This is a genomic window from Bacillus sp. AG4(2022) (genome assembly GCF_031844465.1).
Classification (GTDB): Bacteria; Bacillota; Bacilli; order Bacillales; family Cytobacillaceae; genus Bacillus_AB; species Bacillus_AB infantis.
Genome location: NZ_JAUZVH010000001.1, coordinates 227,056 through 284,726, shown reverse-complemented (window position 1 = coordinate 284,726; position 57,671 = coordinate 227,056). Strand labels below are relative to the sequence as shown.

Annotated in this window: 54 protein-coding genes (2 of these 54 only partly in view); 46 read left to right on the top strand and 8 right to left on the bottom strand. The window is 46.5% G+C overall.

Features of this window, described 5'->3' with window-relative positions; translation table 11 throughout:
* From Q9R36_RS01420 to Q9R36_RS01400, 5 genes are all read left to right on the top strand, one after another.
* A protein-coding gene (locus Q9R36_RS01420) for an MFS transporter (RefSeq protein ID WP_198018088.1) crosses the window boundary here: on the top strand, window positions 1-554 show its end. 688 nt of this gene lie to the left of the window's left edge; 554 of the gene's 1,242 nt are visible here — the last part of the coding sequence; its start codon lies beyond the left edge, outside the window; its stop codon occupies window positions 552-554.
* 61 nt (window positions 555-615) lie between these two features.
* On the top strand, window positions 616-1,095 hold the full coding sequence (locus tag Q9R36_RS01415; protein WP_240684029.1) for an NUDIX hydrolase: 480 nt from the start codon (window positions 616-618) through the stop codon (window positions 1,093-1,095).
* A 1-nt stretch (window position 1,096) separates the two neighbouring features.
* The gene (locus tag Q9R36_RS01410; RefSeq protein ID WP_129612296.1) at window positions 1,097-1,576 is read left to right on the top strand and encodes an NUDIX hydrolase; all 480 of its coding nucleotides are present in this window, start codon (window positions 1,097-1,099) and stop codon (window positions 1,574-1,576) included.
* 62 nt (window positions 1,577-1,638) lie between these two features.
* Window positions 1,639-2,007, top strand: coding sequence for a YhfM domain-containing protein (locus tag Q9R36_RS01405; RefSeq protein ID WP_094767281.1), 369 nt, complete (start codon window positions 1,639-1,641; stop codon window positions 2,005-2,007).
* Between the two features lie 240 nt (window positions 2,008-2,247).
* Window positions 2,248-2,706 carry an SRPBCC family protein gene (locus Q9R36_RS01400; RefSeq protein ID WP_311224423.1) on the top strand — a complete coding sequence of 153 codons (459 nt, stop codon included), beginning with the start codon at window positions 2,248-2,250 and terminating at the stop codon, window positions 2,704-2,706.
* 710 nt (window positions 2,707-3,416) lie between these two features.
* Here Q9R36_RS01400 and Q9R36_RS01395 read toward each other — a convergent pair.
* The 3 genes from Q9R36_RS01395 to Q9R36_RS01385 form a co-directional block, all read right to left on the bottom strand.
* Window positions 3,417-4,334, bottom strand: coding sequence for a nuclease-related domain-containing protein (locus Q9R36_RS01395; RefSeq protein WP_311224422.1), 918 nt, complete (start codon window positions 4,332-4,334; stop codon window positions 3,417-3,419).
* Between the two features lie 71 nt (window positions 4,335-4,405).
* Window positions 4,406-5,980 carry a histidine kinase N-terminal 7TM domain-containing diguanylate cyclase gene (locus Q9R36_RS01390; RefSeq protein WP_311224421.1) on the bottom strand — a complete coding sequence of 525 codons (1,575 nt, stop codon included), beginning with the start codon at window positions 5,978-5,980 and terminating at the stop codon, window positions 4,406-4,408.
* Between the two features lie 148 nt (window positions 5,981-6,128).
* Complete coding sequence (locus Q9R36_RS01385) at window positions 6,129-6,554, bottom strand: VOC family protein (protein ID WP_311224420.1); 426 nt, start codon at window positions 6,552-6,554, stop codon at window positions 6,129-6,131.
* A 142-nt stretch (window positions 6,555-6,696) separates the two neighbouring features.
* On the opposite strand from Q9R36_RS01385, the gene Q9R36_RS01380 reads away from it, so the two are divergent.
* From Q9R36_RS01380 to Q9R36_RS01340, 9 genes are all read left to right on the top strand, one after another.
* Window positions 6,697-7,977 carry an MFS transporter gene (locus Q9R36_RS01380; protein ID WP_094767276.1) on the top strand — a complete coding sequence of 427 codons (1,281 nt, stop codon included), beginning with the start codon at window positions 6,697-6,699 and terminating at the stop codon, window positions 7,975-7,977.
* Between the two features lie 152 nt (window positions 7,978-8,129).
* Window positions 8,130-8,528 (top strand): MarR family winged helix-turn-helix transcriptional regulator, encoded by a 399-nt coding sequence (locus tag Q9R36_RS01375; RefSeq protein ID WP_170939406.1) that lies wholly within the window; start codon window positions 8,130-8,132, stop codon window positions 8,526-8,528.
* A gap of 30 nt (window positions 8,529-8,558) precedes the next feature.
* The gene (locus tag Q9R36_RS01370) at window positions 8,559-10,157 is read left to right on the top strand and encodes an MDR family MFS transporter (protein ID WP_148949568.1); all 1,599 of its coding nucleotides are present in this window, start codon (window positions 8,559-8,561) and stop codon (window positions 10,155-10,157) included.
* A 117-nt stretch (window positions 10,158-10,274) separates the two neighbouring features.
* Entirely contained in the window at window positions 10,275-11,546 is a 1,272-nt protein-coding gene (kynU, locus tag Q9R36_RS01365; protein ID WP_311224419.1) for a kynureninase, read from the top strand.
* Between the two features lie 13 nt (window positions 11,547-11,559).
* The gene (gene kynB, locus Q9R36_RS01360; RefSeq protein ID WP_148949566.1) at window positions 11,560-12,183 is read left to right on the top strand and encodes an arylformamidase; all 624 of its coding nucleotides are present in this window, start codon (window positions 11,560-11,562) and stop codon (window positions 12,181-12,183) included.
* Between the two features lie 15 nt (window positions 12,184-12,198).
* Complete coding sequence (locus Q9R36_RS01355; RefSeq protein ID WP_148949565.1) at window positions 12,199-12,897, top strand: tryptophan 2,3-dioxygenase family protein; 699 nt, start codon at window positions 12,199-12,201, stop codon at window positions 12,895-12,897.
* A 272-nt stretch (window positions 12,898-13,169) separates the two neighbouring features.
* Entirely contained in the window at window positions 13,170-15,491 is a 2,322-nt protein-coding gene (helD, locus tag Q9R36_RS01350) for an RNA polymerase recycling motor HelD (RefSeq protein ID WP_311224418.1), read from the top strand.
* Window positions 15,492-15,617: 126 nt separating this feature from the next.
* The gene (locus tag Q9R36_RS01345; RefSeq protein ID WP_311224417.1) at window positions 15,618-15,965 is read left to right on the top strand and encodes a hypothetical protein; all 348 of its coding nucleotides are present in this window, start codon (window positions 15,618-15,620) and stop codon (window positions 15,963-15,965) included.
* A gap of 69 nt (window positions 15,966-16,034) precedes the next feature.
* Window positions 16,035-16,226, top strand: coding sequence for a hypothetical protein (locus Q9R36_RS01340; protein ID WP_224896804.1), 192 nt, complete (start codon window positions 16,035-16,037; stop codon window positions 16,224-16,226).
* A 35-nt stretch (window positions 16,227-16,261) separates the two neighbouring features.
* Here the strand turns inward: Q9R36_RS01340 and Q9R36_RS01335 are convergent, their stop codons facing one another.
* Window positions 16,262-17,638, bottom strand: a complete 1,377-nt coding sequence (locus Q9R36_RS01335) for a dipeptidase (RefSeq protein WP_311224416.1) — start codon at window positions 17,636-17,638, stop codon at window positions 16,262-16,264.
* 222 nt (window positions 17,639-17,860) lie between these two features.
* Between Q9R36_RS01335 and Q9R36_RS01330 the strand changes: the two genes are divergently transcribed.
* From Q9R36_RS01330 to paaX, 13 genes are all read left to right on the top strand, one after another.
* On the top strand, window positions 17,861-21,274 hold the full coding sequence (locus tag Q9R36_RS01330; RefSeq protein ID WP_311224415.1) for a hypothetical protein: 3,414 nt from the start codon (window positions 17,861-17,863) through the stop codon (window positions 21,272-21,274).
* 145 nt (window positions 21,275-21,419) lie between these two features.
* The gene (locus tag Q9R36_RS01325) at window positions 21,420-22,178 is read left to right on the top strand and encodes a TraR/DksA C4-type zinc finger protein (RefSeq protein ID WP_129612279.1); all 759 of its coding nucleotides are present in this window, start codon (window positions 21,420-21,422) and stop codon (window positions 22,176-22,178) included.
* Window positions 22,179-23,141: 963 nt separating this feature from the next.
* Complete coding sequence (locus Q9R36_RS01320) at window positions 23,142-23,570, top strand: hypothetical protein (RefSeq protein WP_311224414.1); 429 nt, start codon at window positions 23,142-23,144, stop codon at window positions 23,568-23,570.
* Between the two features lie 233 nt (window positions 23,571-23,803).
* On the top strand, window positions 23,804-25,138 hold the full coding sequence (locus Q9R36_RS01315; protein ID WP_311224413.1) for a phenylacetate--CoA ligase family protein: 1,335 nt from the start codon (window positions 23,804-23,806) through the stop codon (window positions 25,136-25,138).
* An 18-nt stretch (window positions 25,139-25,156) separates the two neighbouring features.
* The gene (gene paaA / locus Q9R36_RS01310) at window positions 25,157-26,113 is read left to right on the top strand and encodes a 1,2-phenylacetyl-CoA epoxidase subunit PaaA (RefSeq protein ID WP_129612276.1); all 957 of its coding nucleotides are present in this window, start codon (window positions 25,157-25,159) and stop codon (window positions 26,111-26,113) included.
* Between the two features lie 15 nt (window positions 26,114-26,128).
* Window positions 26,129-26,494, top strand: coding sequence for a 1,2-phenylacetyl-CoA epoxidase subunit PaaB (paaB, locus tag Q9R36_RS01305; RefSeq protein ID WP_101547652.1), 366 nt, complete (start codon window positions 26,129-26,131; stop codon window positions 26,492-26,494).
* On the top strand, window positions 26,472-27,290 hold the full coding sequence (paaC, locus tag Q9R36_RS01300; protein WP_129612275.1) for a 1,2-phenylacetyl-CoA epoxidase subunit PaaC: 819 nt from the start codon (window positions 26,472-26,474) through the stop codon (window positions 27,288-27,290). The genes paaB and paaC overlap by 23 nt, the downstream gene beginning before the upstream one ends.
* Before the next feature lie 16 nt (window positions 27,291-27,306).
* Window positions 27,307-27,807, top strand: a complete 501-nt coding sequence (gene paaD / locus Q9R36_RS01295) for a 1,2-phenylacetyl-CoA epoxidase subunit PaaD (protein WP_101547654.1) — start codon at window positions 27,307-27,309, stop codon at window positions 27,805-27,807.
* Between the two features lie 36 nt (window positions 27,808-27,843).
* Entirely contained in the window at window positions 27,844-28,152 is a 309-nt protein-coding gene (locus tag Q9R36_RS01290; protein WP_101547655.1) for an EthD family reductase, read from the top strand.
* A 13-nt stretch (window positions 28,153-28,165) separates the two neighbouring features.
* Complete coding sequence (locus Q9R36_RS01285; protein ID WP_101547656.1) at window positions 28,166-28,939, top strand: enoyl-CoA hydratase/isomerase family protein; 774 nt, start codon at window positions 28,166-28,168, stop codon at window positions 28,937-28,939.
* Window positions 28,940-29,010: 71 nt separating this feature from the next.
* A complete protein-coding gene (locus tag Q9R36_RS01280) occupies window positions 29,011-29,874 on the top strand; it encodes a 3-hydroxyacyl-CoA dehydrogenase (protein WP_101547657.1) in 864 nt (287 codons plus the stop codon).
* Window positions 29,871-31,070, top strand: coding sequence for an acetyl-CoA C-acyltransferase (locus tag Q9R36_RS01275; protein ID WP_311224412.1), 1,200 nt, complete (start codon window positions 29,871-29,873; stop codon window positions 31,068-31,070). The genes Q9R36_RS01280 and Q9R36_RS01275 overlap by 4 nt, the downstream gene beginning before the upstream one ends.
* Window positions 31,071-31,196: 126 nt before the next feature.
* Window positions 31,197-32,072, top strand: coding sequence for a phenylacetic acid degradation operon negative regulatory protein PaaX (gene paaX / locus Q9R36_RS01270; protein WP_101547659.1), 876 nt, complete (start codon window positions 31,197-31,199; stop codon window positions 32,070-32,072).
* 428 nt (window positions 32,073-32,500) lie between these two features.
* On the opposite strand, the gene Q9R36_RS01265 is transcribed toward paaX, so the two are convergent.
* Window positions 32,501-34,012, bottom strand: a complete 1,512-nt coding sequence (locus Q9R36_RS01265) for a glycine betaine uptake BCCT transporter (RefSeq protein ID WP_311224411.1) — start codon at window positions 34,010-34,012, stop codon at window positions 32,501-32,503.
* Window positions 34,013-34,665: 653 nt separating this feature from the next.
* Here Q9R36_RS01265 and Q9R36_RS01260 point away from each other — a divergent pair.
* From Q9R36_RS01260 to Q9R36_RS01190, 15 genes are all read left to right on the top strand, one after another.
* Window positions 34,666-35,634 carry an NAD(P)H-dependent flavin oxidoreductase gene (locus Q9R36_RS01260; RefSeq protein WP_311224410.1) on the top strand — a complete coding sequence of 323 codons (969 nt, stop codon included), beginning with the start codon at window positions 34,666-34,668 and terminating at the stop codon, window positions 35,632-35,634.
* A 193-nt stretch (window positions 35,635-35,827) separates the two neighbouring features.
* Window positions 35,828-36,835, top strand: a complete 1,008-nt coding sequence (locus tag Q9R36_RS01255; RefSeq protein WP_311224409.1) for an ABC transporter substrate-binding protein — start codon at window positions 35,828-35,830, stop codon at window positions 36,833-36,835.
* 19 nt (window positions 36,836-36,854) lie between these two features.
* Window positions 36,855-37,877, top strand: coding sequence for an ABC transporter permease (locus Q9R36_RS01250; RefSeq protein ID WP_101547663.1), 1,023 nt, complete (start codon window positions 36,855-36,857; stop codon window positions 37,875-37,877).
* Window positions 37,861-38,655, top strand: coding sequence for an ABC transporter ATP-binding protein (locus Q9R36_RS01245; RefSeq protein WP_101547664.1), 795 nt, complete (start codon window positions 37,861-37,863; stop codon window positions 38,653-38,655). Before Q9R36_RS01250 ends, Q9R36_RS01245 begins: the two co-directional genes overlap by 17 nt.
* Window positions 38,656-38,816: 161 nt before the next feature.
* Complete coding sequence (locus Q9R36_RS01240; protein ID WP_180827226.1) at window positions 38,817-39,215, top strand: thioesterase family protein; 399 nt, start codon at window positions 38,817-38,819, stop codon at window positions 39,213-39,215.
* 55 nt (window positions 39,216-39,270) lie between these two features.
* A complete protein-coding gene (locus tag Q9R36_RS01235; protein ID WP_101547665.1) occupies window positions 39,271-40,377 on the top strand; it encodes a Leu/Phe/Val dehydrogenase in 1,107 nt (368 codons plus the stop codon).
* 34 nt (window positions 40,378-40,411) lie between these two features.
* Window positions 40,412-41,476, top strand: coding sequence for a pyruvate dehydrogenase (acetyl-transferring) E1 component subunit alpha (gene pdhA, locus Q9R36_RS01230; RefSeq protein ID WP_101547666.1), 1,065 nt, complete (start codon window positions 40,412-40,414; stop codon window positions 41,474-41,476).
* A gap of 2 nt (window positions 41,477-41,478) precedes the next feature.
* A complete protein-coding gene (locus tag Q9R36_RS01225; protein ID WP_253616867.1) occupies window positions 41,479-42,474 on the top strand; it encodes an alpha-ketoacid dehydrogenase subunit beta in 996 nt (331 codons plus the stop codon).
* Between the two features lie 39 nt (window positions 42,475-42,513).
* Window positions 42,514-43,683 carry a dihydrolipoamide acetyltransferase family protein gene (locus tag Q9R36_RS01220; RefSeq protein ID WP_101547668.1) on the top strand — a complete coding sequence of 390 codons (1,170 nt, stop codon included), beginning with the start codon at window positions 42,514-42,516 and terminating at the stop codon, window positions 43,681-43,683.
* Window positions 43,683-45,113: a dihydrolipoyl dehydrogenase gene (lpdA, locus tag Q9R36_RS01215; RefSeq protein ID WP_101547669.1), complete on the top strand. Its 1,431-nt coding sequence runs from the start codon at window positions 43,683-43,685 to the stop codon at window positions 45,111-45,113. The genes Q9R36_RS01220 and lpdA overlap by 1 nt, the downstream gene beginning before the upstream one ends.
* 101 nt (window positions 45,114-45,214) lie before the next feature.
* On the top strand, window positions 45,215-46,330 hold the full coding sequence (hppD, locus tag Q9R36_RS01210; RefSeq protein ID WP_129612265.1) for a 4-hydroxyphenylpyruvate dioxygenase: 1,116 nt from the start codon (window positions 45,215-45,217) through the stop codon (window positions 46,328-46,330).
* A gap of 28 nt (window positions 46,331-46,358) precedes the next feature.
* Entirely contained in the window at window positions 46,359-47,450 is a 1,092-nt protein-coding gene (gene hisC / locus Q9R36_RS01205; protein ID WP_257964154.1) for a histidinol-phosphate transaminase, read from the top strand.
* A 3-nt stretch (window positions 47,451-47,453) separates the two neighbouring features.
* Complete coding sequence (locus Q9R36_RS01200; RefSeq protein ID WP_101547671.1) at window positions 47,454-48,074, top strand: flavin reductase family protein; 621 nt, start codon at window positions 47,454-47,456, stop codon at window positions 48,072-48,074.
* Window positions 48,075-48,078: 4 nt separating this feature from the next.
* The gene (locus Q9R36_RS01195) at window positions 48,079-48,996 is read left to right on the top strand and encodes a fumarylacetoacetate hydrolase family protein (RefSeq protein WP_101547672.1); all 918 of its coding nucleotides are present in this window, start codon (window positions 48,079-48,081) and stop codon (window positions 48,994-48,996) included.
* 29 nt (window positions 48,997-49,025) lie between these two features.
* Window positions 49,026-50,162, top strand: coding sequence for a homogentisate 1,2-dioxygenase (locus Q9R36_RS01190; RefSeq protein WP_180827256.1), 1,137 nt, complete (start codon window positions 49,026-49,028; stop codon window positions 50,160-50,162).
* A 420-nt stretch (window positions 50,163-50,582) separates the two neighbouring features.
* On the opposite strand, the gene Q9R36_RS01185 is transcribed toward Q9R36_RS01190, so the two are convergent.
* Together Q9R36_RS01185 and Q9R36_RS01180 are read right to left on the bottom strand one after the other, a co-directional pair.
* Complete coding sequence (locus Q9R36_RS01185) at window positions 50,583-51,329, bottom strand: metallophosphoesterase family protein (RefSeq protein ID WP_311224408.1); 747 nt, start codon at window positions 51,327-51,329, stop codon at window positions 50,583-50,585.
* 100 nt (window positions 51,330-51,429) lie between these two features.
* Entirely contained in the window at window positions 51,430-52,281 is an 852-nt protein-coding gene (locus tag Q9R36_RS01180) for a DegV family protein (protein WP_311224407.1), read from the bottom strand.
* Between the two features lie 209 nt (window positions 52,282-52,490).
* On the opposite strand from Q9R36_RS01180, the gene Q9R36_RS01175 reads away from it, so the two are divergent.
* Genes Q9R36_RS01175 through Q9R36_RS01160 form a run of 4 tightly spaced genes read left to right on the top strand, consistent with a single transcriptional unit; the run spans window position 52,491 to window position 57,234 of the window.
* Complete coding sequence (locus Q9R36_RS01175; RefSeq protein ID WP_311224406.1) at window positions 52,491-53,258, top strand: 3-hydroxyacyl-CoA dehydrogenase; 768 nt, start codon at window positions 52,491-52,493, stop codon at window positions 53,256-53,258.
* A 45-nt stretch (window positions 53,259-53,303) separates the two neighbouring features.
* Window positions 53,304-54,455 carry an acyl-CoA dehydrogenase family protein gene (locus tag Q9R36_RS01170; RefSeq protein WP_101547677.1) on the top strand — a complete coding sequence of 384 codons (1,152 nt, stop codon included), beginning with the start codon at window positions 53,304-53,306 and terminating at the stop codon, window positions 54,453-54,455.
* Between the two features lie 28 nt (window positions 54,456-54,483).
* The gene (locus tag Q9R36_RS01165; RefSeq protein WP_101547678.1) at window positions 54,484-55,632 is read left to right on the top strand and encodes a thiolase family protein; all 1,149 of its coding nucleotides are present in this window, start codon (window positions 54,484-54,486) and stop codon (window positions 55,630-55,632) included.
* A gap of 42 nt (window positions 55,633-55,674) precedes the next feature.
* A complete protein-coding gene (locus Q9R36_RS01160) occupies window positions 55,675-57,234 on the top strand; it encodes a fatty acid--CoA ligase (protein ID WP_101547679.1) in 1,560 nt (519 codons plus the stop codon).
* Between the two features lie 39 nt (window positions 57,235-57,273).
* Here Q9R36_RS01160 and Q9R36_RS01155 read toward each other — a convergent pair whose 3' ends face one another.
* On the bottom strand, window positions 57,274-57,671 hold the 3' portion of the coding sequence (locus tag Q9R36_RS01155; RefSeq protein WP_101547680.1) for a DUF421 domain-containing protein. 292 nt of this gene lie beyond the right edge of the window; only the last 398 of its 690 coding nucleotides appear in the window; its start codon lies off the right edge, out of view — the gene reads right to left on this strand; the stop codon is at window positions 57,274-57,276.

Below are 57,671 nucleotides of genomic sequence, written 5' to 3'. Positions count from 1 at the left end.
TGAAAGAACAATTCCCCAATTATTTAAGCATCAGGATCGTGTCAAAATATCCTGTTGGGGATATTGATATTTCAGGATACAAGATGATCGGCTATCTGAATCTCGAAGAAACGATCATCATCACCATAGCAGCAGGCTTCATATTCAAGCTGACCAAAAGGCTTTCGGAAAAAATGTCCCTCATGCTGGGCTTGCTGCTTTTTGTACTGGGCTATATCTGCCTAAGCTATTTCATTCATCCAGCCCTCTTAATGCTGGGTATGCTTTTCATTTCTGCCGGCGGGCTCATCTATCTGCCAACCCTTCAGGCCATCACCGCTAAATCGCTTCCTGCCCATTCAAGAGGAAAGCATCTATCAGTCCTTGGACTGGTGGGGGCGGTTGGAGGGATGATCTCCAGTTTATTTATCTGGGCAATGGCATATATACCGGAAATAGGGATTACTTTTATTTTTGTAGGAATGGGGATTTTTTTGGTGGGGGTTTATTGGAGGGTTTATCATATTTCTGAAGATACCCCTGAAATCCAACTTAAAATGACCAAGGTTGGATAGTATCTTGCGAAATAAACCTATGCGTTATAAAAAAGCTAACAAATTTTTCGGAGGTATATCTATGTCAGAAGTCGCAATAAGATGCACAGGCATTGCAGCAATCTTAATTAAAAAGCTTGAGAAGGAAAGCAAGGTATTACTTTTAAAGAGAGCCGGAACTGTGCTGCCGGATGCCTGGTGCTATATTGGCGGCAGCATAGAGGAAGGGGAAACAGCCTGGAAAGCGGCTTTAAGAGAGATAAAAGAAGAAACAGGCATCTCGCTGCCCTATCTTTATGTATCCAACCAATATGATCAGATATACTCTGCGAAAGACAATTATATTTACATGGCGCCTGTTTTTGTCGGCTATGTTCCGGAGCATCAGGAAGTTATCTTAAATCATGAACATTCAGCTTATAGATGGATGTCATTTGCGGAAGCGATTGAAACCGCCTCATTGCCGGGGAATGATGCGGTTTTGATGAGTGTGGAAAGACACTTTGCTAAAAAGAGTCCTCCTGACTTTTTACGTGCAGGCAAACTGGTGGTAGCCCGCTGATATGAAATCAAAAATGCACCGGGCTTATGGTGTGTATGGCCTCTTTTTCAAGAAAAACAAACTCCTGGTGATAAACAAAAAAGGCGGTCCATACACCAATCGCTATGATCTGCCGGGAGGAAGCCTTGAGGATTCAGAAAGCCTGGCTATGGCTTTAAGGAGAGAGTTTCTTGAAGAAACAGGCTTAGAGATAGAATTCATCCGGAATATCGGCGTTATTGATTTCATGCTTCCTTGGGGTTGGAAGGAATATACCCATGTGCATCATATCTGTGTTTTTTATGAAGTCGAGGGGACTGGCAGACTGACTCAGCCGCTGGAGTTTGATGGTCAGGATTCGTTTGGAGCCTTGTGGCTTGCTGAGTATGAAGCAAGCTGGGATAATGCGTCGCCATTGGTGCTCAAAGCATTTGAATGGCTTAGGACTAAAAAGCTGAGTGTTGATGCAGAGTGCTATGATGATTGGGAAGTGAAGGGCTAGTCGAAAAATCTTGAAGTAACCTCTTGAATGGAAAAACGTCTAACCTGTTAGAGGTGATTTTTTTGAAAAAAAGACTCCTGATTATTTTGGCGGCATTTGTTCTTTTAGCCGGCTGGAACCTGTGGCCGGAGAAGGTTGAGAAAGTGGAAGTGTATAAGATGCATGCATTAGAAGGGGAAAGGTCCATTACAATTTCCGACACTAAATCAGTCCAGATATTTAGGAATGCCTTCAGGAACGCTAAGAAACAACCTGGTATCGCAGATATGGCGGAGCCGGATTACAAAGTAGCTATGGGGAATAAGATTTATTTTCTCTGGATTGGTGAAGGTCATGGGACGATTATGAATATTGATGATACACATAAAATCTATGCGCTTTCCCGTCGGTCCGTTGATAAGATTGGGAGAGTGTTAAGCAGGCAGGAGTAGGTTCTTATTTTCTTTAGCTGAGTACAACAGATATAGCTGTTAGCAGGTAAGGACATCCTGTATTAGTTAGTGCTTTCAGAGACCATGCAAGGAATATCTATACACCTCATTAAGAAGAAGATTTATTTGGAATAATTATTTGAACTCCTAAACTGGAAAGGACAGTCCTCTTTGGAAGACTGTCCTTTTTTTGTTGTTGAGTTAAAATAGTATTAATGAAAAAAATGAGGAGTCTCCATTATGCCAACCATCAGACATTCACAATTCATCAAAGCACCAATTAAAATATGTTTTGACCTTGCCAGAAGTGTTGAAGTACATACACAAACAACATCAAGAACACAGGAAAGGGCAGTTGGGGGAGTGACCAGCGGATTGCTTGAAAAAGGCGATATGGTAACTTGGGAGGCCGTGCATTTCGGTATCAGACAGAGGCTGACGGCCAAAGTGACAGTTATGGAAAAGCCTTTTCGTTTTGTCGATATCATGGTGAAAGGCGCTTTCAAGTCGTTTGTTCATACTCATGAATTTTTCGAGGAAGCTGAAGGAACGGTAATGATTGATACTTTCCAATATGAATCGCCTTTTGGACTGCTGGGAATTGCAGCTGATAAGCTGTTTTTGGAGAGGTATATGCGGGAGTTTATAGTGTTTCGGGCTGAGGGGTTGAGGGAGTTGGCTGAGAAGGGGGGAAGGTAGTGATAGGAACAGGAGGGTTGGTATAGGCAGGAGCAGCGGTCTTTATCTTAGGTGGAATTGGACGACCTTGGAACAAAATAAAAAGAGAGGTCTCGAGATAGTGAATGGGTCACTCTAACCAAAGAAAAGTGAGCCAGGGTGCCTCAAAAGGAGGTCATGAGTCACTCTAACCAGAGAACTTAGTATCAGAGTGCCTCAAAAAGAGGATATGAGTCACTCTAATCAAAGAACATAGAATCAGAGTGCCTCAAAAAGAGAATATGAGTCACTCTAACCAAAGAACATAGAATCAGAGTGCCTCAAAAAGAGGATATGAGTCACTCTAACCAAAGAACATAGAATCAGAGTGCCTCAAAAAGAGGATATGAGTCACTCTAACCAAAGAACATAGAATCAGAGTGCCTCAAAAAGAGAATATGAGTCACTCTAACCAAAGAACATAAAATCAGAGTGCCTCAAAAAGAGGATATGAGTCACTCTAACCAAAGAACATAGAATCAGAGTGCCTCAAAAAGAGAATATGAGTCACTCTCACCGAAGAACATAGAACCAAAGCGCCTTAAGAATAGGGTGTGAGGCTCCCTAACCAGTGTTATAGTAGAATTAGGATTGAAAACTGAAATTAGAAAAATGTTCCAGAAAGAAAGTCAGGAACCTTGTATTATAAATCAACACATTTTTAAAAAAACCTGACTTCCATCTCCGAAAGGCTAACTGCGCTCTATAAAGTGAGAAGAATAGCCATGTCCTTTTAAATCATAATGGCTGGATAGTGCCTTCCGAATGGTTCTATTGCATTTAATAACCCCACACCACTCATAAATTCCATTAGTAGTCAATTTCCTATCCGGAAAAAGTAGCTTATATTCTTCTGCAGCACGCATGATCGCTGAGGTATAACTTTCCTTTCCTCCGCAATGATTGCATTTCAAGCTTTTCCCATCAAAATCCTCATACAGCACCCCACACCCCCTACACCCAATCCCCTTCCTCAACCCCTCCCACCCATACTCAGGCACAGATGAAAAAGGTGATTTATCAAGATGGGCAGCGGCCAGTCTGTCTGCGAGTTTGGTATGTGCTGATGACAGTTTCAGTGAGGTATCCTTCTTTAGAGGAGCGGCAAAGCGGTTGAGCTGCGGGTGGAATACGGCAGGGAGGTTGAGAGGAGCTTGATAGAGCTGGAATTCCGGGTTGATGAAGATGAGGTGGGATTGGATTTTGATTTTGCAGCCTAGTTCCTGGAGGAGCCGGCGGAACAGCTGCTCGTTTCTTTTGAGCTGCAGGAGGGGGTTTTTGATTTCGGTTTTTGAGGCGGTGAACCATTGGTCTCCTTCGGCCACAAAATCGCCTTCGAAGTTTTTGACTTCGAATAGATAAACGATGTATGCGGTGATCAGGACTGAGTCGATTTGAAATAAGGTGTTGTTCATTTCCAGCAGCAAATCGTTTAAAATCAGGCCTCCTTCTGCTGCAGAGAGCAGCCATTCATCAAATTGAAGTTCGCCCTGGTAGCCTTTCTCTAAATTAGAATAGTAAGTCTCATCCTTAGTTGACAAATCCATACGGGAATTCAATGCCCTGAAAAGACGCAACTCACGGGGTTCTGTCCGGGTTTTTACAATCAATCATCATCACTCCTTTTGCCACATTTTAACATAATTTAAAAGAACAGGTGCAAATAAAAGCCTGTTCCCGCCTATACTTCCGTCAACTCTGTTTCCCTCACAAACCGCTGAACATTATTTCTTCCATTCCTTTTGGCAGCATACAAAGCCTGGTCTGCTTCTCTCATCAGAAATTGAATAGGATCGTCCAAAACCTGCGGAAAAAGAAACATATGTGAAACTCCTAAACTAAGCGTTGCATGCACATAAACCTGGCCCAACTTGGTGTACTGTTCTGCAACATTGAGTCGTATCGCTTCAGCTAAATCACAGGCTTCGTCAAAGGAAGTATCCGGCAGCAGTATGATAAATTCTTCCCCTCCGTATCTGCCTATCACATCAGTTGCGCGAATGCTCTCTTTGGCAACCCTCGCAATATGGGAGAGTACAAAATCCCCAGTCTCATGGCCATATTCATCATTAATCTTTTTAAAATGGTCGATGTCAAACATGATTAAGGAGACATCCCCCCCATTGGGACTGATGCCCCCCAGTGATTCCAGCGATTGCTTCATAAAATAAGTCCGGTTGTAAACTTGTGTCAGGCCGTCAATGGAAGCGAGTTCCTTCAGTTGTTCCTGTATCAGGATTTTTTCAGTAATGTTAACAAATGAAATAATCCGCCCAATTTGATGGCCGTTTTTATCCTCGACTTCTGACATTTGAACCTGGTGGTGGATTTTTTTTCCATCCCGAATCCACTCATAATCGCAGTCCATCCCATTCTCTATAATTTCCTCAAGTATGCGGAATCCGGAAAATGCCTCTTTAAATGGCTTGCCGATCACAGAAGGCTTGAGGAAGGGCATGATAGGAACCATCGCTGAGTTGTAATCAAGGATGGCTCCCTTCCGGTTAAGGACAATCACGCCTTCTTTCATTCTGTCAAAAACCGTATCTCTTAATATCGGGGTAACATCGAACATTTTGAAAGACATCAAAGCGACCCAGTGGAAAAGATAAGATAAGCTCATGGAAACGGGTCCAAGATCAATGCCATATGGGCTCAGGTCGTTTAAGTAAAAATAATTTGCAAGAATCGGGAATACCAGACCGGCAGCCATGGCCATTAACTGGATTCTGAACAGGAGGGATGCACCTTTTAGCCGAAGAAGCAATGTCAGGACACTGACCGTCAGACAGATGAACATATAAAAAGCGTGAACATAAAAGAAAGGGCCATATTCCAGATCGGCAATCGGGAAGGGGGCATCATTTCTAAGCTCAACAGCCTTATAGTACAGATGGTGAAGGCCATTTGTGGCATGCATGAAGATGGTTGCACTGGGAAAAAGGAAAAGAATATAAATGACCCAGGGCTTCAGCTTTTGCCCGGCATATTCAGCACACATTAAGAAGATAAAGGCAGGAATAAAGGGCATGACAAGATATTCCATACTTAACCATAGTTTGATGCCCTTCAGTGTGGAACTGGACAGTTCAAATACATAGAAAAAGGAAAAGAGCGACGATAAGATGGTCGCGATGATATATGGCTTAACACCTGGAGCGCCTTTTAGCTTATAGAAGGCAAATAGGCATAAACATAAGCTCAAAACTCCTGAAAGAGCGACTAGCGATTTATATAAAATCAATTCATTGGTCATGTTATATACTCCAGTAGTATAAATCTTTTGATAGATTATTAATCATATAAAGTATACTTGAAGACCTATGAGACAGGAAAGGACTTTTGTCATTTAAAGGATGAAAAAGAAAAAACCGCCTCCTTTTTAACTGAGAAGGCGGTTTTGCTTATTCATTTGCGATCCCTGGATAATCACAGTACTCAATGATGGTTCCTTCTGTATCAGCAGGATTCAGATACACGAGCCTCCTGCCATGCTTGTTTGTCCTGAGGGAATCCTCAAGAATCCGGATTCCGCTGTTTTTCAGGTCAGCGATTGCCTCCATTAAATCAGGCACCCGGTAGGCGATATGGTGGACGCCTTTCCCTTTTTGCTTGATGAACCTGGCGATGGGGGAGGTTGTATTATTGGTAGGTGCCAGGAGTTCGATCCGGTCGCCATTAACCTCTAGTATGCAGACTTCGCTTTCGACTCCTGCTGCTTCACTTACATATCTGTCAATCAGTTCAGCATCCAATATGTGTGTGTAAAATTTGAGGGTGCTGTCTATATCTCGTACGGCTATTCCAATATGATCCATTATTTTTTCCACAAGTATGGCTCCTTTCATTCCCTAACAGTGTAAAGGATGGAAGCCTTGTTTACAATTCATCTGAAAAATTCACAAAAAATGTATAAAAAGCACTTGCAACGGTTTTGCTGAGAGACTATGATAGCTAAGGAAATTATTGTTTATGAAAAATTCTACAATGAAAGAAGATGTATATATGGCCCGATCAGCTTCGGCTGTCGATGCAAATGAGAAGCTCAGCATCCGCAATGGGATTGCTACTACTGTCATTTTGAACATCAGCACCAATTATTTTCCTCTGTTTGCGATCAGTGTACTTGGCGTTTCGAACTACCAGGTTGGATTGATCAGCTCCCTGCCTCAGTTTATAGGAATTTTTGCCATGGTGATCGGCTCCCTGCTTATAGGCAGGATGGAAGAAAAGAAGCGGCTTACCGCATACTCCTTCCTGGCCGCGCGTTTTTTCCTTTTAGCGATGTTTTTGCTTGTGTATCTGCCTGAGGAGATGAGAGGGTGGATATTTGTCCTCCTTGTCGGCCTGATGAATTTTCCAGGTTCGATTGCCAATTTGAGCTGGCAGTCCTTCATCGGCGATCTGATACCTGACAGCCGCCGGAGCGGTTTCTTCTCCGAGCGGAACAAAGTAATGACCATTGTCGGCATGCTTTCAACTTTCGCCATCGGCATTCTTCTGCAGCAGTTTGACCAGTCCAATTCTCTGCCTTTCCAGGTTTTATTTTTAGCCGCGTTTTTGATTGGACTGGCGGAAGTGTACTATTTGTTCAAGCATGAAGAGCCAAAGTCCAGCAGGAAAGCGGAGAAAAAACTAAGCATCGGCCTTCATGTTTTCAGGCACAAGCCTTTCTTGTATTTTATCATCTGCAGTCTTTTCTTTAATTTCGGGTGGCAGATGGCCTGGTCGCTTTTCAGCATCTATCAGATCAAAATTGCCGGCGCCACGGCACTTTGGATCAGCCTTTTCACTGTTGCGAATCAGCTTGCCCAGATTGTGAGCTTTAAATGGTGGGGAAGGATGGCTGATAAACACACTAATGCGAAAATGATGATTCTTGTATCTTTGGGTATGGCATCGGCACCTGTGCTGACAATCCTCTCGCCGAATATGGTGTATCTGGTTATCGTCAATTTCTTTTCCGGTCTGTTTGTTTCAGGCACCGTGCTGCTGCTCTTCAACCAGCTGCTGGAGGTAACTGAAGAGGAAACACGCAGCATCTGTATTTCGAACTATAATATTCTGCTGGCCCTCGTCGCCTTCATTGCGCCGCAGTTTGGTGTATTCCTTCTTGAAGCGGCCGGCATGAATGCTGCTATGACAGTTTCTTCAGTCCTGAGAGGAGCAGGTGCGATATTCTTCTTGTGCCTATTCGTCTATTTAAGGAAATCAAAGGGACATTCATTAAAACTAGCCAGAAATATTTTTTAAAATAACCAAAACCAAAAGCTTGAAAAGCTTTTGGTTTTTTTATGTTGACAAAAAGAAAGCATAGGATTATAGTTGCTTAAGTTAATAGTTAACAAAGTTAATTATTTATCTGGTAAATGGAAGCAGGGGGGATACCAATTAGCAGGGATAGATTGATTTACGACCTGATTGCAACAGTGAGAGGAACTGTGAAGAAATCAAAAGCAGATTTTCATGGCCTGTTTGACGGGTATATTCCTTTTAATGAATTCCTTGTTCTCAGGAAGCTTGCAGAAAAAGGGGAAAGTAAGGTCTCCCAGCTGGCGGGTGAGCTCGGGGTCTCAAGCAGCCATATAACAGCAGTCAGCGAAAAGCTGCTTAGCAAAGGACTGATCGTGCGGGGCGGAAGCGAACACGACAGAAGAATTGTATGCTTGTCCCTGACAGATGAGGGAAGAAAGATGGCAGCAGAGCTGGAGCAGGTTTCCAAGGATTATTTTGAAGAAAAGCTCCGTGATTTATCGGATGAAGAACTTGTTCTGACAAGCAGCCTGCTGGGCAGGGTCCACTAAAAAGAGACATCATAAGAGGTGAAGCAAATAATGGAACATTTGAGCCAAAAAGAAAAAATTACGATTATGATCGCCATCATTGCTGCAATGTTCTTTGCCGCAGTCAATCAGACAATCGTAGGCAACGCCCTTCCAAAAATCATATCCGACCTGGGCGGACTGGATTATTACAGCTGGGTTTTCACGATTTATATGCTGACCAGCGCCATTACAACCATACTTGTCGGGAAACTGTCTGATATTTATGGACGGAAGCCATTTATTTTAATTGGAATTATTATCTTTTCTATCGGCGCCTTTTTATCGGGAACGTCCTCTGATATTTTTGATTTGATCACATACCGCGGAATCCAGGGCTTTGGGGCCGGTATGATCATGTCTACTGCCTTTACTGCCGTAGGGGACCTTTTTGCGCCCCGCGAGAGAGGGAAGTGGCAGGGGGCGATGAGCGCTGTGTTCGGGATCTCCAGTGTCTTCGGCCCGACGCTCGGCGGTTATATTGTTGATAACCTGGAGTGGAAATGGGTATTCTGGGTATTTCTGCCGCTAGGCATTGTCGCACTTGCATTGATTTGGAAGCTGTTCCCGTCACAGGAAAAGAAAAAAGGGGAAAGCGTCGATTATGTTGGGGCAGTATTCCTGACAGCCACCATCGTTCTCACTTTATTAGGATTCTCCTGGGCAGGAACAAAATATGACTGGGGTTCATCACAGATTATCATGCTGTTCGGCGGCGCTGTGATTGCACTCATCTTGTTCATCATAATCGAAAGAAAAGTCAAAACACCGATTCTGCCGCTATATTTATTTAAGAACGGTATCTTTACGATCTCGAATATCATTGGCTTCGTCATCGGGGTATCCATGTTTGGAGGCGTCATGTATGTGCCTTATTTCATCCAGGGTGTTCTTGGATATTCAGCCACACACTCAAGCTTCCTGACGATGGCCATGACTCTGGGGCTGGTTTTCGCCAGTGCTCTTGGCGGCCAGATCATTTCTAAGACAGGCAAATATAAGCTGCAGGCAATCATTGGGTTATGCATCTCTGCAGTAGGATTGTACTTATTATCACGGATGGATGCAGATACTTCCCAATATGCACTTGTTGGATTTCTGATTCTTGTAGGATTTGGTATCGGAATCGGCATGACGGTATTCACGCTGACTGTCCAGAATGCGGTTGAGCAGAAATTCCTGGGGGTTGCCACCGCGACATCCCAGCTTTTCCGCTCAGTCGGCGGAACTGTAGGTGTTGCTATAATGGGAACACTTTTGAATAACCGCATGGAAGACAAAATGACCACCATGTCACAGAATCAGAATACCAATAATATGGCTGCTTCTCCTGAGCTTGCAGGGAAACTGGAGTCATTGAAGAATCCTCAGCTTCTCCTAGATCATGAGAAACTGGCCCAGGTTAAGGCTTCGCTGCCGGCAGAAGCGGCTTCCCTGTTCGAGCAAATTATTTCAATGCTCAGGGAGGCCCTCAGCTATGCTTTGTCAGGCGTGTTCTTATTTGTCACCATCACGATGCTGGTGGCAGTCATTCTTACCTTCTTCCTGAAGGAAATTCCTCTCAGGAGTGCAGCGGATTCAAAGGCACCCGAGCCTGCAAAAGGTGAATAAATAGAAAGATGGGGACCTGGCTGAGCCAGGTTCTTTTTCCATTTAGCGTGTTAATTCAGAATATTGACAATACCCTTTTTGTGGCTTACCTTTTAAGAAGAGCAGGGAGGGAATCATATGGAACAATTAAGAGAGAGAGCAGATTATTTGGATAGCCAGGATCCGCTCCGCAAATTTGCAGAAGAATTTTACATAAAAGAAAATATGATTTATCTGGATGGCAATTCACTCGGGCTTTTATCATCAAGGGCAGAAAAAACACTCTTCGATATGCTTGATTCATGGAAAAACTTAGGCATAGACGGATGGATGAGCGGGGAGAATCCTTGGTACTATGTATCCGAAAGATTGGGGCATAGGTCAGCTGCATTGGTTGGAGGAGAGCCTGGAGAAGTCATTGCAAGCGCTTCCACCACAACGAATTTGCACCAGCTTGCCGCAACCTTTTTCAAGCCGGAAGGCAAGCGGACCAAAATATTGGCTGACGAATTGAACTTTCCATCGGATATCTATGCGCTGCAATCACAGCTCAAGCTGAAGGGACTGCCGCCTGAAGAGCATCTCGTCCAGGTAAAGAGCAGGGATGGCAGAACAATCACCGAGGAAGATATCATAGAGGCGATGACGGATGAAATCTGCCTGATCATCCTTCCTACTGTTTTATATAGAAGCGGACAGCTTCTGGATATAGAATGGCTGACAAAGGAAGCCCATAAGAGGGGCATCCTTATCGGCTTTGATGCGTGTCACTCTGCCGGGGCGGTTCCGCACCATTTTTCAGAATGGGGCACTGATTTTGCTTATTGGTGCAGCTATAAATATATGAACAGCGGGCCTGGGGGAATCGGAGGCCTTTATGTGAATAAAAAGCATTTTGGCAAAATGCCGGGCTTATCCGGCTGGTTCGGGTCGGATAAAAGCCGGCAGTTCGATATGGAGCATACTTTCACACCAGCTCATGATGCAGGCGCTTTTCAAATTGGGACGCCTCATATTTTAAGTGCCGCTCCGCTATTAGGCTCGCTCGATATGTTTGAGGAAGCCGGAATCGATAGAATCAGAGAAAAATCCTTGAAAGCTACCGGCTACCTGATAGAATTGGCAGAAACTTATCTGTCCGGTTATGGGCTTACAATCGGAACGCCGAGAGAAGATATGCGGCGGGGAGGGCATGTTGCTCTTGAGCACCCGGATGCTGCAAGGATCTGCAAAGCCTTAAAAGAAAAAGGTGTGGTGCCGGACTTCCGTTCTCCTAATATCATCAGGCTCGCACCGGTAGCCTTTTATACTTCGTACAATGATATCTGGAGGGCTGTGTCGATTCTAAAGGACATCATGGAGAACAGATTATACGAAAAATATGAAAACAAGCGAGAAATCATCGCATAAGGAGTCATAAAAGATGATCATTGATATTTCAAGGAAGCTTCACAAGGGGATGCCTGTCTGGCCGGGAGACACAGCGTTTGCCTATGAAGTCAGCTGGCCAAAGGAAGAGAGCGGCTCTGTGAATGTCGGGAAGCTGACCATGAGCATACACACAGGTACTCATGTAGATTCCCCTTTCCATTTTGACTCAGAAGGGAATCGGATGACCGATATACCGCTTGAAGTATATATAGGAAAAGCGTTAGTTGCCGATCTTGCAGGCGCAGCCAGCATTGGGAAAAAAGAGCTTGAAGGAATTGATCTTCACGGCGCTGAGAGGCTTCTATTAAGGACGGAGTCATGGAAGGATGCCTCTGTATTTCCGGAAGAAATCACTTTTTTAAATCCTGATATTGCACCATTTTTGGCTGAAAAAGGCGTCAAGCTTATTGGCATGGATGTGCCTTCTGTTGATAGGCTGGACAGTAAGGAGCTTCCCGCCCATCATGAGCTCCAGCGATGCGAAATCCATATACTCGAGGGGCTGGATTTAAGTGAAGCAGAGCCGGGGGTCTACGAATTGATCGCACTTCCCCTTCCGATTGAATATGCCGATGGAAGCCCGGTGCGCGCAGTCCTCAGAAAATATCCTGATTGAAATGGGAGTGATACAGTGAAAGAGGAAAGCAAACAGCTATCTGACTATGAAAAATACATCCGCACACAAGAACTGCTCAGCCTTCAGAAGGAAGAAGAAGAGCTCTGCTGCGAGGATGAGCTTACTTTTCAGACAGTCCACCAGATTGCGGAGCTGCACTTCAAACTGATCCTTCAATATTTGGACCGGTCATGCAAGAGCATGCAAAAAGGAGATGCCGAAGGGGCAAGTCTTATGCTTGACCGGATCAATGAGCATTTGCGCCAGCTTCCGCCTGTTTTCGATCTCGTAAAAGCCATCACACCTGCCGATTATCATACGATCAGGCTGTTCCTAGGAAGGGGCAGCGGCCAGGACTCGCCGGGATTTAATGCTATTTTAAAAGAAGGACCTAAGCTTTGGGAACCGTTCGAAAGGCTGTTAAAGAAGGAAAACAGGACTCTGCTCCAGCTTTTAGAAACACCTGACGGCAATCGGACGCTTTATCGGCTTCTGAAGACTATGCTTACATTTGACGAGTATTTCCAGACTTTCCGCCATTCCCACATCCAGCTGGTCAAAAGGATGATCGGCCTGCGGACGAAAAGCCTGAAGGGCATTCCAGCCCAGGCCCTGGAGCGCGGTGCCAGGCATGAATTTTATCCGCTTGCCTGGGATGCTGTCTGCGAGCTGACTGATCTTACAGGATCCAGCTATGATCCTAAGCCTTTATAGATAGTGAAAATAGGGCTCCTGCTGTTTTGCAGGAGCCCTGGCATTAGTTTTTATTGAAAAAGTGAACTGAATAGAGCAGATTCAAAAATACAAAAAAACAAGACCGGCTAAAAACAGCGGTCTTGTTTAATATATGTATTAGTGTTACAATGAAGAGCGGTCTAAAAAAGCCATTTGAAAATATATATTATTATCTAATTAAATAGTAACACAGAAACACAAGTGGTGTCAACTAAAAACGGCCGTAATTTTTTCCGGGGAGTGTTTTTTTTATGAGCAAACCAGGCGATAGCAAAGAAATGGAACAGCATCGGGTTAAAGAGATCATCGGGATTGCGGACAGCAAGATGCACAAGCTTTTGGGTAAAGGGTCTGCAGCAGGCTCAGATGTGCTTGAACTCAAAAAAACATTCTGGGAAGATGTTACAGTTAATCTGGATGAGCCGGATGATGTGATTGAGACATTTACGAGCATCAAGCAGCAGGCTGAACTTTTATCTGAAAGGGAAAGGACCAAAAGCCAGCTTGACCGGCAGCTGAGTACATTGGCAAAAATCAAGAATTCTCCTTATTTCGGAAGGATTGATTTCCATGAGGAAGGAGAAAAAGAGGAAGATGTGATCTATCTCGGAATATCCTCTCTTATGGATGAAGAGGATGAAAATTTTCTCGTCTATGATTGGCGGGCTCCGATTTCAAGCATGTATTATGATTATGTTCCCGGTCCTGCCCATTATAATACCCCGGAAGGAACTATTGAAGGAGAAATGCTGCTGAAGCGGCAGTTCATCATCAAAGGCGGAAAGATTGAGGGAATGTTTGATACAGGGCTGACGATTGGGGACCAGCTTCTTCAGGAAGTTCTCGGCAATAAGGCGAGCACCCAGATGAAGTCGATTGTAGCGACCATTCAGAAAGAACAGAATGAAATTATCCGCAATGAAAACAGCAAGGTGCTGATTGTCCAGGGAGTCGCCGGAAGCGGGAAAACATCGGCTGCGCTCCAGCGTGTGGCCTATCTGCTTTACAGGCACAGAGGCACCCTTCAGGCGGACAATATTATGCTGTTTTCTCCCAATTCTCTTTTTAACAGCTATGTTTCCACCGTCCTTCCTGAACTTGGCGAGGAAAATATGTCACAGGCAACCTATCAGGAGTATATAACGCGAAGCCTGGGCAGGGAGCTTGGTGTAGAAGATCCTTTTGATCAGCTGGAATCTATCCTTTCAGAAGAAGAGTCTCCTGAAAAAGAGATGAGGAAGAAGGCAATCAGGTTCAAGTCTGATACCGGATTTGTTGAAATGATTAATGCATATGCCGGGAAGCTCTCGGAGGAAGGGCTGCAATTTGAAGACCTGCGCTTCCGCGGCGAGACTCTTTTTTCCCATGAAGAGATCAGCCAGTATTTTTACTTACTGGATAAATCCATCTCCATCCCAAACCGGATGCAGCTGACTAAGGACTGGCTGCTGCAGGAGCTCCGGAAAATCCAAAAAGCAGAGCGAAAAAAAGAATGGGTGGAAGAGGAAATTCAGCTTCTCGATAAAATGGATTATCTGGAAGCCTTTAAAAAAGCACAGCAGAAGCAAAATAAAAACGGTGAGAACTTTGATGAATTTGAACAAGAGCAGAAGTTCCTTGAGAACATGGTGGTCAATAAAAGATTCAAAGGACTGAAAAGCAGGGTGAAGAACCTAAAATTTCTTGATGTATTCGCAACCTATGAGCAGCTTTTCCGCATAGATCACCTAATGGATGAATCTCTTTTACCGGAAAACTGGGATGCTGTCTGCGCGATTACCACAGCAAATTTGAATAGGGAAAGAATTCCATACGAAGATGCCACGCCATACTTATATCTGCAGCATCTCCTGGAAGGGAGGAAGCAGGATACAGGCATCAGGCATGTGTTCATTGATGAAGCACAGGATTATTCTCCTTTCCAGTTTGCTTATATCAAAGAGCTGTTTCCCTACAGCAGGCTCACTCTTTTGGGTGATGTGAACCAGGCGGTGTATACTCATTCCATCGGTGCTACGACGCTGTACCATGGCCATGAGGAAGAAGCGAAGACCATCGTGCTGACAAAAAGCTACCGCTCTTCAAGGCCAATTGTAGAATTTACAAGATCTTTTATCAGCGGCGGGGATCTTGTTGAGCCATTCAATCGGGAAGGAAGGCTTCCTGCTGTAATATTTGAAGAAGACAGGGAAGCTCTTCATGCTAAGATTGCTGAAACAGTGAATAGGCAGCTGAAAGAGGCTCATAAATCAATCAGCATTATCTGCAGAACGGCAAAAGAGAGCAAGGAAGCGTTTGAAGGCTTGAAGGAACTGCTGCCGGATGTGCGGCTGATCGAAAAGGGAACCCTCTCCTATGAAAAAGGCGCCACCATCATTCCGGCTTATTTGGCAAAAGGCATCGAGTTTGACACAGTCATTATTTATGATGCGTCTGCCTATGATCATGAAAGTGACCGGACCATTTTTTATACTGCCTGCACAAGGGCCATGCATGAGCTTGATATTCTATATACAGGCAGGAAAAATGATTTTATCCTTGAAGTGGACCCAAAACTGTATACGACTAAGTAACTTCTTAATGGCATTGAGCGCAAACTCAATGCCTTTTTCCATGTTTTGCTCAGTAAAAAGAGGTTTTGGACGTTTCCATTAGGGAAAAATGCGAAAGAGATGCCGGAAGGAGAGTGAAGATACATAATGGCTGATTCAAAAGTGGCAGGCGTATTTTCTACTGCCGATGAAATCATCCGGAAAGCAGCGGATGCTTCATCCGCAGAAAGCTATATAGTGGTGTGCAGGGATAGTGAAGAGGGTGACAAGCTGAAAGAGAAAACAGGATTGCAGGTTGAAATGGTTAAACATTCACCTTCAAATGATGGTCCGGTCTTCCGGAATCTTGCTACAGCGTTTGAACAGGATGGAGAAGATCCAGCTCTTTCCAGTGTTCTTGGGAGGCTTTCAGACCTTGGCCTGTCAGACCTGGATGCCCGGGAAGTCCTGGGGTATGCAGAAGATGGTCTGCTTGTACTCTTAAGAACAAACTGATCTATCGCGGTTTGAAACCTTCCTTCCGGTGAAGGTAAATAATATAGTATATTCGAGGAGATGTTTGAAATGGAAAATTTTAAAATTGTTTACACATTTGAAAAAGGCCTGGAGGTCACTGAGGAAATTGAGGCTGAAAGCCGTTCAGAGGTTATCGGGAGGATCAAAGATCTCGAAGGCTTCATTGAATTTACCGATAAAGAGGAAAATTATCACCGTTTCAGCTTTGATGATGTAAAATTGGTTTCGATCAAGAAATAAAGAAAAGGCGCTGAGAAGCGCCTTTTCCTATGGTCTCAGAATTGTTCTTCCGCAAGATCCTGCCAGTAATGGCAGAGTGTCTGCAATCCTTTGTCAAAGTTTTCAAGGTGAAAATGCTCATTGGGAGCATGGAAGTTTTCATCCGGCAGTCCAAAGCCCATCAGGACGACCGGCAGCTCCAGGAGCTGGTCGAAAACGGAAACAATCGGAATGGAACCTCCTCCGCGGGTGAACGCCGCCGGCACACCATATACTTTTTCATAAGCTTTTCCGGCAGTCTGGATGGCCGGGTGGTCGAACGGAGTAACATAAGGAGCCCCTTTGTCGAATAAAGTGACGCTCAGTTCAACTCCAGGGGGCGTCTGCTTTTTGATATGCTCCTCAAGCAGTCGGGCAATTTCATCCGGGTCCTGGTTCGGGACAAGCCGGCACGTAATTTTGGCTGATGCCCGGGAAGGAATGACCGTTTTGATTCCTTCACCCTGGAAGCCTCCTCCGATGCCGTTCACTTCTAAAGTCGGTCTGACCCAAAGCCTCTCAACAGTTGAATACCCCGATTCCCCAAACAGCTCCTTTACTCCGGCCTGTGATCTAAAGCTGTCATCCTCTAAGCCAAGTGCTTCATAAGCCTCTTTTTCCTGCTCAGTCAATGTTTCCACCTGATCATAAAAGCCGTCGACCAGTATTTTTCCGTCAAAATCATGGAAGGAAGACACAATCCTGGCTAAAGCATGTATCGGATTTTGCACCGCTCCTCCATATAATCCGGAATGCAGATCGGCATTTGCTCCTTTCAAGTCAATCTGAAGCCCGCAGAGCCCCCTTAGTCCATAGCAAATGGAGGGCCTGCCTTTTTCCATCATGCTGGTATCCGAAATCACTGCTGCATCGGCAGAAAGGAGCTCTCTATGCTCCTCTGCGAATTTGGGCAGATTCGGACTCCCGATTTCCTCTTCACCTTCTATGCAGAACTTAAAATTGACAGGTGCATTTCCAGTCACTTTCAACAGTGCTTCAAAAGCTTTTATATGCATGAACACCTGTCCTTTATCATCGCTCGCTCCCCTGGCAAAGATTTTTTCGTCCCTGATTTCGGGATCGAAAGGCGCACTTTGCCAAAGCTCGAGCGGATCGGCTGGCTGAACATCATAATGGCCATAAATCAGGACGGTCGGCTTGCTTTCATCTCTTATGTAGTCTCCATATACAACCGGATGGCCTGATGTAGCAAAAATTTCAACATTTTCTGCGCCTGCTTTTTCAAGCGCCTTCGCAGTCCATTCAGCTGCTATTCTGACATCTTCCTTATGATCAGGCAGGGCACTGATGCTTGGAATGGATAAAAACTCCTTCAGCTCCTGCAAGTGGGTGTCGCGTTCTTTTTTCAAATAATCGAATACATCGTTTAGCATAGCTGCAGCCTCCTATTTCTCTGCACAGACTGGGTCTGCTTTCGCAGCCGGCAGAGCTTTCGCAAATAAATACTTTATATTCTTCAAAGCTGCTGAGAAAACCTCCCTTTTGCAAAAATTCTGCTGGATTTTTTAAAATTAGTTTCAAAAAAGATTCTTTTGGTGTAATATTACACTAAAAGAATATAGTGGCAATTTAATCCATAGAGGGAGGCTATATCCTTGAGTTCTATTACCAAAGAGCATGAAAAGCAAATTTTCCAAAAAGAACTGTATAAACTGAAAAAGAAGGAATTAATCGGCCCGGACGATTACGATAGGGTACTTGGAGCCCATTTTGCCTACTATCAGTCACACGAATTGGCTGAAGTGGAATCGAATAAGGCGGAGGTTCCGGAAAAAGTAGACAAGGTGATCAAAACACCTTTGCCTGCATCTGTACCCGAAAAGGCTTTTGCTGAACCGAAAACCCGGAGCCCCGAGGAAATGCGGGAACGGAATATATCGATGACGCTGAATCTCGGTGTCGTGCTGCTCCTGGTTGGAGGTCTTTTTGTTGCAACAAGCAATTGGGATGAAATGAGCGACTGGATGAAGAGCGGTTCCATTGCACTTGTTTCATTATTGTTCTTCGGGATATCCCTGGCAGCCGGGAAGCTTCTCGGAATACATAAGACTGCTTTCGCCTTCAATGTGCTGGGGAGCCTCTTCCTGCCCATCTTTCTGCTGTCTGTAAGCTGGTTCGGTCTAATGGGCCCGTATTTATCTTTTTATGGTAAAGGAAATTATTTTTATGCTGCTGCAGGAGCAATGATCCTGGCTCCGTTTTATGGTTTCCTTGCCCGGCAAATGGGTTCAAGGCTTTTCGTCTGGTTTGCTTTCTCAGCATTAACATCGGCTGCAGGCTTTTTGCTGCTTGCACTGGGGGCGAGGCAGGATACCTTTTATTTAGGCATGATGATTTATAATGCGGGACTGATTGCCCTGTTCCTGAAGGGGCGGAAAAAGAGTTCTTCTCTCCTGTTTTTTGGGGAACTGGCTTATATAATCCAGGCGAGCCTGATTTTGTCGACTGTTTTGATGCTTGCTTTTTATCAGAATACTTTTAGTATTGGCGTCAATATGCTTCTTGCAGCTGTCCTTTTTATGGCGAGTGTGTATGTTTCCGGCAAAAAGGAATACCACTTCGCGTTTACACTGCTTGTTGTGATGGGGGTTTACCAGCTGACGGAAAATTCACTGCTGGAGCTTTTCAGCCCGGCAGTTTATGCGGCTGCCGGTGCAGGATTTATGTTCCTGCCAAAACTGCTCAGGGAAGGGGAGAGCTGGGAGAAGATATTCAATTGGACGAGTGCAGCTGTGTCTCTTTTGGTCTTTCTACTAATCAGTGCAGAGGCAGTGCTGGCAGGATTGAATGATCCGTCCCTCGCCATGCTCCTCGCTTACCTGATTCTTTCAGGTCAGTTCTTGTTTTTGGCTGGAGGGAAAAATGGCTTATTCGCTTATTTAAGCCCTGTTTTCTTATTCGCAGCAGCATGGGAGCTTCTGTTATGGGCTGATGCGTTTTTCTCATTCAATAATTTTCTATTGCCTGTATTCCTGTCCGGTGCTGCTATATATGTCATATTCGGCATCCTTAAAACACGGGTATGCTTTCGTGTTATCAGGCAAAGTTCACGTGATATCGGACTGGCTGTAATGGGCATCTGCATGCTGCTGTCAGCAAGCTTTGCCTATTGGGGCAAGCTTGGCGTTATGCTGATGCTGCTCAGCCTTCTTTTATGGATGTCCCGGACTGCTGAAAAAAGGCAGGAATTCAAAGAAGCTTTGTCATGGGCAGTTCCTTTGTCATTTGCACTTGCCTTCTTCTCCTGGGGGGAATGGCTGCGGACCAGCTGGCCATTTTACAGAGAGACACTCGGATTTGCGATGAATGGTATCCTGGCTGCGGCCAGCTTGGCGGCAGGCAGGATGCTAAATAGGAAAATTGAGCCGGCAATGAGAAGATATATGTTTTTTATTTCCCAGACCCTTTATTCCACAGCCGTTTTATCTGCGATCTTCCTCCCGCTGAATGAGTGGACTAGGGCTGCTGTATTGGTTTGCGGTATAGGGATTTACTACAGACTTCATAAAGCTGTGAAAAATAGGCAATCCTCATACCTGATGCCGGCAATCGTATTTGCAGCTTATTTTGCTCTTTTAACTGCCATCAGCAGGGCTGTTTTCTTGCCTGAAATAGTCCGCTGGACAGAGATTGTCATGCCGGGTATTATCCTTGCCGGAATTTCCGGCTTTTTAAAGAATAAAGAACAAATGCTTTGCCGTTCCTTTGCCTGGTCAGCCCATACTTATCTTCCCTTTGCTTTGGCTTTGACCTGGCTGATTCATACTGAGCATGCTTTTATCAGCTTGGCTGCTGCAGGTGCTGTGTATTGGATCAGTTCCCGGCAATCCCATCGTGAGTGGCAAAAGAAAGCCTTTTTGTACAGTGCTTGTTTTTCACTGTTTTTGTTCCTCTATTCGCTTGACCTTTTGATTTTTGAGGGAAGCAGCAGGCAGTATGTTTTTATGCTCTCAAGCTTTGTGATCTATGGACTATCACGCCTTATGAAGGGGGACGAACAAAAGAGGCTGCCTTATTATCTTGTTCCCTTTTCTTTGATCGGACTTGCATCCTCGATGCTGGTGTATCCTTTTGGATTGACTGATTTCTCCTTCACTGTTATGTACGGGGCTGCTGTCTTATATTATCTCCACAGCAGGAATTGGGAGTTCCTGAATGGCGTTCCGCTGGTGCTCATCTGGCTTGCATCATTGATGTATATGACAGCATCTGAAATGGAACCTGTACTCTGGCTGCTTGTTATGGGCGGAATGGGAGCAGCTTTGATCGTTTTCGGCCATTTTCTTTACAAACAGCTTTATGAAACAGCGGAACGGGGATATAGGTTTGACAGCTATACACCGGCCGGCCTGCTTTTTTTCGCAGGAATGTATCCAGCGGAAGGCGGCATTTTGACGGAAGTGCTGCCAGGCCTTCTTATCTCGCTGGCATTATGGTCTCAAGGGAGGCGGATGCCGCAAGGATGGGAGTGGATCCCGCCTGCTGCTGGTGCTGTGTTTTTGCTTCAGCCATACTTTGCCCTTATAAATTATATGCAGATCCCTCAAGTATTCATCAGGGAGGTATATGTTCTTCCTTTCACTGCAGAAATCATTCTAATAAGACTCATCCTGAAGGGGCGTTTTGGAGACTTTATCAGCAAGGTTCAATGGGCAGTACTTGCTGTGTCAGCGATTCTTCTAGTGGAGGACGCTCTTGCAGGCTCAACCATTCAGGATGCATTGATCATTGGGGTGTTATCACTGCTGTCCATCTTTGGCGGACTGATCTGGAAGATAAAATCCTATTTCTTTACAGGTTTTGCCGTTCTTTTGCTTAATGTTTTGATGCAGATCAGGCCATTTTGGGGCAATATGCCTTGGTGGGCTTACCTGCTGATCGCCGGAAGCCTTTTGATTGCAGCTGCAAGCTATTATGAATGGAATAAGCAGAAAACTGCTAAAGGGGAGACTGGCATACTGGCACGTTTCCGAAAAAGGATCATTCAGGGTCTCAAAAATTGGAAATAAAAAAAGGGAGGGTCTATTGCCCTTTCCTTTTTTTATTGGATCGGGTTTTTAGGGAAGCGTTCATTTAACACTATTTAACACTCATGAGATTGCACTGTACATCCCAAAATATAGGTAGAACAAAACAGAAGGGAGAGATGGAATCTTGCTTACTAAAGACGAAATAGCAGCGTTCCGTTCCCAGCTATTGCATGAAAAAAAAGATCTCGAAGAAAGATTTCAGTCTAATGATAATTTCGACCTGACAAGGGACCATCCGCATGAATCAGTCGGGGAGCTGTCCAGCTATGATAACCATCCTGGTGACGAAGGAACTGAGCTCTACGAACGTGAGAAAGACCTCGCGCTGAACGAGCACTATAAGCTTGAACTGAACAATATCCTGAAAGCGCTGCAGGCAATCGACAAGGGAACCTATGGGATTTGTGAAGTATGCCATAAAGAAATTCCAAAGGAACGCCTTGAAGCTCTCCCGAATACAACATACTGCAAGGAGCACAGCCCTGACCAGGTTACTTCACATGAAAGGCCGATTGAAGAAGGGGTGCTGATGCCACCTTTCGGCAAATTCGACATGGATGAACAGGATGAAAATGTATCATTTGATGCCGAGGATGCGTGGCAGGAAGTCGAAAGCTGGGGCAACTCCGAGACGCCATCCGACTTTATTGTTCCGCATGACCATTATAATGATACCAATATCGAAGCAGAAGAAAATATCGGCTATGTCGAGGATTATGAAAACTTCATTGGTACAGATATTGAAGGCAAGAACATTACAGTATACCCAAATGCACAGCATGAAAGGTATGAAGAGGCGCTTGATGAAGAAGGCATCATGACAACCTTCGGCGACCTTCCTGCCTATGAACATGATCCATATGTCGAAGACAACGAAAGCTGACTCTTAGGAGTTGGCTTTTTTACTTTTTGAAAGGGCTGCATTGTATTTTCAGCTTGCGGAGGATTCATTAAAAGCATGCGATTCTAACTCAGCCCAAGTTCTTTTGCGTTTCTTAGTGGCTCAACAGATACACCCCAACTACTGAAAATGATGGTTAATGATTTGGCATGCTATTTTTTCAAGGATATAATAGAACTAATCATAATGGATGAAAAGGGAATTTTTCAGGAAAATGAAGGAAATTTAGAGTGAGGGGACTGGAACCCTCTATACAGTAAAAACCAAAACTAGAGGGTCTTAGAGGAGCGGACTAGAACCCTCTAAACCTGAAAAAACCAAACTAGAGGGTCTTAGAGGAGCGGACTAGAACCCTCTAAACCGGAAAAAGCCAACCAGAGGGTCTTAGACAAGCAAACTAGAACCCTCTAAACCTGAAAAAACCAAACTAGAGGGTCTTAGAGGAGCGGACTAGAACCCTTTAAACCGGAAAAAGCCAACCAGAGGGTCTTAGACAAGCAAACTAGAACCCTCTATACAGAAAAAACCAAACTAGAGGGTCTTAGACAAACGGACTAGAACCCTCTAAATCGGAAAAACCAAACTAGAGGGTCTTAGACAAACGGATTAGAACCTTCTAAACCGGAAAAACCAAACTAGAGGGTCTTAGACAAACGGACTAGAACCTTCTAAACCCGGAAATAGCCAACCAGAGGGTCTTAGAAAAGCGACCTGAAACCCTCTAAACCGGAAAAACCAAATCAGAGGGTCTCAGTTGAGCAATCTGAAACCCTCATATTAAAAAACAGAAAGCTTCCATCCATGCAGGCAGCTTTTTAAGATAGGTATTCAAACAAAATATATATACAAAAACGATTAGTCAATTTTTAAATAAAAGGTAAGGTACTTACAGACCAGTTCTGCGATGTTTAAATGAAGTATACAAAGCCGGGAGAATAAAACTATATGAGCAAATTAAGTGATATCGATTTTTCGCATTTTGAAAAGCAATCTATTGTCAATGTCATTATTGGCTCAAATTCTCTGCTTGAAGTGGAGTTCACAGCAGGAGGGCTTGTCGCTGAATGTCCTTGGAGGCTTCAGTGCGAAAATAAAATTATGGCTGGAAGCAGCGATTCACGCGACGTTCCTGCAAATGTACAGCTCAAAGAGTCACTCATTGGCTGCCAGGTGAGTGAAGTGAAATTTATGGAAGAAATTAAGGTGCTGCGCATTACTTTCTCCGGCTCGATTGTTCTGGATTTATTTCATGACAGCTGCCATTTTGAGGGATGGGAATTATACAGCGAGGATGGGTTTACATTTATTTCACTGCCTGAAGGAGACTTTTCTCTCCAGGAATTATGCACACCACAGGGCCAATGCAGGGAATAGTAGGTTTAATAAACAAGCCGGCAGGAGATAAAATTCTCCTGCCGGTTTTTTATCATTCTTTATAGGAGCATCGAACGAAAGAAGACTCTCCCATTCAGCAATTTATATCGAATTGAATTTTCTGAAAAATAAATTGACAACGTTTTTTATTCGGGTTATCTTAATGGTATAACAGTTGATTAACGAAACGAATTTTTAACGTTATATGGATAAATGGGAATAGGGGGTGTCCTTTGATTCTTCATAGCATTGAAAATGCGAGCAGAGAAAGTATTGATATGGTCCAGTTGGAAGGGCTTAAGAGTACAGCTGCAAAAGTTTTTCGCGAAGTGCCATTTTACAGGCAAAGATTTTCTGAAGCTAACCTATTACCCCAGGACATTCAGACACTTGAAGATCTGCAAAAACTGCCATTTACAGAGAAAGCCGATCTAAGGAGCGAGTATCCGTTTGGCCTTTTTGCTGTTCCCTTGGATAAAGTGGTCCGCCTGCATGCATCTTCTGGCACGAGCGGGAAGCCAACAGTGGTCGGATATACAAAGAAGGATATTGATATTTGGACAGAGCTTGTCGCCCGTGCCATAGCGCTTGGCGGCGGACAGCCCGGCGAACGCCTTCATAATGCTTATGGCTACGGGCTTTTTACCGGGGGCCTCGGCTTGCATTATGGCAGCGAACATCTAGGCATGGCCACTGTACCTGTCTCAGGCGGCAACACAGAACGGCAGATTATGCTCATTCAGGATTTCAAACCTTCAGTTATATGCGGAACTCCTTCTTATATTCTGAATCTTGCAGAGAAGATGGAGGAAATGGGGATAGATCCTGGAGAAACATCGCTGAAATACGGGATATTCGGTGCAGAGCCCTGGTCGGAAGAAATGCGGGAGGTCCTGGAGAGGAAGCTTGCTATCAAAGCCTGCGACATTTACGGCTTAAGCGAGGTCATGGGTCCTGGCATCAGCATGGAATGCCATGAAGCTCAGGATGGGCTGCATATAGCGGAAGACCATTTTATTGCGGAGGTCATTGACCCGGAAACTTTGAAAGCGCTTCCTTTGGGGTATGAGGGTGAACTCGTCTTTACGAGCATTTCGAAGGAGGCTTTTCCTGTCATCCGCTACCGGACTGGCGACATTGCCAGCCTGTCAAAGGAACCGTGCAGATGCGGCAGGACAACTGCGAGGATGTCGAGGGTAAAAGGCAGGATCGACGATATGCTTAATATCAACGGCGTCAATGTTTTTCCTTCCCAGATTGAAAGCTGTCTGGTTGGCCAGGAAGATATCTCTCCTCACTATCAGATTGCACTCCATTCCCGCAAGGCGCTGAAATCACTTGTCCTTCACATTGAATTGGAGGAAGGATGTTTTTCAAAAATTGGCGGTGATTTAGGCTCCGATTATGCGATAGGAGTTCAAAAGAGACTTAAAGACCATTTAAAATCGCAATGCTATATTTCCATTTCCGTTGAACTTCATCCGCCGAAAAGCATTCCCCGGTCTGAGGGAAAAGCCGTGAGAATTATTGATCATTCGAATGCCCCTAAAGCGATAAGCGGGATTTGAAAGAAGGAGGCTGACATTATGGCAGGACAGCTGCATTCTTCTTTATCAGAAGAGGAAAAGCTGGAGTACTTTATGGACAGGATTTCAGATGGGGAAAAAATAGAAGCTGATGATTGGATGCCTGAAGATTACAGGCTTACGCTCATCAAGCTGATCAGCATGCATGGAATCAGCGAAATTATGGGCGCGCTTCCTGAAAAGGAGTGGGTTCCCAAAGCTCCGACACTAAAAAGAAAGCTGGGCATTATGGCCAAGGTCCAGGATGAAATGGGACACGGACAGCTTTTGCTTCGGGTGGCAGAGGATCTGATGCTGCCGCTCGGCAAAAGCAGGGAAGATATAATGGAAGATCTTTTCACAGGAAAGCTTAAATTCCATAATGTTTTTCATATGGAGGCGCCGACATGGGGGGACGCCGGGCTTATAGGCTGGCTGGTGGACGGTGCAGCCATCATCACCCAAACGAATATGCTTGGTTCATCTTATGGTCCTTATGCAAGAGCATTAAAACGAATCTGCGCTGAAGAGGTTTTCCATGCCCAGCATGGTGAGGCGATCATCATGGCATTGGCAGAGGGGACAGAAAAGCAGAGAGAGCTGGTCCAGGATGCGGTCAATCGCTGGTGGGAAGCATTGCTGATGTTTTTCGGCCCGGCAGATGCCCGGGCGACCGGCACGTCCAAGCAGGATATTACGATTAAGTACAAAATCAGGACGAAAACAAATGAAGAGCTGCGCCAGGATTTCTTTTCCAAGTATGTGCCAAGGATTCTCTCACTAGGATTGACCATACCGGATCCGACCCTGGGATACAGTGAAGATACAGGATGGAAATATAAACAGCCTGACTGGAGCCGCTTTAAGGAAATTATCAGCAACAGCGGGCCAAAATCGGCTGAAAGGCTGAGTCTGCGCCGTGATGCCTATCGGTCCTCCCAATGGGTCCGGGATGCACTGAGTGTGCAGGCTAATTAAGAAAGGAGGGAGCATGTGCCTGCTTCTGAATTTTACAGTGAATACGAAGTGTTCAGCAAAAAAACGGATACGTCACCTATGCAGCATCAGTTTTCGCTGCTGGCTCCAAACGAAGAGCTTGCCCTAGTTTTTGCACAGGAAAATTTCATGAGAAGAGAGCAGGTGGCCGACATCTGGGTCGTCAAGCGTTCCAAAATCCGCAAGATGGATCCGGAGGAGAGGCTCACCCTTCAGCGGCTCGATAACAAGGATTACAGGACTGCAAAGGGATACGGATATTTAAAGAAGAAATGGCGCCAGTACGAACAGAATATGCTTGATGAGAAAGAAATTCTTTCTTGGGGAGGGAACGGGAACCTTGACAGTCGAACTGAAGGCTGAGCTGCCCGGAAAAAAAGCTTCCAGGGCTGCCATTGAACTATTATACCAGCTTGCTGATGACGATTTCATCCTTTCATACCGAGGATCAGAGTGGCTCGGCCTAGCCCCGCATATTGAAGAGGATGTTGCTTTTTCCTCTATAAGCCAGGACACCATGGGTCATGCCGCTATGTTTTATCAGATCCTGGAGGAAGCGGGGGAAGGAAACTCAGATGATCTGGCCCATTTAAGAAAGGCTGAAGAAAGAAGGAACAGCATACTCGCCGAAAGAGCGAATGGGCCAGGCCATTATCTGCAGAATCCGCAGTATGATTGGGCTTTTGCTGTCGTCCGTAATTTTCTCTATGTATACGCAAAGAAAGTGAAAATGGAATCGCTGAAAACTTCCTCCTTTCTTCCGCTCCGGACAGCTGCTGTGAAAATAAGCATGGAACTGCACTACCATCTCCTTCATTGGAAAACCTGGTTCCTGCAGCTGATGCTGGCCGGCGGGGAGGCCAGGAGGCGCATGGAGGAAGCGGCATCCAGCATCTATACCATGATGGGGGACCTCCTGAATCTGGGTCCGCTTGCAGAAGAAATGCAGGCCGAGGGTCTGATAGCCGGGGAAAATCAGCTATTAAAAAGTCTGGAAGCAAAACTGTCATCTGTATTTGAAGCAGCCGGCTCTCTTGTTCCGCGCCAATTTGGGCTCGAACTTGGGAATGGGAGAGAAGGCCAGCATACCAAAGACTTAACAGAAGCTTTGGACACACTCTCTGAAGTGTACAGAAGCGACCCGGCAGCTAGCTGGTAAAAAAGGAAGTGCATATATGGACAAAGCCAGAAGCGAGATCGAGCAATCTATTCTCGGAGCGTTAGATCTAGTCAAAGATCCGGAAATTCCGGCTGTCTCCATTATTGAACTTGGAATGGTCGAAAAAGTGCAGGCGGAGAAAGAAAGAATAGTGATTGAGCTTTTGCCCACTTTTCTGGGATGCCCTGCCCTTGAAATGATTCAGAGGAGCGTTGAAGAAAAACTCGGGGACTTGGAACTCGAACAGTCCTTTGAAGTGCGTTTCATCTATGATCCTCCCTGGACTTCTGACCGTATTTCCGAGACAGGCAAAACGCATCTGAAGGAATTCGGCATCGCGCCGGCTCCGGAAAGAATGGAAGAAACCGGAGAATGGAAGGTGGATTGCCCTTACTGCAGCTCTCCTTACACCACTCTTGAAAATATATTCGGGCCGACTGCCTGCAGGAGCCTGCTGTACTGCCGTGCATGCAAGAATCCTTTTGAAGCAATGAAGCCGGTATCCAGCCTTTTATAGGCATAATTAAACTTATAGATTGAAAGGATGATAGAAATGGTAAAATTGATCGCGCTTTACAAGCACCCGGAAAATAAGGAAGCTTTCGATGAGCATTATTTTCAAACGCATGTACCCCTCACAGCCAAGATCCCGGGGCTTCGGGAAATGAAGGTTACCAGAATAACCGGCAGTCCCATGGGTGGAGAAGGCAAGTATTATCTTATGTGCGAAATGTTTTATGACAGTCATGAAGCGCTTAAAGCTGCAATGAAAACTGATGAAGGAAAAGCCTCCGGCAAGGATGCCATGTCTTTTGCTGGAGATCTCATCACCCTGATGATTGGTGAGGAAACAGCAGAATAAGGGGGCGTGGCCCATGTATCAGACAATTATTTATGAAGCTGAAGGAAAAATTGCCTGGATCAGGCTCAACAGGCCCGAAAAGCTGAACGCTTTTACAGCTGAACTCAACAGTGAAATTGGGCAGGCTTTGCGGGAGGCCGGATCTGACCCTAAGATAAGAGCGATTGTCATAACCGGCGAAGGCAGGGCTTTCTGTTCGGGCGAGGATCTAGCTAGTGTCAGCGAAAATACAGATCATGGAGAAATTTTGCGGAAAAGGTACAATCCTATGGTCATGGAGCTGTATCATTGTGAAAAGCCAGTCATGGCAGCAGTAAATGGTGTTGCAGCAGGGGCAGGAATGAGCCTGGCGCTCGCCTGCGATTTCCGGCTTGTCTCCGATAAGGCAAGCTTCATTCAATCTTTTATACATGTTGGCCTGATTCCTGATGCAGGCAATATGTTCTTCCTGCCCAGGCTGATTGGCCAGGCAAAAGCGCTTGAGCTTGCCCTTCTGGGGGAAAAAGTGACAGCTGAAGAAGCTTTGCGTCTTGGACTGGCGACCAGGGTGATTCCCCACGAAAGCTGGGAGGAGGGTGTAAGACTGTTCGCTGATAGAGCAGCAGCTCTCCCGACTGCAGCCGCAGGCTTGATTAAAAAGCAGCTGAAGGATTGCTGGGAACTGAATCTCGCCGATTACCTGGAAGAGGATGCAAAAGGACAGCGCTTGGCCGGGCTTACAAGAGACCATCAGGAAGGTGTTCAGGCTTTTCTCGAGAAGAGGAAGGCAGCTTTTATAGGCATGTAGCTTCACACTTGAAATTTTGGCACTCGCTCCTGGGTGCTTTTTCTATTCAAATCGAGTACGGGGGGATAAGAATGAAAAAGATAGTGGTCATCGGCTCCGGGGTCATGGGCAGGGGCATTGCTTATGTCAGTGCATCCAGCGGTTTTCAGACTGTCCTGGTTGACATCAGCGATTCCCAGCTCAAGGATGCTGAAAAAGAAATTTCATCAATTATGCATAAGGGTGTGCAGAGGGGGAAGCTGACAGCAAATGAGGTTTCTGGTACCTGGGAGAAGCTGCATTTTTCAGTCAGCCTTGCAGCTAATGCTGCCGAGGCCGACCTCATCATTGAGGCTGTCCCTGAAAGGCTTGAAATCAAGAGGAATATATTCGAGGTGATTGATCAGCATGCGCCGCCTCACTGCATCTTTGCAAGCAATACCAGCACAATGAGTCCAACGGAAATCGGTTCATTTACCGGCAGGCCGGACAGGGTGCTGGCCATGCACTTTTTTAATCCGGTTCACAGGATGCCGCTAGTGGAGATTGTAAAAGGGCTTGAGACGAGCGATGAATGTGTTGAATATATACGGCAGACTGCAGCAGAAATGGGCAAAGAAACCGTCATCATCAATGAATTCCCAGGGTTTGTTACCAGCCGTATCAGCGCTCTTGTCGGCAACGAAGCTTTCTATATGCTTCAGGAAGGGGTAGGGACTCCTGAGGAAATCGACAAAGCGGTAAAGTTGGGGCTCAATTATCCGATGGGCCCATTTGAACTGGGGGACTTGGTAGGTCTTGATACAAGGCTGAACAATCTCAAATATCTTCATGAAAAGCTTGGTGAAAAATACAGGCCGGCACCTCTTCTTGAGCAGTACGTTAAAGCAGGCCGGCTTGGAAGGAAGTCAGGCCGCGGCGTTTATGAATACGGTATAAAGGAGCTGAAGCAATGAGGGAAGCCGTCATCATCGATGCTGTACGCACCCCGATCGGCAGGTTTAAAGGGCTCCTGAAATCTGTCCGCCCGGATGATCTTGCAGCTGTTGCCATAAAAGGATTGCTGGCAAGAAATCCACAGGTACAGCCAGGGGACATTGAGGAAGTCGTGTTGGGAAATGCCAACCAGGCCGGTGAAGATAACCGGAATGTGGCCAGGATGGCAGCCCTTCTGGCAGGGCTGCCGGTCGAAACAGCCGGTACAACAGTTAATCGGCTTTGCGGTTCAGGTCTTGATGCGGTCAATTATGCGGCAAGGGCTATATTGGCTGGGGAAGGTGATATTTTTATTGCAGGAGGGACAGAAAGCATGACAAGAGCTCCCTTTGTCATGTGTAAGCCGGAAAATGAGTTCCAGAGGGGGAACATGCAACTATATGACACCACAATCGGCTGGCGATTTACAAATCCTGCATTAATGGAGATGTATGGAGCAGAATCGATGCCGGAAACTGCTGAAAATGTAGCAAATAAATTCGGGATATCCAGGGAAAAGCAGGATCTATTCGCTTTTGAAAGCCAGATGAAAGCGAAGGCAGCGATAGTGGAGGGAAGGCTGACAGATGAAATAATCCCGGTAAGCTTAAACAAAGGTGAGGCAAAAACCGTCTCGGCTGATGAGCATCCCCGGCCAAATACTACCTTTGAGAAGCTGGGCCAACTGAAGCCGCTGTTTTCCGGAGGGACAGTAACTGCAGGAAATTCATCCGGCATCAATGATGGAGCATCTGCCCTCTTGCTGACGAGTGCGGACAAAGCGCTGGCATTAGGGCTCAAGCCGCTGGCAAAATACACAGCTTCTGCTGTTGCAGGCGTTGAGCCTTCTATCATGGGAATCGGCCCTGTGCCGGCTGCCAGAAAGGCCATTGAACGGGCTGGCATTTCAATTAATGAGATAGACCTCATTGAGTTGAACGAAGCTTTTGCAGCCCAGTCGATTGCCTGCATTGAACAGCTTGGCCTTGATCCTGCCCGCGTTAATGTAAATGGAGGCGCCATCGCGTTTGGCCATCCCCTTGGAGCAAGCGGGGCAAGGATTTTGACTTCACTTGTCCATGAAATGAAAAGAAGGAACTGCCGCTATGCCATGGCGGCGATGTGCGTGGGTGTAGGGCAGGGGATCGCGTCGATCCTGGAGCGGTGGGAACAATAAGATCCCTCTGTTTCAAAAATAAGAATTTTCATGTAATATATATATGTTGCACAAAAGAGGCCGGGCCATCCGTCTCTGCAGCTTGGGACAGCATATGGCAGAAGGAAAGAAAAGGATGAAGAAGCTTTGAATACAAGATCAATGATATTTACATTGTATGGAGATTATATCTCCCACTACGGAAGCAAAATCTGGATAGGCAGCCTGATCAGGCTTTTAAGTGAATTCGGGCATAATGACCAGTCGGTGAGAGCAGCTATTTCCAGGATGAATAAGCAAGGCTGGGTGCAAGCCGAAAAGGCAGGCAATAAGAGCTATTATTCTCTGACTGAGCGGGGCCGTAAAAGAATAGAAGAGGCCGGGAAACGGATCTTCAAGCTGAAGCCGGAAGAATGGGACGGCAAATGGCGCATGCTTATGTACACGATACCGGAGGAAATCAGATCTGTCAGGGATGAACTGAGAAAAGAGCTGGTCTGGAGCGGATTCGGCTCTTTTTCCAGCAGCTGCTGGATTTCAGCGAATAACCTGGAGAAGCAGGTTTCCGATCTGATTGATAAATATAAAATTGAAGAATATGTGGACTTTTTCATCGCCGAATATGAAGGTCCGCATGAGAACAGAAGAATTGTCGGAAAAAGCTGGGACCTGGACGAAATCAATGGGAAATACCAGAAGTTCATCAGTGAATACAGCGAGAAATACATTATCGCAAAGAGCAGGATCCAGAAAGGGCTTATGACAGATGGAGACTGTTTCGTGGAAAGGACAAAGCTGGTCCATGAATACAGGAAATTTCTTTTCGTCGATCCAGGCCTGCCTGCGGAGCTTCTTCCCGATCAGTGGCTCGGAGCCCATGCAGCTTCGCTGTTTAGCGACTATTATAAAGAACTCGCAGAACCCGCATCCCGTTTTTTTGAAGCTGTATTCAAAGACGGCAATGAAATCGGCAGCAGGGAAGATGATTATGACGTTTTGGATCATCCCTATATCCTTGAATGAAAAAAAAGAGACCCGCAAAGGTCTCTTTTTTTATGAGAGCAAGCGCCCTCCGCTTTTTATTGTCCAGCTCCAGCGGCTAGAGCCTCGAGTCATAAGCCACACAAGAATTAAAGGCAAAGAACGCCTTTTATTCTTGCGTGTCTTATGCTTGTCGGCTCTGGGCAAGCCGCTTCCGCATTTCTACTTGTCCAGCTCCAGGCGCTAGCCCCTCGAGTCTTAAGCCAATCAGATCAGAAGGTTAAAGGACAACCTTCCGCTCTGCTTGGCTTAAGCTTGTCGGGGCTGAGCAAGCGCCCTCCGCTTTTCTACTGTCCAGCTCCGGCTCCTAGGTGCTCGAGTCATAAGCCAATCAGGCCAGAAGGTTAAAGAACAACCTTCCGTCCTGCTCGTCTTATGCTTGTCGCACCTAAACAGTCGCCTCCGCTTTTCTACTGTTTCCGTCTTTTTATCTGACCGATCCCCAGTTCTTTGGATTCCTTGTACAATGCTTTGATAAGGGATATAGTCATAAGGGCCATGATGACCGAGAACGGCAGGGCGGCGATAATCATGGTATTTTGAAGTGCCTGCAGCCCGCCGCTGTACAGGAGTACAAGAGAAATGACGGCAAGCAGGATGCCCCATGTAAGTTTTATTCTGTTGCCTGGAGTATGGGACCCATTGGTTGTCATCATGCCAAGGACATAGGTGCCGGAGTCAGCTGACGTAATGAAGAATGTACTGACAAGAATGATGGCAATTATGGAAAGAACCATTCCAAGCGGAAAGTTTGAGAAAACAGCGAAAAGGGTTTCCTCAGTTGCCAGTCCTGAGATTGAAATATTCTTCACATGCTCAAGATACATCGCCGAGCCGCCGAACGTGGAAAACCACAGAAAACCGATGACAGTCGGCACGAGAAGGACGCCAAATACAAACTCCCTGATGCTGCGCCCCTTCGAGACGCGGGCAATGAATATGCCGACGAAAGGCGACCAGGCAATCCACCAGGCCCAATAAAAGATTGTCCATCCGTTGATCCACTCACGTGTGCCGGGATCCAATGGCGCAATCCGGAAGCTCATCTGAAGGAGAGACTGCAGATAGGTCCCGATTGTATTGGTGAACAGGTTCAGGATGAACAGGGTGGGGCCAATGAAAAACATGAGAACGAATAAGACAAGGGCCAGACCCATGTTCGCGTTACTGAGAATCTTTATGCCTTTCCCAAGTCCGGACCAGGCGGAAATCATGAAAAGTACTGTCACGATGGATATGATGATCAGCTGCACAACGAAATTGGAAGGGATGTCAAAAAGGAAGGACAAGCCTCCGTTTATCTGGACAGCTCCAAAACCAAGGGTGGTGGCTACACCAATCACGGTAGCAAGGACAGCGATAACATCGATGACCTTGCCCAGCGGGCCTTTAACGGCATCGCCGAAAATGGGCTTCAGAGTTGCGCTGATCAGTCCAGGTTCGTCATGCCTGAAATTAAAATAGGCAAGTACGAGTGCGACAATCCCATAAATAGCCCAGGCGTGGATTCCCCAATGGAAGTAGGTAAACCTCATAGAATCTTTCAGTGCTTCTGCAGTGCCGGTTTCTCCGGTTGGCGAGCTGACTGCGTAATGGGAAAGAGGTTCGGCCGCTCCCCAGAAGACCAATCCTATCCCCATCCCTGCGCTGAACAGCATGGCAAGCCAGGTAACCCTTGAAAACTCAGGCTTGTCCTCAGGTTTTCCAAGCTTCAGCCTTCCAATCGGGCTGATCAGGAAGTAGAGGCAGACAATGACCAGCAGTGTAACCAGAATGAGATAATACCATCCGAAAGCGTTGCTGATGAAGTCCTGAAGTCCGGCAGTCGCATTTTCAAGCTGATTTGGTGCAAAAATTCCAACAAGTACAAGTACAAGTAATAATAGTACGGATATGTAGAATACCGCGAGTTTTTGCTTCAAAATTTATTCTCCCTTCTTTCACAGATGAACAGGCCTTCTTCATCAGTCGAGCATATGTATATTGTTTTCGAACGCTGATGGATTATGTAATAAAGAAAGGCCCTCATCTAAAGTATTTTAGCAAAGCCCCCTGAAAAATAAAAGGAAGGGGGCTTTTCAGCTGCAGGCAAGTTAGGCAGCGTCGTTTCTTGATACCCTCCAATAGAACTGCAAAAACCTCTCGGCGACTGATTATGGCGGGAAGAGATTCTGCGATCCTGAGTCTTACCCTGCCGGAGGATCTGCAGCCGGCCGATAAACCGATTAATCGCGAGTCCTTACTGGATTTGCATCAATCATCATCCTTGCATATGAACAAAAGACGTAAAACAGCTCAGAGCTTAAGCGGCAGCTGTCAGAATATAATGAAGGCAGAAGAGCCATCGTCTCGTTGTCCTATCTAGAGAATACCTGCGTTCATCCCTGAAGAAACTTTTGCGCTGAACTGCACTAGAATAATCTAAAGTGGATAGGGAATTTATTAAAGCCTTTCACATAGCCGGGCAGTTTCTCCTTTTTGCATGCCACGCAGCAACATGGGCGTACTATTGCGGTTTTAAGAGTATTATGATAATTTTCAAAATAGTACATTTATTCAAGGGAGGGGTATCTGGTTGAACAGATTGACTGAGATTTTAAATATCCGCTATCCAATTATTCAAGGAGGCATGGGGAATATCAGCAGCAGCCGGCTTGCTGCCGCCGTTTCCAATGCCGGAGGGCTGGGCACCATAGGGATAGGGACTATGCTCCCTAAAGAAATTGAAGCTAAGCTGCTTGCGCTGAGGAACCTGACAAGCAGGCCATTCGCTGTCAATATTCCCATCACCGTGTCCCCTTTTGCGGAAGAGGCAATGGAGCTTGCTGAAAAATACGGCGCAGCAGCTGTATCGCTTTCAGCTGGAAATCCCGCACCATATATAAGCCGGCTGAAGTCTAAAGGAATCAAAACCATTGCTGTCACTGCATCGGTCAGACAGGCTGAAAAGGCGGAAGCTTCAGGAGCGGACATTATTTCTGCTGAAGGCTATGAAGCAGCAGGCATCAATTCCAGGCTGGAAACGACAACGCTTTCTCTTATCCCCCAGATCTGCAGCAGGGTCAACATTCCGGTGGCGGCAGCAGGCGGGATCAGCGATGGAAGAGGAATGGCTTCTGTATTCATGCTGGGTGCAAGCGGCGTGCAGATCGGCACGCGCCTCATCGCAGTCAAAGAGGCACCTTTCCACGAAAATTACAAAAATGCTCTGCTTGATGCCAGCGATGCAAGCACGGTCATAGTCGGCAGAAGTGCAGGGCAGATCCGAAGAATACTGCATACAGAGTATGCTGATTTTCTGCTTCAGAAAGAAACAGAAAATCCTTCTGAATACAGCTTATTTACTAATGAAGATTATCATAAAAAAGGAGCTCTTGAAGGAGATGGGGTGAGAGGGTTCATGAATGCCGGGCAGACCGCCGGGCTTATTGCAGATATTCCGGCGGTTGCCGATCTGTTCAAGCGGATGATGGAAGAGGCGGAAGAAGCTATCGAAAAAACAGCAGGCCAGTTTAGAGTTTTCAGTAAAGCCCGGCAGCAATAAGCAAGTTGAAGATTAATAGTTTTAATTAACTAAATCTTTAGAATATTATTGACATATTTTAAAACCAGGTGATAATATAACGTTGTAAAAACGCTGATGAGATAATTTATCATATTTTATGTAAGCGATTACATAAATGCAGTAGAAGAGAGAGTCAGTGTGAGATGCCAATAATTTTGCAAGGGGGATTGTCATGAAAAAATCGATCAAAGCTGCTTCTTTACTGCTGGCAGGAAGCCTGCTCCTGTCTGGCTGCGGGAGCGATGAGGCTACAGGCGGTAATAGCAAAAATGGGGACAAGAAGATTTATCAGATCGGATTGACTCAATTTGCCGAGCATCCTTCACTGGATGCAGCAACTGAAGGCTTCAAAAAGGCGCTAGAGGAAGCAGGCTTCAAAGAAGGCGATAATGTTGAATATGACTTCCAGAATGCCCAGGCAGATATGAATAACACACAGACCATTGCCAATAATTTCGCGGGTGACCAGGTGGACCTCATTTTTGCCAATGCCACGCCAAGTGCGGTCAGTGCATTGAATGCGACAAAGGATATTCCCATCGTATTTACCTCAGTAACAGATCCTGTCGGTGCCGGGCTTGTGAAGTCATTTGATGAACCGGGCGATAATATCACCGGCACGACAGATAATCATCCTGATGCTACAGGCAAAACGATTGATTTCATGACAAAGGAAGCAGGTGCCAGGAAGATTGGCGTCATCTTTAACGCCGGAGAGCAGAACTCTGAAGTACAGGTCGAGAAAGTCAAAGAACTGGCAGAAAAAAATGGGGCCGAGGTGGTAGAGGCGTCCGTCTCCACTTCCGCAGAAGTAAAGCAGGCTGCGGAGTCTTTAGTAGGAAGGGCAGATGCCATATATGTCCCGACAGATAATACGGTCGTTTCCGCACTTGAATCAGTTATAGCTGTAGCACAAAGCAAGAAAATTCCTCTCTTTGTAGGGGAACTTGATTCCCTGAAGCGCGGCGGGGTAGCGGCGAGCGGATTTGATTATTTCGAAATCGGCTATCAGACCGGCAAAATGGCAGCCGACATCCTTAAGGGCGATAAGAAGCCAAGTGATATTCCGGTAGGTCTTCCTGAAAATATTAAACTTGTGTTTAATCCAAAAGCTGCAGAAGAACAAGGACTTGAGATCAAGGAAGAATGGAAGGACTTAGCCGAATTTTATGAAGAATAGCGAAGGGCGTGGTCTCTAGATGTTTACAGCAATCTTTGGAGCATTTGAGTCGGGCATCATCTATAGCATCATGGCGCTCGGTGTCTATCTTTCTTTTAGAGTGCTGGATTTTCCGGATCTTACGGTAGACGGCAGCTTTGTGACGGGTGCTGCAGTTGCGGCGACCCTGATCGTGAGCGGCGCCAATCCCTTCCTTGCTACAGGTGCTGCCCTTATCGCAGGCTTTGCCGCCGGCTGCCTTACCGGAATCCTGCATGCTTATGGAAAAATAAACAGCCTGCTTTCCGGTATCCTGATGATGATCGCCTTGTATTCCATCAATTTGAGGATCATGGGGAAGTCCAATGTACCGCTTCTGAATACAGAGACAGCAATGACAAGCATCAGGGATGCCTGGGAAAAAACAGGAATCGACGGGATGCTGAATAGCCTCCTTGCAGCCGTTGGGCTTGGGGACAGCCTTCCAAGGACATGGGGGATCCTTGTATTGATGCTGTTTACTGCATTTGCCATTAAGCTTCTGGCGGATCAGTTCCTGAAAACGGAGATCGGCCTTGCTTTAAGGGCAACCGGCGACAACAAAAGAATGATTAGAAGCCTGTCAGCCGATACGAATCTGATGGTTATACTCGGCCTCGGGCTTTCTAACAGCCTTGTCGCTTTCTCCGGCGCCCTGATAGCCCAGCAGGGCGGATTTGCAGATGTCGGGATGGGGATCGGGATGATCATAATCGGACTGGCATCTGTCATCATCGGGGAAGCTTTATTTGGCACAAAGACTATTGCGAGAACTACTCTTGCCGTGATTGGCGGCGCAATCATCTACCGGATCGTCGTCACCCTTGCCCTGCGTGTCGATTTTCTTCAACCGGGGGACATGAAGGTCATTACAGCGGTGATTGTCATCATTGCCCTGATCATGCCTAAAACACTTGATCGGGTAAGAGAAGGGAGAAGAAAGGCCAAGAGACTCCGCGCTCAGCCTGGTGAAGGCTATCTTTCCGGAGAAAGGGAGGAGGATCAGCGTGCTGCAGCTAAATAACATCAGCAAAATCTTCAATGAAGGGACGCCTGATGAAAAAAATGCTCTTGACAGTGTAAACCTTTCTTTAACTGCCGGCGATTTTGTCACTGTCATTGGTTCAAACGGGGCGGGTAAGTCGACACTTATGAATATTATTTCAGGCGTGATGATTCCAGATGCCGGCAGCGTAAAGATCAATGGGAAAAACGTGGCCATGATGCCGGAGCATAAAAGGTCATTTCTGATTGGGAGGGTCTTTCAGGATCCAATGGCAGGAACAGCACCAAGTATGACGATAGAAGAAAATCTGGCCATGGCCTATTCCAGGAATAAAAGCAGGACTCTTAAACGGGGAGTCACCAAAAAGCGCCGGGAAAATTTCAGGGATGTCCTAGAGACCCTTCATCTGGGGCTGGAAAATAGGCTGAATGCAAAGGTCGGTCTCTTATCAGGGGGAGAAAGACAGGCTTTATCCCTGCTTATGGCAACCTTTACGGAGCCTTCCATCCTTTTGCTTGATGAACACACTGCCGCTCTTGATCCTGCAAGGGCAGAGCTGATCACCCGCCTTACGAAGGAAATTGTCAGCAATTACAAGCTGACCACCATTATGGTCACCCATAATATGCAGCAGGCCCTGGATCTCGGGAACCGGCTTATCATGATGGATAAAGGACAAATCATCCTGGAAATTGAAGAAGACAAAAAGAAAAAATTAGGGATTGAAGATTTGCTCAACGAGTTTCAGCGGATCCGCGGCCGGCAGCTGGCAAGCGACAGGGCTCTTCTCTCGTAGCGATATGATGAAAAAGGATTAAGGGGCGGCAATATGCCTTAAGTTAATCCTTTTTCTTTTGCTGGATAAATTAAGAATATTTTCAATTGATTGACTATTAATTTGTCAAAATGTTATTATAACGTTAAAAATACGTCATACATATTTAAGGGTGTTGTTTAGTGAAGCAGGGTTTAAATAAAGGAGCGGCTGCATCCATACAGCTGACAGTCGGACATGAAATGTTTGCACAATTTGGCGGTGAGGTTGTCCACCCGCTCTTTTCCACAGCCAGCATGGTCTATTATATGGAGTGGGCATCAAGAAAAGTAATCCTCCCCTTCTTAGAAGAAGATGAAGAAGGGATGGGGACAGCCGTTTCAATCAGACATCTTGCACCGGCTGCAGAAGGAAGCCTGCTGAATATTGCTGCGGAGGTCATCAGGCTGGAACGGAATTTAATTTGCACATCCGTCAAGGCTTTACATGGTAATGAAGTGATTGGCGAGGGGGAAGTCACACAGGCAATCCTTCCGCGAAGCAGGATTAAAAGATTTTCAGAGAAGATCCAGCTGGACTAAAGCTTTTATGCATCATTAAATGAAAGCGCTAACATTAAGAGGGGGATGAGAGACGATGGATATGTTTAATACGATCCGCGAGCACGAACAGGTGGTGTTCTGCAATGACGAAGCAACAGGACTTAAGGCAATCATTGCAATCCATAGCACAAGGCTCGGCCCGGCCCTGGGCGGCTGCAGGATGTTTCCCTATCCTTCTGCAGACGCAGCACTCGAAGATGTACTGCGTCTGTCCAAGGGGATGACCTATAAGTGCGCTGCAGCAGACGTCGATTTTGGCGGAGGGAAGGCTGTCATCATCGGCGATCCTTCAAAGGATAAAACGCCAGAGCTTTTCAGGGCATTTGGACAGTTCGTTGAATCTTTGAATGGAAGGTTCTACACAGGCACAGATATGGGAACCACTCCTGAAGACTTTGTCCACGCTATGAAGGAAACCAATTGCATTGTCGGTGCAGACGAAGAATATGGGGGAAGCGGGGACTCTTCTGTTCCAACTGCCCAAGGAGTAATCTATGGGCTTAAAGCTACAAACCAGGTTCTATATGGAACATCGGCCCTTGGCGGACGGTCCTACAGCATTCAGGGACTCGGCAAGGTCGGGTTCAAAGTGGCTGAAAGGCTGCTGGAGGAAGGCGCTGATCTATATGTTGCAGACATCAACGAGAAAGCCATCAATGAGCTGGTGGTAAAAGCGGGAAAAATGGGGGCGGGTCTTAAAGCTGTCAGCAGTAATGACATTTTTCGAGCAGATGCAGATGTCTTTGTACCCTGTGCTTTGGGAGGTATCCTAAACGATGAGACGATTGAGCGGCTGCGGGTCAGGGCGGTTGCCGGATCAGCCAACAATCAGCTGCTTGAATTAAGGCATGGCGGCATGCTCCAGCAAAAAGGGATCCTTTATGCACCGGACTATATTGTTAATGCAGGCGGCCTTATCCAGGTGGCAGATGAGCTGTATTCTCCAAATAAAGAAAGGGTCCTCCGGAAAACGAAGGCGATATATAGTGCGCTGCTTAATGTGTACGACTATTCTGCAGCAGAAGGTATCACGACCATTGAGGCTGCCAACCAGTTCTGTGAGCAGCGGATTGAAGCAAGAACAAGGAGGAACAGCTTTTTTTCCCATATGAAGCGGCCGAAATGGGCAGTCCGGACATAACTGTATTAATGACTTTATTGCAAAGGGTGAGAGGATGGAGAGCCAATTTCCAATCAATAGGATAATTGATGAAAACGGAAACGAAATATCCGGTACTGCAGGGATCACCCCGGACCACAAGCTTGCTCTGGAGTTCTACAGGCAGCTTGTCCGGATCAGGATCTTTGACCGGAAAGCGGTCAGCCTGCAGCGCCAGGGAAGGATAGGGACATATGCCCCGTTTGAAGGCCAGGAAGCTGCCCAGATAGGGAGCGCGATGGCGCTCGAAGAATCGGATTGGATGTTCCCTACCTATCGGGACCATGGTGCAGCTTTGGCTTTCGGGCATTCAATGAGAAACGTGCTGCTATTCTGGAACGGACGAAATGAAGGGTGCATCCCTCCTGAAGGAAAGAATATCTTCCCTCCAGCAATTCCGATCGCCACTCAGATTCCCCATGCAGCCGGGGCGGCATATGCGGAAAAACTTAAAGGAACGAAAAAAGCGGCTATTGTTTATTTTGGTGACGGGGCGACGTCTGAAGGAGATTTTCATGAGGGTCTCAATTTTGCCAGCATCGTTAAGGCGCCTGTCGTCTTTTTCAATCAAAACAATCAATATGCGATTTCCGTTCCGCTCTCAAAGCAGATGAATACCAAGACAATTGCCCAGAAAAGCCTGGCATATGATATCCCAGGCGTCCGGGTTGATGGAAATGATGTATTTGCTGTCTACAATGAGACAAAAAAAGCACTTGAAAGGGCCAGGGAAGGCGGAGGGCCGACTCTGATAGAGGCGGTAACATGGAGATACGGGGCCCATACCACAGCAGATGATCCCGCCAAATACAGGGACCAGCAGGAAAGCAGCTCTTTGAGAGAAAAAATCGATCCTATCCTGAGACTTGAACGGTGGATGAAAAATCAGGGGCTGTATGAGGAAAGCCGGACAAAGGGAATGGAAGAGGAAGCTTCCGCTGAAATTGATGAGGCCATTGCAGAAATGGAGGCGTTCCCGCCTGCAGATCCCGCTGATATTTTTGACCATGTGTTTGCTGAGCTGATATGGCCGCTTAAGGAACAGAAGGACAAATATCTATCTCAGCTTGGGGGTGTTTAATCATGGAAACTGCAGTCAAGACCAGTACCAAGACACTTGTACAGGCGGTCAATGAAGCTCTTGATATCATGCTGGCAGAAAATGATGACGTTCTGGTGCTTGGAGAGGATATCGGGAAAAATGGAGGGGTGTTCCGGGCAACGGAAGGCCTTCAGGAAAAGTATGGGGAAGAGAGGGTTATGGACACCCCGCTGAGTGAAGCAGGATTCATCGGCGCAAGCATCGGATTGGCCGTCAACGGATTCAGGCCGGTGGCAGAAATTCAGTTTCTGGGCTTTATCTATCCTGCCTTTGAGCAAATCATGACACATGCTTCCCGGCTCCGCATGAGAACGATGGGGCATTATACCGTCCCTCTCGTGATAAGGGCCCCATATGGTGCAGGTGTCAGGGCCCCGGAAATCCACTGCGACAGCACAGAGGCGCTTTTCACCCATATGCCTGGCATCAAAGTCGTCTGTCCGTCCAGCCCGGCTGATGCTAAAGGGCTTTTGATTGCCGCAATCGAGGATCCTGACCCAGTCCTGTTTTTAGAGCCGATGAAAAGCTATCGGTCACTGCGTGCTGAGGTGCCGGAGGGAAGGTATACCATCGAAATCGGCAAAGGCAATAAATTGGTGGACGGAGATGATGTGACTGTCATCGCCTGGGGAGCCATGGTGCCGATTGCCTTGAAGGCGGCTGAGGCAATGAAGGAAAAAGGGATTTCATGTGACGTAATTGACCTCCGCACCCTGTATCCGCTGGATAAGGATATTATTGCGGAATCGGTGCAAAAAACAGGACGCACGGTCATCGTCCAGGAGGCTCATGCTTCAACCTCAGTCGGCAAGGATGTTCTGGGGATTATCAATGATACCTCCTTTTTATACCAAAAAGCACCTGCCGAATTGGTTGCAGGATTTGATGCTCCTGTTCCATATTTCGGTTTTGAAGACCATTATCTGCCGACGTCTGACCGGGTCTGCAAAGCGATTGAAAAAGTCTGGACCTTCTAAGCGATCAACTGAACTTTTATGAGGAGGTGTTTTTATAAGATGGAAGTGAAGCTATATGATATCGGGGAAGGGATGTCAGAAGCAGAAATCAATTGTTTCCTTGTAAAACAGGGTGATTTTGTGAGCGAGGATGAGCCCCTGGTCGAGGTTCAGACCGATAAAATGACAGCAGAAATACCTGCGCCCAGAGCCGGCATTGTACGTGAGTTCATCGTAAAACCAGGGGAAACGGTAGCGGTTGGAGCTGTCCTGCTTCTGCTGGAGCCTGAAAACAGCCCGGAAGCAGCAGGAAAGAATAACAGGAAAATGCCGAAAAGAATTCTTGCCTCCCCTTACACAAGGAAGCTGGCAAGAGAGAATGATATAAATATAGAAGATATTGAGGGATCAGGTCCTGGCGGAAGAGTGGTTGACGAGGATATTTTCAGGATGGCAGGGCAGGGAAATAAAAGTATCAGAGAAGAAGCATCTCCTCAAGAGATTAAAAAAGATACAGAGAATTATACAGCTGCCAACAGTACTAGCATCTCTTACTCCGGAAGACGGAAAAAGACCGCCGAGAAAATGGTTCAGTCGCTTTCCCTTATTCCCCACTGCACCCATTTTGAGGACGTGGATGTAACAGAACTTTCCGTTTTCCGGGAAGAGCTCAAAAAAAAGGAAAAACCAGTGACAGCCACAGCTTTTTATATAAAAGCTTTATCAATGGCTCTTAAACGCTTCCCTGTTTTCAACAGCAGGCTTGATGAGAAGGCTGGACTGATCCATTTGCTGCCCGAGCACCATATTGGTGTTGCCGTCAATGCTCAGGAAGGGCTGGTCGTGCCTGTCATAAGGAATGTGGAGGAAAAGACGATTGCCGAAATTGCTTTGGATCTGCAGCATTTGACGAGGAAGGCGCTGGATGGCAGCCTGATGCCAAAGGAAACGGCCGGAGGCACTTTCACAGTAAGCAATGTCGGGCCGCTGAACGGCAGCACCGGCGCAACCCCGATCATCCTCCACCCGCAGACAAGCATTATATCCTTGCATAAGACGAAGAAAATGCCGGTGGTCGATAATGACGATCAGATTGTCATCCGCTCCATCATGAAGCTTTCCATGTCATTTGATCACAGGATAGCAGATGGCGCTGCTGCTGTCGGTTTTACGAACCATTTTTCAGAACTGATCGAAAATCCAAAACTGATGTTATTGGAGCTGGTCTAATGGTTGTAGGGGAACTGGCTTATGAAAAGGACGTTGTTATCATTGGAGGGGGACCTGGCGGCTATCAGGCAGCCATCAGGGCGGCACAGCTTGGCAGAAAGGTGACACTGATTGAAAAAGCGGACCTTGGCGGTGTGTGCCTCCATAAGGGATGCATTCCTTCCAAGCTATATACTGAAGCAGCTGACCGGATCAGGAAGATAAAGGCTGCGGGTGAATACGGGATCGAACTGTCTTTTTCCGCTTTCCAGCTGGAAAAGCTTATTGATGTAAAAGACCGGAAAACAGCACAGCTGAAAAAGGGTGTTGAAGAGCTGTGCAAAAGCAATGAAATAGAAATTGTGAGAGGGAATGCCTTTTTTCTTTCATCTGACCGGGTGGGCATTGAAAATGGAGAATCGTATCAGGTATTCCGTTTCAAACACTGCCTCATAGCAACAGGAAGCACACCAGTATGGCCATCCGGAATCTCACCGCGTTCAGAAAAGCTTTTGGACTGCTGGTCTGTATTTTCAATGGAGAAGCTTCCTGATGAGTTCATCATTTACGGTAGCGGCTATATAGCCTTGGAGCTGGCTATGAGCTTTCAGGCTTTCGGTGCCAAGGCATCGATTATGCTGGATCAGGAAAAAGAGGATTTTGGATTTGATGAGAGCATAAATAGGGAGCTCAGCAGAATTTTAAAGAAAAATAGAATCAAAGTCTACCGCGGGGCAAAGCTGCTGTCTGCGGAAGAGAACCAGTCGGGGGTCAGGATTATCTATGAGGCGGGCGGAGAAATTAACCAGCTGGAAGGAAGCTGTTTCTTAGCATCAGCCGGATTCCGGCCCAATACTGCGAACCTGGGGCTTGAAAGAGCGGGGGTGGAGATAGACTCAGCCGGTTTTATTAGGATAGACCAGCAAGGGAAAACATCTGTCAGCCATATCTTTGCTGCAGGGGACGTCGTGGATGGACCGCCTCTCGCTTCAAAGGCGATCAGACAGGGAAAGGCAGCAGCTGAAATAATTGCAGGCTTGAAAACGGAAGCTGATTTCCGCTTCGCCCCGGCTGTCGTCCATACCCAGCCTCCTATTGCTTATACAGGCCTGACCGAGCAAGAGGCACTGGAAGCGGGTTATAAAATAGAAGCAGGCACCTTTCCTTTTTCTTCTTTGGGCTATGCAAGTGTGAAGGGGAGCAGGGAAGGAATGGCCAAAGTAATTTTTGAAAAGGAAACCGGCTTTCTTTTAGGGGTCCATATGATAGGGGAAGGTGCACAGGAACTGATACATGCCGGTGTCTCGCTGCTTGAAATGGCTGCAAGGGAAGAAGATATGCTGTTCCCCGTGTATGCCCATCCAAGCTCAGCCGAAGCCCTGCTGGAAGCGGTGGAGTCTGTTAAAGCGAGAAGCATCCATCTCCCTGCGAGGGAAAAAGCGAAAACATAAGAGCTGCTTTACAGCAGCAATGCTTCACACAGCGCTCTTGCTAGGAGGAAAAGAAATATTTTAAGATAAGTCTGAAAATTAAAATATTTGGAGGGGTTAATATGGAACAAAGAACTGTTTCGCCATCACAAAAGGCAGAGGAAATTTTTCCAGTCAAGGAAGTCGATTATCTTGAAATCTATACAGGGAATGCCAAACAGGCCAGCCATTATCTCTGCACATGCTTTGGGTTCAAGCCTGTCGCTTATTCCGGACTTGAGACAGGAAACAGGGAAACGGTGTCGTATGTACTTCAGCAGCGTAAAATCAGGCTGGTAGTGACTGGGTCGCTAACAGAGGAAACAAAGGTGGCTGCATTTGTGAAGAAGCACGGCGACGGCGTCAAGGATATCGCCCTTGCGGTTGATGATGTTGTAAGTGCTTACAAAGGTGCAGTAGAGCGAGGGGCAATAGAACTGATTCCGCCATTTGAGCTGGAGGATGAACACGGCAAGCTGAAGAAGGCGGTAATTGGTACATATGGAGATACCATACACACACTGGTGGAACGGAATGATTATAAGGGTGCCTTTATGCCGGGATATGAGCCCTACGAAACAAAGGCCCCATTCGAGGATGCCGGATTCATTGGCATCGATCATGTAGTCGGAAATGTGGAAGAAATGGAAGAATGGGTGAACTATTACGCCAATGTCATGGGATTCAAGGAAATGAAGCATTTCACCGATTCTGATATCAGCACAGAATATTCCGCACTCATGTCTAAAGTGATGCATAACGGCGGAAGAATCAAGTTCCCCATCAATGAACCGGCGGAAGGCAAGAGGAAATCGCAGATCCAGGAGTTCCTGGAATTCTATAATGGGGCAGGCGTGCAGCATCTCGCCATCCTGACAGAGGATATTGTCCAGACGGTTTCTATCCTCAGAAAAAATGGAGTAGAGTTCCTTGACACTCCTTCTTCCTATTATGAAATGCTGTCTGAGAGGGTCGGCAAAATAGACGAAGAGATTGATAAGCTGAAAGAGCTGAGCATTCTTGTAGACAGGGATGATGAAGGCTATCTGCTGCAGATTTTTACAAAGCCGATCGTCGACAGGCCGACTTTATTCATCGAAATCATCCAGCGCAAAGGAGCAAGAGGGTTTGGAGAAGGCAATTTCAAGGCGCTGTTCGAGTCGATCGAAAGAGAGCAGGAAAGACGCGGAAACCTATAAACCGCATACACAGAAAGGGGGTTCTCCTGTGGATCGGATCTTAACGAAGGAAAGCATCAGGGGGATTACTCCTTACCCTTTGGGGATGACTGCAGAACAGGTAAAGGAAAAATATAAGCTCTCCTTCGTCAGAAGTCTCGCAGATAATGAAAATGCCTATGGATGCTCACAGCTTGTCGGCCGCGCTTTAACGGAACAGTCCGGGAACCTCTCCCGCTACCCTGATGGTTCATGTTCAGCAATCAAACGGACATTGGGCAAATTCCTCAAGCTTCCTCCTGAGTATATTGCAATAGGAAACGGTTCTGAGGAAATCATCAGGCTTCTGGCAAGAGCCTATATCCACGCAGGCGATGAAGCGATCATGGCAGACCTTACCTTTCCGAGATATAAGGCAAATGTAGTGATTGAAGGCGGAAAGGCTGTTGAAGTCCCGCTCAAGGATGGAGTACATGATCTTGTGGAGATGGCAGGCCGCATAGGCCCAAGCACCAAAATGATCTTTATCTGTAATCCGAACAACCCGTCCGGTACAGCAGTAAGCAAAGAGGCTATCCAGCAATTCATCGCTTCTGTACCGGCACATATACTTATCGTACTGGATGAAGCCTATTATGAATATATGAACCATGAAAAAAGGACAGAGGCAGAAAAGCTGCTGACCTTCCACGATAACCTTGCAATATTGAGGACATTTTCAAAAGCATACGGGCTTGCAGCGCTCCGGGCAGGATATGGGATGATGCATCCATCGATCATAGCAGAGCTGGACAAAGTGCGGGAGGTATTCAATGTGAATGCCCTATCCCAGGCCGCAGCCATTGCAGCGCTGAAGGACCAGTATTTTGTACAGATGTGTGCAGAAAAGAATAGAACGGAAAGGGAAAGAATGCGCTGCCGGATTGAAGAGCTGGGATTCAAGTGTTTTGCCTCTGAATCCAATTTTCTTTTTATTCTAGGGCCGCTTGCTGAAATGCTACTGGAGTCAGGCATCATCGTCAGGAAATTTTCTCATAAACACTTTCCAGAAGAGGCTATCAGACTAACAATCGGTACGGAGGAAGATAATGATGCAGTCCTGGAAGCTATCGGCCAGGCCGTGAGCGGGAAGAGGGTGTAAAAAATGGAAATCCCTGTGTCTTCCCTCTCCTGGCAGGAGGGGTATAAAATCCTGTCAGGCTCCATTCTTCCCCGTCCAATTGCCTTTGTGACCACCATAGATCATAGCGGCACCGTCAATGCAGCACCTTTCAGCTTTTTTACAGCCATATGTGCGGATCCGCTTCTCATTTGCTTTTCACCTATGCGAAAGGGGACTGACGGAAAAAAGAAAGATACACTTCTTAACATTGAAGAAACCGGGGAGTTTGTCATCAATATAGTAAGCAGAAGCATGGCAGAGAAAATGAATATATGTGCAGCCGATTATGCCCGTGAAGTAAATGAACTGGAACAGGCGGGGCTGGAGCAGGAAAAAAGCACATATGTCAAGCCGCCGAGAATCAAGCGTTCCCAAGTCCATCTTGAATGCACAGTCCATCAGCTCCTGCACTTTGGAGACGGTCCGGGGTCCGGGAGCCTGGTGATTGGCAGGGTTGAACATGTGCAGGTGAATGATGATTTGTATCATAATGGGAAAATCGATACTGAAAAGCTGGATCCGGTTGGAAGGCTGGCGGGGCATATGTATACTGGCCCGCTTGCAGATGCTTTCGAGATTATCAGAAAATCAGATCCGGGGTGATGGAATGAAGTTCATAACCTTTCAAAAGCAGGATGGATCGGTCCGGTCCGGCTGGCTGGAGGGCACTGCTGCAATAGATATGTATGAAGCTTCAAAGGGAATCCTGCCAAAAACATTATTGGCATTTATAGAAAATCATCAATTTTTCATGGAGCAGATCGAGTCTCATCATGAATGGAAAGAATCGGGCAGCGGTGCTTACCCTATAGAGGAAGTAACACTGAAGGCTCCGCTTCCTTATCCAAAAAGCTTTCGCGACTTTTATGCTTTTGAGGAGCATGTCAAAACAGCCCGGGAAAACAGGGGCCTGGAAATGATAAAAGAATGGTATGAGCTGCCGGTCTTCTATTTTTCCAATCACCTTGCCATAAAAGGGACAGGTGAGCCCATTCATTTGCCTGCCGGCTGCAGCAATCTGGACTATGAACTGGAAATTGCCTGCATCATCGGCAAAGAAGGCCAAAATATTTCTGCCAAAGAGGCGGACGGATATATTTTTGGCTACTGCATCTTAAATGACTGGAGTGCCAGGGATATTCAAAGAAAAGAAATGAAGGTCGGTCTTGGACCGGCAAAAGGAAAGGATTTTGCCACCTCGATCGGCCCTTATATTGTGACAAAGGATGAGCTGGAGAGCTATCGGGTGGAAAATGGCTATGATTTGGATATGACAGCAAAAGTGAACGGCGTCCTGCTGTCAGACGGCAATCTTAAGGATATCTATTATTCATTCAATGAAATGATAGAGAAAGCTTCAGAGAATACCACACTTTACCCGGGAGAGCTGATCGGTTCAGGTACAGTGGGGACCGGCTGCATCCTTGAGCTCGGGGAAGATGTCCACCGCTGGCTGAAGCCAGGCGACAGGGTAGAGCTGGAAATAACTGGTCTTGGAAAGCTGTTCAATACGATTACAGACTGAAAGGGGGAGCAGGCTTGTACTACAGGCAAATGGGGAGGATTCCGCACAAACGCCACACGATGTTCAAGAAAGCAGACGGGTCCCTGTTCAGGGAGCAAGTCATGGGAACAAAGGGCTTTTCGGGGACACAGTCGATTTTATATCATCATTATATGCCGACAGAGACAGAAGAGGTGTACCTCTCAGGAAGCTATCTGCCTGAATATGAGGAGATGGCTGCGCTTAAACACCGGCATCTGCTTACAGAGAACATTAATCACAGAGGAGATGCCCTTCAAGCCAGGGAATATCTGCTTGGAAATGATGATCTGCTGATTGCCTCGGCCAATATTTCAGAAAACATGCAGGATTATTACCGGAACAGCGATGGAGATGAGATGTACTACATCCATTACGGAACCGGCCGGTTTGAAACAATGTTCGGCACAGTCAGCTATGGGCCAGGGGACTACATCGTCATTCCGATCGGCACGATTTTCAGGATTCTTCCTGAAAAAGAAACTAAGGCTCTTATTGTTGAATCATTCAGCCAGATTACGACTCCAAAAAGGTACCGGAATGAGTATGGACAGCTGCTTGAGCACAGCCCGTTCTGTGAGCGGGATATCAGAGGGCCTGAAAAACTGGAGACTTATACAGAAAGAGGGCCTCATAAGGTAGTCACAAAAACGAGGGGCCATCTTCATGATCATATTCTTGGGCATCATCCGCTTGATGTTGAGGGGTGGGACGGGTATCTATACCCATGGGCCTTCAATATTTCCGATTTTGAACCGATCACCGGCCGGGTCCACCAGCCGCCGCCAGTCCATCAGACATTTGAAGGGCATAACTTTGTTGTCTGCTCATTTGTCCCGCGATTATATGACTATCATCCGGAAAGCATCCCGGCACCCTATTACCACAGCAATGTAAACAGTGATGAGCTCTTGTATTATGTCGAAGGGAACTTTATGAGCCGAAAAGGGATCAAGGAAGGATCCATCACCCTTCACCCCGGTGGAATACCGCATGGGCCGCACCCGGGGAAGACAGAGGCAAGCATCGGCAAAAAAGAAACACTGGAGCTGGCTGTCATGATAGATACTTTCAGGCCATTGAAGGTTGTGAAGAAAGCGCGGGACTATGAGGATGAGAATTATATGTATTCCTGGCTGGAGAAGTGAGAAGAGCTGTGATTTTATAAAAAGGTAAGGACTGTATACTATTTGTGTACAGTCTGTTTTTTTTTTAGGATGGGGCTGTTGCTTTCCGTTCCAGGCACTTCGCTTTCCGCGGGGCGGCGCTGAGCCTCCTCGGAGCGAGCTCCTGCGGGGTCTCAGCTTTGCCGCTGCAATCCCGCAGGAGTCTGCGTGCCTTCCACTCCAAGCAACAGGGTTTTTAAAGTTTATGTGCAGTAATATCGTTGCAAGCTAAGAGTTTCTCTTATTTTTCGCAATCCTATTCTCTTTTTATATTCTTTGAAAACATTGTTAAGTTTAACATCCATACCTTGATAGTTTCCCAGACTGTTGCCAAGGAGTTCAATATCTACATTCCAACAAGAATAAACTTCCCTTAGCTCCAGCAGACATTTCTTGATCAGCCTAAACCTTCTGCCTGCCTCTATAAATAGCCTCCCTCAATTCCAGCGCATAGGGTTCGAGGTTTGGCATGCCCATTTCGCGGGCCATGCTGATTTCTTTTTCAATATCATAAGGAAGGCGGACCAATTCGATTGAAAAAGGTGCAGGCTCCTCTGAAAGATATGTACCATGCAGGATAACAAAAGAGGCTTCCGGCACATCAAGCGGATTGCCGACGCTTCCAGTGTTGAATAAGACCTTTTTAGGATCAATCGGCTCCAGCATGGCCGCGTGGATATCCCCATACCCGACTACATCAGGAATGATTCCCCTTTTTTCTTCATCAATGAATTCACTTGGCCCGAACATAGCCTCGCGTTCTTCAATTGGATGGCGCATCGGCACCACCCGGTGGTAGATGCTTTTTGCAGAAGCGTGAAAAAGCCTGACATACTTTCCGCTCATTTTAAAGTCATGGTGAAATGGCAGGGTGCTTAAATAGTCCATTCCTTCCTGGCCAATCTGTTCCTGATGCCACTGCAGTTCAGCGAAGTCGGCCGGCTTCTGGATAAAGTCATCCCAATTTCCGCGAACAACAACCTCACAAGTTTCTTTCACCCGCTCTATTGCTTTCTTTGAATTCGGCCCTTTACCGACGAGATCGCCAAGACAGAAGATCCTGTCAATTTGCCGCTCCTCTAAATAATCAAGCACCTGGTCGAGTGCAGTGATATTTCCGTGAATGTCTGAAATTACTGCAATGCTCATCTCGTTCATCTCCCTTTGCTGCATATCATACTAATAGTTTCGCTTCTTATATAAAAAAACCTTCCCGAACAAGTAGATTCCCGTTGGAAGGTTTTTGTGTTTATTCAAAATGCCAGACGACTGCAACCGTGCCTGCCCCGGCATGCACAGCAATTGTTGAGCTGATTTCGCCGATGAAGGTGCCCATTTGAGGAAACCTGGATAAAATTTCTTTTTCAATATCCTTTGCCTTTTCAAGGACATTCCCATGCATGATCTGAACCTGCTCTATCCTGTGTTTCTCTGCAGATTCTTCAAGAAGCTCCATCATCCGCCTTATGGCTTTTTTCTCCGAGCGCACCTTATCAAAAAGCTGGAATTCTCCATTCCGGTCAACGTGGATGATCGGCTTTACCTTTAATATGCTTCCCAGGAGATACTGAGTTCCGGACATTCTTCCGCCCTTATAGAATTGGTCAAGATTGCCCAGCAGGATATAATTCTCATACTGATTGGCTTCAAGCCTCAGTGTACGGGCGATTTCTTTCCAGTCCATATCTTTGGATTGAAGCTCGATCCCCTTATTCAGCAGTCCGGTAATGATGTAAGACATCATTTTTGAGTCTACTGTTTCGACTGGAAAGCCTGCAATCTCTGCGCCCTGCATGCAGCTGTTCAGGGTTCCGCTCAATTTGGAAGAGATGTGGACAGCGATTGCGCAGTCATAATCAGCTTTTAATTTTTCAAACAGCTCGGCGAATTTGCCGACAGAAGGCTGTGATGTTTTCGGAACTTCTTTTTCAGCTTTTAGTTTCATATATAAATCATCAGAGGATAAATCGATTCCATCCTCATAGGTGCCCGATGAAAATGCAATGGTAAGAGGCATTACATAAACATCCTGATGCTGCTCAAGCTCCTTGGTGATAAATGCTGTGCTGTCTGTAATCCAAGCTATTCGTTTATTGGTCATTTAGCCTATCCTTTTCAGAAAGTTTGTAATGATGGTGTAAGCCATTTCATTATACACGAACTTCTCTATGAATGTTTTAAAAGTTTTGTGAACGGCCTTTGGTAACTTTAAACAGAGGAAACGGCAATATTTTAAATGAAGAAAAAGGAGAAAGCAGCAGGTAGCTAGAACTATATGTTCAGAATATTCTTTTAAAAAGGAGGGGTCGTATGCAAACGGAAAATATTTGTGCCCTTGTGACTGGCGGAGCATCGGGCCTTGGGGAGGCGGCTGCAAGAAGAATACTGGATAGGGGCAGCCGGGTCTGCATCGTTGACATGGACGAGGAAAAGGGAACTAATATTCAAAAAGAGCTTGGCAGCAGCTCCCTTTTTGTGAAAGCAGATATAACTGATGCCCGGGTGGCTTCCGACGCGGTCAATTTGGCCTTTGAGAAACTGGGTTTCATTAATGTGTGCATCAATTGTGCGGGAATTGCTGCTGCTCAAAAGGTGCTTGGCAAAAAAGGGGTGCACGAACTCGATTTATTTTCTAAAGTCATATCAGTTAACTTGACAGGCACCTTCAATATGATCCGGCTGGCGGCAGAGAAAATGAAGGATAATGAACCAAATGAACAAGGGGAAAGAGGAGTTATCATCAGTACCTCATCTGTTGCAGCCTTTGAAGGGCAGATCGGGCAGGCAGCCTACAGTGCTTCCAAAGGAGGCGTGGCAAGCATGACCCTTCCGATTGCCAGGGAACTGGCTGAATACGGCGTCAGGGTGATGGCGATTGCTCCTGGTCTGTTTCATACCCCTATGTTTGATTCTTTGCCTGTGGAAGCAAAGTCTGCACTTGGAAATACAGTTCCCTTTCCCCGACGTCTTGGCTTTCCAGAAGAATTTGCAATGCTGGTACAAAGCATCATAGAAAACCCGATGCTCAATGGAGAGACCATCAGGCTTGACGGGGCAATCCGCATGCAGCCAAAGTGAAATAAAATTATTTTTGTAAGCGTTTTCCAAAAGGGGGGAAGGGGCATGGAGAAGACAACAGGATTTCTTAAAGAGGAACATCAGATTTTTCGAAAGGCGCTAAAGAAATTTCTGGAGAGGGAGGCCTATCCCTTTTACAGTCAATGGGAGCAAGAGCGGCTTATACCAAGGGATTTTTGGAGGAAGATGGGGGAGCAGGGGTTTCTGTGCCCTGATGTAGATGAGGTATACGGAGGAAGCGGTACTGACTGGGGCTTCTCCGTCATTATAAATGAAGAATTGGAAAGAGTAGGTTCAGGGCTGGTTGGCATCGGGCTGCATAATGACATAGCTGTTCCATATCTTTCTGAATTTGGTTCTGAAAAACAGAAAAACCGGTGGCTCTCCAAGTGTGCTGCCGGAGATATCATTACAGCGATTGCGATGACAGAGCCTGGTGCAGGTTCCGACCTTGCAGGCATTAGTACAACAGCGGTGGACGAAGGAGACTATTATCGTCTCAACGGGCAAAAAACATTCATTACGAACGGGATGCACGCCGATCTGGTCATTGTTGCCTGCAAGACGGATACTCATGCGGTCCCCAAACATAAGGGAATCAGCCTGCTTGCGGTTGAAAGGGGATGCGAGGGTTTTTCCAGAGGAAGAAAGCTGGATAAAATCGGCCTTCACTGCCAGGATACTGCCGAGCTTATTTTTGAAGACTGTCTTGTGCCTAAAGAAAATCTGATCGGAGAAGAGGGGAAAGGGTTTCAATATATGATGAAAAAGCTGCAGCAGGAAAGGCTTGTAGTTGCTATAGCCGCACAAGCTGCTTCAGAAGTTATGCTGGAGCTCACCTTATCTTACGTAAAAAGCAGGGAGGCCTTCGGCAGGCAGGTCGGACAATTTCAGAATACCCAATTTAAAATGGCAGAAATGGCCACTGATATCGAAATGGGCAGAAGCTTTCTGGACACCCTGAATAGGGAGCATATGCATGGCAAGGATATCACCCAAAAAGTTTCAATGGCTAAATGGAAGCTGACCGACAATGCCAGAAGGATAGCTTCTGAATGCCTTCAGCTTCATGGCGGCTATGGTTATATGGAAGAATATGAGATTGCGAGAAGGTACAGGGATATCCCGGTTGCGAGCATTTATGCCGGTACCAATGAAATCATGAAATCAATCATAGCCAAAGGGCTTGGCCTTTAGAAACACGAGAAAGAAAGGTGATGGGCGGATGAGGGAAGCTGTTATCATTGAAGCTGTGCGGACGCCGATTGGAAAGAAAAACGGCATTTTGAAGAATATCAGGCCAGATGAGCTGGCTGCTTTCATATTGAATAAGCTGACTGAGAGGGCGGGCCTCGATCCTTCTTTTGTTGATGATGTTATTGTGGGCTGTGTCAGCCAAACCGGGGAGCAGGCCGGTGATATAGCGAGGATTGCCTCTTTGATTGCCGGATTCCCTGTTGAGGTACCCGGTGTTTCCATTGACAGGCAGTGCGGTTCAAGCCAGCAGGCAGTCCATTTTGCAGCGCAGGCCATATTAGCGGGAGATATGGATATCGTAATAGCCGGCGGAGTGGAGAGCATGTCCCGTGTTCCGATTGGCTCGAGCTTTCAGGGAGCCAAATTAAGTGAAAATCTTAAAAGGAAGCATGAGATGATCCACCAGGGCCTTTCAGCAGAGAGAATCGCAGAAAAATACGGATTCTCCCGGCAGCAGCTTGATGAATATTCTCTCAAAAGCCACGAGAAAGCGCTAAAAGCACAGGCAGAGGGCAGATTTGAAAGTGAGATTGCACCAATCGAGGCGGTGCAGGATGATGGGACAATGCTTGTTGCATCAGAGGATTCCGGCCCGCGGAGGGACACATCGCTTGAGCTGCTGGGAACCTTGAAGCCGGCATTCATGGAGAACGGCAGGATTCACGCAGGCAATTCCAGCCAGATAAGCGATGGGGCAGCGGCCCTCTTGATCATGTCAAGGGAGAGGGCAGAAAGCTTGGGGCTTCGTCCGAGGTTCCGCATCCTGACAAGAACGGTTGTAGGGTCAGATCCGACACTTATGCTGACTGGTCCGATTCCTGCAACGGAAAAGGCGCTGCGAAAAGCAGGGCTCTCAATCCGGGATATTGATATTTTCGAAGTGAATGAAGCCTTTGCTTCAGTGCCTCTTGCGTGGCTGAAGGAGACTGGAGCCGATCCTGCTAAGCTGAATCCAAATGGCGGAGCCATTGCACTCGGCCATCCGCTCGGCGCAAGCGGCGCCAGGATCATGGCAGGACTGATTTCCGAACTGGAAAGGACAGGAGGAAGGTACGGGCTGCAGACGATGTGCGAAGGCTATGGAATGGCAAATGCGACCATCATAGAACGATTGTGACAGACTGGAAAGGTTCTGAAAAAAAAGTTCAGGAGGTACGCAATGACAGTGACGATAGGAAGGATTTTAGATCTTGCTGTAATGAAATTTCCGTCAAAAGAGGCCGTATACGATGTCAGGAGTAACAGGCGTTACACTTATAGTGAATGGAATATGCGCATCAACCGGGTCGCACATGCGCTTGCTGCTGAAGGTGTCAGCAAGGGAGACAGGGTTTCTGTTTTTTTATATAACACAGAGGAATTGGCGGCAGTCTTTTTCGCCTGTGCTAAAATCGGGGCCGTTTTTAATCCAATCAATTTCCGCCTCCAGGCTGAAGAAACAGCATATATCCTAAGAGATGCACGCCCGAAGGTTCTTGTTTTTGAGAAGGCTCTTGAAAGCGTGGTTTCCACTATTGAAGAACAATTTCCTGCAACTGCTTTCTGGTATATTGATGACGAACCGCCTTCCTATGCGGCCTCCTTTGATAAAAAAGTCTCTCAAGCCTCTGACAGCCCTGTTTTTGCTGATGTCAGCGAAAATGATGATTATGCAATCATGTATACAAGCGGAACGACCGGCCGGCCTAAAGGAGTGATCCATACACACAGGCATATGGCTGAACAGAGCATGACAGTGATCGCAGCAACAAAGCTTGAACCATCCGATAAAGGGCTGGTCACAGCACCGATGTTTCATTGTGCAGAGCTGCATTGCGCCTTTCTTCCCCGTATCCATGTTGGTGCTGGAAATGTCATCCTTCATCAGTTTAATCCGAAAAAGGTGCTTCAGCTGATTGAGGAGGAGGGGGTCACTAAATTTTTTGCCGCCCCTACAATGTGGAATATGCTATTGCAGGAAGATCTGCTGGCTTACTGCCTGGACAGCCTGAAGCTTGGCCTTTACGGGGCGGCCCCGATGGCCCCTGCACTTGTTAAGCTGTGCAGGGAGAAGCTTGGGATCTTATTGGTCCAGGCTTACGGAATGACAGAGATGGGGCCGGCCATCACCTTCCTTTCTGAGCATGATCAGCTTTCTAAAGCAGGCTCTGCCGGCCAGGCATGCCTGAATCATGAAATCAGGATTGTCAGACCGAACGATAATGGTCCATCAGATCCTGAACATATCCTCCCGGCAGGGGAGTCAGGGGAAATTATCGTGAGGGGCCCAAGTATGATGAAAGGCTATTACAATATGGAAGAAGCGACAGAAAAAGCTTTATATAAAGGATGGTACCATTCAGGCGACATCGGTGCTCTCGATGAAGAAGGCTATCTATGGGTAAGGGACAGGGTGGATGATATGATCATCAGCGGCGGTGAAAATATCTATCCGAGGGAAATTGAGGATGTGCTGTTTGAACATAGCGGAGTACTGGATGCAGCAGTCATCGGCCAGCCGAATGACAGGTGGGGAGAGACTGTGACGGCATTCGTTGTAAAAAAAGATCCTTCAGTTACAGAGGAAGAATTGGACAGCTGGTGCAAGGAAAGCAGCAGGCTCGCCAATTATAAGCGGCCGAGAAAATACATCTTCTGTGAAAGCCTGCCGCGTAATGCAAGCGGAAAGCTGCAGAAATTTGTTTTGAGGAGTGAATTGTCCCAATCAGCACAAACATGAAAATAGGAGCTGCCTGTAAAAAGGCGGCTCCTTTACTTGTTAGAGGTGATCCTTGATCGTTAGTTTGCCTTTTCCTCTTTTGTTGACAATCAGGGTCTTTGTCTTCTCATTTACAAAAGCATAGAGGATCTCTTTAGCTGAAAGGCTGTTTTCATCCAGCTTTTTTGTCAGCCATTCTTTTGTAAGATGCAGCAGTTTTAAATTTCTGAGCTGGATCTTTCCGTCGACTATGACAGAAATAGGCAGGCCTTCATCCTGAATATTAATATTGAGATGCTCGACAGTAACAGGGGTGTTTGCCGTTTTAGGAATAACGCTGATTTCCCCGATAGGTTCCAGTACAGCGTATTCGACATCAGATACTTTTGGAAATCCTTTGCTCCGCAGGATTGATAAAACCTGTGAGACTGACAAATGCGCTTTTTCCAGCTGATCCT

Bases quoted from the DNA above. Each gene is read 5' to 3' on its own strand.
- Q9R36_RS01415 (WP_240684029.1), top strand. From the start codon at position 616: ATGTCAGAAGTCGCAATAAGATGCACAGGCATTGCAGCAATCTTAATT.
- Q9R36_RS01410 (WP_129612296.1), top strand. From the start codon at position 1,097: ATGAAATCAAAAATGCACCGGGCTTATGGTGTGTATGGCCTCTTTTTC.
- Q9R36_RS01400 (WP_311224423.1), top strand. From the start codon at position 2,248: ATGCCAACCATCAGACATTCACAATTCATCAAAGCACCAATTAAAATA.
- Q9R36_RS01390 (WP_311224421.1), bottom strand. From the start codon at position 5,980: ATGACCAATGAATTGATTTTATATAAATCGCTAGTCGCTCTTTCAGGA.
- Q9R36_RS01380 (WP_094767276.1), top strand. From the start codon at position 6,697: ATGAAAAATTCTACAATGAAAGAAGATGTATATATGGCCCGATCAGCT.
- Q9R36_RS01370 (WP_148949568.1), top strand. From the start codon at position 8,559: ATGGAACATTTGAGCCAAAAAGAAAAAATTACGATTATGATCGCCATC.
- kynU (WP_311224419.1), top strand. From the start codon at position 10,275: ATGGAACAATTAAGAGAGAGAGCAGATTATTTGGATAGCCAGGATCCG.
- kynB (WP_148949566.1), top strand. From the start codon at position 11,560: ATGATCATTGATATTTCAAGGAAGCTTCACAAGGGGATGCCTGTCTGG.
- helD (WP_311224418.1), top strand. From the start codon at position 13,170: ATGAGCAAACCAGGCGATAGCAAAGAAATGGAACAGCATCGGGTTAAA.
- Q9R36_RS01345 (WP_311224417.1), top strand. From the start codon at position 15,618: ATGGCTGATTCAAAAGTGGCAGGCGTATTTTCTACTGCCGATGAAATC.
- Q9R36_RS01340 (WP_224896804.1), top strand. From the start codon at position 16,035: ATGGAAAATTTTAAAATTGTTTACACATTTGAAAAAGGCCTGGAGGTC.
- Q9R36_RS01335 (WP_311224416.1), bottom strand. From the start codon at position 17,638: ATGCTAAACGATGTATTCGATTATTTGAAAAAAGAACGCGACACCCAC.
- Q9R36_RS01320 (WP_311224414.1), top strand. From the start codon at position 23,142: ATGAGCAAATTAAGTGATATCGATTTTTCGCATTTTGAAAAGCAATCT.
- paaA (WP_129612276.1), top strand. From the start codon at position 25,157: ATGGCAGGACAGCTGCATTCTTCTTTATCAGAAGAGGAAAAGCTGGAG.
- paaD (WP_101547654.1), top strand. From the start codon at position 27,307: ATGGACAAAGCCAGAAGCGAGATCGAGCAATCTATTCTCGGAGCGTTA.
- Q9R36_RS01290 (WP_101547655.1), top strand. From the start codon at position 27,844: ATGGTAAAATTGATCGCGCTTTACAAGCACCCGGAAAATAAGGAAGCT.
- Q9R36_RS01285 (WP_101547656.1), top strand. From the start codon at position 28,166: ATGTATCAGACAATTATTTATGAAGCTGAAGGAAAAATTGCCTGGATC.
- Q9R36_RS01280 (WP_101547657.1), top strand. From the start codon at position 29,011: ATGAAAAAGATAGTGGTCATCGGCTCCGGGGTCATGGGCAGGGGCATT.
- Q9R36_RS01275 (WP_311224412.1), top strand. From the start codon at position 29,871: ATGAGGGAAGCCGTCATCATCGATGCTGTACGCACCCCGATCGGCAGG.
- Q9R36_RS01255 (WP_311224409.1), top strand. From the start codon at position 35,828: ATGAAAAAATCGATCAAAGCTGCTTCTTTACTGCTGGCAGGAAGCCTG.
- Q9R36_RS01250 (WP_101547663.1), top strand. From the start codon at position 36,855: ATGTTTACAGCAATCTTTGGAGCATTTGAGTCGGGCATCATCTATAGC.
- Q9R36_RS01235 (WP_101547665.1), top strand. From the start codon at position 39,271: ATGGATATGTTTAATACGATCCGCGAGCACGAACAGGTGGTGTTCTGC.
- pdhA (WP_101547666.1), top strand. From the start codon at position 40,412: ATGGAGAGCCAATTTCCAATCAATAGGATAATTGATGAAAACGGAAAC.
- Q9R36_RS01225 (WP_253616867.1), top strand. From the start codon at position 41,479: ATGGAAACTGCAGTCAAGACCAGTACCAAGACACTTGTACAGGCGGTC.
- Q9R36_RS01220 (WP_101547668.1), top strand. From the start codon at position 42,514: ATGGAAGTGAAGCTATATGATATCGGGGAAGGGATGTCAGAAGCAGAA.
- lpdA (WP_101547669.1), top strand. From the start codon at position 43,683: ATGGTTGTAGGGGAACTGGCTTATGAAAAGGACGTTGTTATCATTGGA.
- hppD (WP_129612265.1), top strand. From the start codon at position 45,215: ATGGAACAAAGAACTGTTTCGCCATCACAAAAGGCAGAGGAAATTTTT.
- Q9R36_RS01200 (WP_101547671.1), top strand. From the start codon at position 47,454: ATGGAAATCCCTGTGTCTTCCCTCTCCTGGCAGGAGGGGTATAAAATC.
- Q9R36_RS01195 (WP_101547672.1), top strand. From the start codon at position 48,079: ATGAAGTTCATAACCTTTCAAAAGCAGGATGGATCGGTCCGGTCCGGC.
- Q9R36_RS01190 (WP_180827256.1), top strand. From the start codon at position 49,026: ATGGGGAGGATTCCGCACAAACGCCACACGATGTTCAAGAAAGCAGAC.
- Q9R36_RS01185 (WP_311224408.1), bottom strand. From the start codon at position 51,329: ATGAGCATTGCAGTAATTTCAGACATTCACGGAAATATCACTGCACTC.
- Q9R36_RS01180 (WP_311224407.1), bottom strand. From the start codon at position 52,281: ATGACCAATAAACGAATAGCTTGGATTACAGACAGCACAGCATTTATC.
- Q9R36_RS01175 (WP_311224406.1), top strand. From the start codon at position 52,491: ATGCAAACGGAAAATATTTGTGCCCTTGTGACTGGCGGAGCATCGGGC.
- Q9R36_RS01170 (WP_101547677.1), top strand. From the start codon at position 53,304: ATGGAGAAGACAACAGGATTTCTTAAAGAGGAACATCAGATTTTTCGA.
- Q9R36_RS01165 (WP_101547678.1), top strand. From the start codon at position 54,484: ATGAGGGAAGCTGTTATCATTGAAGCTGTGCGGACGCCGATTGGAAAG.
- Q9R36_RS01160 (WP_101547679.1), top strand. From the start codon at position 55,675: ATGACAGTGACGATAGGAAGGATTTTAGATCTTGCTGTAATGAAATTT.